At 66.8% G+C, this 56,855-nt stretch carries 58 protein-coding genes and 1 tRNA gene (1 of these 59 running past the window's edge); 41 read left to right on the plus strand and 18 right to left on the minus strand.

The window, feature by feature from the left end; all coding sequences use genetic code 11:
• Positions 1–147 precede the first annotated feature (147 nt).
• A tRNA-Ile gene (locus ABIR74_RS10275) sits at positions 148–221 on the plus strand.
• Positions 222–316: 95 nt separating this feature from the next.
• Here the strand turns inward: ABIR74_RS10275 and ABIR74_RS10280 are convergent.
• The gene (locus ABIR74_RS10280; protein ID WP_348177727.1) at positions 317–595 is read right to left on the minus strand and encodes a hypothetical protein; all 279 of its coding nucleotides are present in this window, start codon (positions 593–595) and stop codon (positions 317–319) included.
• A 245-nt stretch (positions 596–840) separates the two neighbouring features.
• Between ABIR74_RS10280 and ABIR74_RS10285 the strand changes: the two genes are divergently transcribed.
• The 8 genes from ABIR74_RS10285 to ABIR74_RS10320 all read left to right on the plus strand — a co-directional run bounded on the left by ABIR74_RS10285 (position 841) and on the right by ABIR74_RS10320 (position 6,313).
• The gene (locus ABIR74_RS10285; RefSeq protein ID WP_348177729.1) at positions 841–1,464 is read left to right on the plus strand and encodes a hypothetical protein; all 624 of its coding nucleotides are present in this window, start codon (positions 841–843) and stop codon (positions 1,462–1,464) included.
• 74 nt (positions 1,465–1,538) lie between these two features.
• A complete protein-coding gene (gene pdxS / locus ABIR74_RS10290) occupies positions 1,539–2,423 on the plus strand; it encodes a pyridoxal 5'-phosphate synthase lyase subunit PdxS (RefSeq protein WP_348177731.1) in 885 nt (294 codons plus the stop codon).
• 79 nt (positions 2,424–2,502) lie between these two features.
• On the plus strand, positions 2,503–3,057 hold the full coding sequence (pdxT, locus tag ABIR74_RS10295; protein WP_348177733.1) for a pyridoxal 5'-phosphate synthase glutaminase subunit PdxT: 555 nt from the start codon (positions 2,503–2,505) through the stop codon (positions 3,055–3,057).
• Positions 3,044–3,811 (plus strand): YebC/PmpR family DNA-binding transcriptional regulator, encoded by a 768-nt coding sequence (locus tag ABIR74_RS10300; RefSeq protein ID WP_348177735.1) that lies wholly within the window; start codon positions 3,044–3,046, stop codon positions 3,809–3,811. Before pdxT ends, ABIR74_RS10300 begins: the two co-directional genes overlap by 14 nt.
• A gap of 42 nt (positions 3,812–3,853) precedes the next feature.
• Entirely contained in the window at positions 3,854–4,342 is a 489-nt protein-coding gene (ruvC, locus tag ABIR74_RS10305) for a crossover junction endodeoxyribonuclease RuvC (RefSeq protein WP_348177737.1), read from the plus strand.
• Positions 4,339–4,911, plus strand: coding sequence for a Holliday junction branch migration protein RuvA (gene ruvA / locus ABIR74_RS10310; protein WP_348177739.1), 573 nt, complete (start codon positions 4,339–4,341; stop codon positions 4,909–4,911). Before ruvC ends, ruvA begins: the two co-directional genes overlap by 4 nt.
• A gap of 65 nt (positions 4,912–4,976) precedes the next feature.
• Entirely contained in the window at positions 4,977–5,984 is a 1,008-nt protein-coding gene (gene ruvB / locus ABIR74_RS10315) for a Holliday junction branch migration DNA helicase RuvB (protein WP_348177743.1), read from the plus strand.
• Positions 5,985–5,986: 2 nt separating this feature from the next.
• The gene (locus ABIR74_RS10320; protein WP_348177746.1) at positions 5,987–6,313 is read left to right on the plus strand and encodes a hypothetical protein; all 327 of its coding nucleotides are present in this window, start codon (positions 5,987–5,989) and stop codon (positions 6,311–6,313) included.
• Here the strand turns inward: ABIR74_RS10320 and ABIR74_RS10325 are convergent.
• Complete coding sequence (locus tag ABIR74_RS10325) at positions 6,303–6,764, minus strand: hypothetical protein (protein ID WP_348177748.1); 462 nt, start codon at positions 6,762–6,764, stop codon at positions 6,303–6,305. The genes ABIR74_RS10320 and ABIR74_RS10325 overlap by 11 nt on opposite strands.
• 23 nt (positions 6,765–6,787) lie before the next feature.
• On the opposite strand from ABIR74_RS10325, the gene ABIR74_RS10330 reads away from it, so the two are divergent.
• From ABIR74_RS10330 to ABIR74_RS10340, 3 genes are all read left to right on the plus strand, one after another.
• The gene (locus ABIR74_RS10330) at positions 6,788–7,003 is read left to right on the plus strand and encodes a hypothetical protein (protein WP_348177750.1); all 216 of its coding nucleotides are present in this window, start codon (positions 6,788–6,790) and stop codon (positions 7,001–7,003) included.
• 42 nt (positions 7,004–7,045) lie between these two features.
• A complete protein-coding gene (recJ, locus tag ABIR74_RS10335) occupies positions 7,046–8,923 on the plus strand; it encodes a single-stranded-DNA-specific exonuclease RecJ (RefSeq protein ID WP_348177752.1) in 1,878 nt (625 codons plus the stop codon).
• Between the two features lie 203 nt (positions 8,924–9,126).
• Positions 9,127–11,334, plus strand: a complete 2,208-nt coding sequence (locus ABIR74_RS10340) for a bifunctional (p)ppGpp synthetase/guanosine-3',5'-bis(diphosphate) 3'-pyrophosphohydrolase (RefSeq protein WP_348177754.1) — start codon at positions 9,127–9,129, stop codon at positions 11,332–11,334.
• Positions 11,335–11,814: 480 nt separating this feature from the next.
• Here the strand turns inward: ABIR74_RS10340 and ABIR74_RS10345 are convergent, their stop codons facing one another.
• From ABIR74_RS10345 to ABIR74_RS10360, 4 genes are all read right to left on the minus strand, one after another.
• Entirely contained in the window at positions 11,815–12,273 is a 459-nt protein-coding gene (locus tag ABIR74_RS10345) for a thioesterase family protein (protein ID WP_348177756.1), read from the minus strand.
• Positions 12,274–12,276: 3 nt separating this feature from the next.
• A complete protein-coding gene (locus ABIR74_RS10350; RefSeq protein WP_348177758.1) occupies positions 12,277–13,623 on the minus strand; it encodes a phosphomannomutase/phosphoglucomutase in 1,347 nt (448 codons plus the stop codon).
• A gap of 71 nt (positions 13,624–13,694) precedes the next feature.
• A complete protein-coding gene (gene ppk2 / locus ABIR74_RS10355) occupies positions 13,695–14,519 on the minus strand; it encodes a polyphosphate kinase 2 (protein WP_348177760.1) in 825 nt (274 codons plus the stop codon).
• A gap of 51 nt (positions 14,520–14,570) precedes the next feature.
• Positions 14,571–15,191, minus strand: a complete 621-nt coding sequence (locus ABIR74_RS10360; RefSeq protein WP_348177762.1) for a TetR/AcrR family transcriptional regulator — start codon at positions 15,189–15,191, stop codon at positions 14,571–14,573.
• A 98-nt stretch (positions 15,192–15,289) separates the two neighbouring features.
• Between ABIR74_RS10360 and ABIR74_RS10365 the strand changes: the two genes are divergently transcribed.
• Positions 15,290–17,443: an alpha/beta fold hydrolase gene (locus tag ABIR74_RS10365; RefSeq protein ID WP_348177764.1), complete on the plus strand. Its 2,154-nt coding sequence runs from the start codon at positions 15,290–15,292 to the stop codon at positions 17,441–17,443.
• Here the strand turns inward: ABIR74_RS10365 and ABIR74_RS10370 are convergent.
• Positions 17,440–18,255: a TIM barrel protein gene (locus tag ABIR74_RS10370; protein ID WP_348177766.1), complete on the minus strand. Its 816-nt coding sequence runs from the start codon at positions 18,253–18,255 to the stop codon at positions 17,440–17,442. The genes ABIR74_RS10365 and ABIR74_RS10370 overlap by 4 nt on opposite strands.
• Positions 18,256–18,300: 45 nt before the next feature.
• On the opposite strand from ABIR74_RS10370, the gene ABIR74_RS10375 reads away from it, so the two are divergent.
• From ABIR74_RS10375 to ABIR74_RS10395, 5 genes are all read left to right on the plus strand, one after another.
• On the plus strand, positions 18,301–18,537 hold the full coding sequence (locus ABIR74_RS10375) for a hypothetical protein (protein ID WP_348177768.1): 237 nt from the start codon (positions 18,301–18,303) through the stop codon (positions 18,535–18,537).
• A gap of 70 nt (positions 18,538–18,607) precedes the next feature.
• Positions 18,608–19,015, plus strand: coding sequence for a cytochrome c maturation protein CcmE (locus ABIR74_RS10380; protein ID WP_348177770.1), 408 nt, complete (start codon positions 18,608–18,610; stop codon positions 19,013–19,015).
• A 13-nt stretch (positions 19,016–19,028) separates the two neighbouring features.
• Positions 19,029–21,035, plus strand: coding sequence for a heme lyase CcmF/NrfE family subunit (locus tag ABIR74_RS10385; RefSeq protein ID WP_348177772.1), 2,007 nt, complete (start codon positions 19,029–19,031; stop codon positions 21,033–21,035).
• On the plus strand, positions 21,032–21,334 hold the full coding sequence (locus ABIR74_RS10390) for a hypothetical protein (RefSeq protein ID WP_348177774.1): 303 nt from the start codon (positions 21,032–21,034) through the stop codon (positions 21,332–21,334). Before ABIR74_RS10385 ends, ABIR74_RS10390 begins: the two co-directional genes overlap by 4 nt.
• 25 nt (positions 21,335–21,359) lie before the next feature.
• Positions 21,360–22,556, plus strand: a complete 1,197-nt coding sequence (locus tag ABIR74_RS10395; protein WP_348177776.1) for a peptidoglycan DD-metalloendopeptidase family protein — start codon at positions 21,360–21,362, stop codon at positions 22,554–22,556.
• 24 nt (positions 22,557–22,580) lie between these two features.
• Here the strand turns inward: ABIR74_RS10395 and ABIR74_RS10400 are convergent, their stop codons facing one another.
• Both ABIR74_RS10400 and ABIR74_RS10405 read right to left on the minus strand, forming a co-directional pair.
• Complete coding sequence (locus tag ABIR74_RS10400; RefSeq protein ID WP_348177778.1) at positions 22,581–23,081, minus strand: phosphoribosyltransferase family protein; 501 nt, start codon at positions 23,079–23,081, stop codon at positions 22,581–22,583.
• Positions 23,082–23,137: 56 nt separating this feature from the next.
• On the minus strand, positions 23,138–23,506 hold the full coding sequence (locus ABIR74_RS10405; protein WP_348177780.1) for a hypothetical protein: 369 nt from the start codon (positions 23,504–23,506) through the stop codon (positions 23,138–23,140).
• Between the two features lie 69 nt (positions 23,507–23,575).
• Between ABIR74_RS10405 and ABIR74_RS10410 the strand changes: the two genes are divergently transcribed.
• From ABIR74_RS10410 to ABIR74_RS10435, 6 genes are all read left to right on the plus strand, one after another.
• Positions 23,576–24,385 (plus strand): metallophosphoesterase, encoded by an 810-nt coding sequence (locus ABIR74_RS10410; RefSeq protein WP_348177782.1) that lies wholly within the window; start codon positions 23,576–23,578, stop codon positions 24,383–24,385.
• 5 nt (positions 24,386–24,390) lie between these two features.
• Positions 24,391–25,659 carry a 2,3-diphosphoglycerate synthetase gene (locus ABIR74_RS10415; protein WP_348177784.1) on the plus strand — a complete coding sequence of 423 codons (1,269 nt, stop codon included), beginning with the start codon at positions 24,391–24,393 and terminating at the stop codon, positions 25,657–25,659.
• On the plus strand, positions 25,656–26,570 hold the full coding sequence (locus ABIR74_RS10420) for a hypothetical protein (RefSeq protein WP_348177786.1): 915 nt from the start codon (positions 25,656–25,658) through the stop codon (positions 26,568–26,570). The genes ABIR74_RS10415 and ABIR74_RS10420 overlap by 4 nt, the downstream gene beginning before the upstream one ends.
• A gap of 52 nt (positions 26,571–26,622) precedes the next feature.
• Positions 26,623–26,922 (plus strand): metal-sulfur cluster assembly factor, encoded by a 300-nt coding sequence (locus tag ABIR74_RS10425; protein ID WP_348177788.1) that lies wholly within the window; start codon positions 26,623–26,625, stop codon positions 26,920–26,922.
• A gap of 182 nt (positions 26,923–27,104) precedes the next feature.
• Positions 27,105–28,112, plus strand: coding sequence for a tRNA epoxyqueuosine(34) reductase QueG (queG, locus tag ABIR74_RS10430; RefSeq protein ID WP_348177790.1), 1,008 nt, complete (start codon positions 27,105–27,107; stop codon positions 28,110–28,112).
• Positions 28,112–28,744: a HAMP domain-containing sensor histidine kinase gene (locus ABIR74_RS10435; RefSeq protein ID WP_348177876.1), complete on the plus strand. Its 633-nt coding sequence runs from the start codon at positions 28,112–28,114 to the stop codon at positions 28,742–28,744. Before queG ends, ABIR74_RS10435 begins: the two co-directional genes overlap by 1 nt.
• On the opposite strand, the gene ABIR74_RS10440 is transcribed toward ABIR74_RS10435, so the two are convergent.
• From ABIR74_RS10440 to ABIR74_RS10460, 5 genes are all read right to left on the minus strand, one after another.
• Positions 28,707–30,740: a WYL domain-containing protein gene (locus ABIR74_RS10440; protein ID WP_348177792.1), complete on the minus strand. Its 2,034-nt coding sequence runs from the start codon at positions 30,738–30,740 to the stop codon at positions 28,707–28,709. The genes ABIR74_RS10435 and ABIR74_RS10440 overlap by 38 nt on opposite strands.
• A gap of 87 nt (positions 30,741–30,827) precedes the next feature.
• Complete coding sequence (locus ABIR74_RS10445) at positions 30,828–31,280, minus strand: hypothetical protein (RefSeq protein ID WP_348177794.1); 453 nt, start codon at positions 31,278–31,280, stop codon at positions 30,828–30,830.
• Between the two features lie 127 nt (positions 31,281–31,407).
• Positions 31,408–31,962, minus strand: coding sequence for a hypothetical protein (locus tag ABIR74_RS10450; protein WP_348177796.1), 555 nt, complete (start codon positions 31,960–31,962; stop codon positions 31,408–31,410).
• The gene (locus ABIR74_RS10455) at positions 31,959–32,315 is read right to left on the minus strand and encodes a zinc ribbon domain-containing protein (protein ID WP_348177798.1); all 357 of its coding nucleotides are present in this window, start codon (positions 32,313–32,315) and stop codon (positions 31,959–31,961) included. Before ABIR74_RS10455 ends, ABIR74_RS10450 begins: the two co-directional genes overlap by 4 nt.
• A 39-nt stretch (positions 32,316–32,354) precedes the next feature.
• Entirely contained in the window at positions 32,355–33,812 is a 1,458-nt protein-coding gene (locus tag ABIR74_RS10460; RefSeq protein ID WP_348177800.1) for an NAD-dependent succinate-semialdehyde dehydrogenase, read from the minus strand.
• An 80-nt stretch (positions 33,813–33,892) separates the two neighbouring features.
• On the opposite strand from ABIR74_RS10460, the gene ABIR74_RS10465 reads away from it, so the two are divergent.
• A complete protein-coding gene (locus ABIR74_RS10465) occupies positions 33,893–35,050 on the plus strand; it encodes a thiolase family protein (RefSeq protein WP_348177802.1) in 1,158 nt (385 codons plus the stop codon).
• A 121-nt stretch (positions 35,051–35,171) separates the two neighbouring features.
• Here ABIR74_RS10465 and ABIR74_RS10470 read toward each other — a convergent pair whose 3' ends face one another.
• Positions 35,172–36,068 (minus strand): LysR family transcriptional regulator, encoded by an 897-nt coding sequence (locus ABIR74_RS10470; RefSeq protein ID WP_348177804.1) that lies wholly within the window; start codon positions 36,066–36,068, stop codon positions 35,172–35,174.
• Between the two features lie 221 nt (positions 36,069–36,289).
• Between ABIR74_RS10470 and ABIR74_RS10475 the strand changes: the two genes are divergently transcribed.
• On the plus strand, positions 36,290–36,577 hold the full coding sequence (locus tag ABIR74_RS10475; protein WP_348177806.1) for a hypothetical protein: 288 nt from the start codon (positions 36,290–36,292) through the stop codon (positions 36,575–36,577).
• A gap of 25 nt (positions 36,578–36,602) precedes the next feature.
• On the plus strand, positions 36,603–37,457 hold the full coding sequence (locus ABIR74_RS10480; RefSeq protein ID WP_348177808.1) for a 3-hydroxyacyl-CoA dehydrogenase family protein: 855 nt from the start codon (positions 36,603–36,605) through the stop codon (positions 37,455–37,457).
• Here the strand turns inward: ABIR74_RS10480 and ABIR74_RS10485 are convergent.
• A complete protein-coding gene (locus tag ABIR74_RS10485; protein ID WP_348177810.1) occupies positions 37,448–38,674 on the minus strand; it encodes a cation:proton antiporter in 1,227 nt (408 codons plus the stop codon). The two genes, ABIR74_RS10480 and ABIR74_RS10485, sit on opposite strands and share 10 nt — an antisense overlap.
• Positions 38,675–38,792: 118 nt before the next feature.
• On the opposite strand from ABIR74_RS10485, the gene ABIR74_RS10490 reads away from it, so the two are divergent.
• The 4 genes from ABIR74_RS10490 (at position 38,793) to ABIR74_RS10505 (ending at position 42,380) form a co-directional block, all read left to right on the plus strand.
• A complete protein-coding gene (locus ABIR74_RS10490; RefSeq protein WP_348177812.1) occupies positions 38,793–39,287 on the plus strand; it encodes a hypothetical protein in 495 nt (164 codons plus the stop codon).
• Positions 39,287–39,991: a response regulator transcription factor gene (locus tag ABIR74_RS10495; RefSeq protein WP_348177814.1), complete on the plus strand. Its 705-nt coding sequence runs from the start codon at positions 39,287–39,289 to the stop codon at positions 39,989–39,991. Before ABIR74_RS10490 ends, ABIR74_RS10495 begins: the two co-directional genes overlap by 1 nt.
• A 62-nt stretch (positions 39,992–40,053) precedes the next feature.
• Positions 40,054–41,448 (plus strand): HAMP domain-containing sensor histidine kinase, encoded by a 1,395-nt coding sequence (locus tag ABIR74_RS10500; protein ID WP_348177879.1) that lies wholly within the window; start codon positions 40,054–40,056, stop codon positions 41,446–41,448.
• Positions 41,445–42,380: a decaprenyl-phosphate phosphoribosyltransferase gene (locus tag ABIR74_RS10505; protein WP_348177816.1), complete on the plus strand. Its 936-nt coding sequence runs from the start codon at positions 41,445–41,447 to the stop codon at positions 42,378–42,380. The genes ABIR74_RS10500 and ABIR74_RS10505 overlap by 4 nt, the downstream gene beginning before the upstream one ends.
• Positions 42,381–42,430: 50 nt before the next feature.
• Here ABIR74_RS10505 and ABIR74_RS10510 read toward each other — a convergent pair whose 3' ends face one another.
• Positions 42,431–42,871 (minus strand): hypothetical protein, encoded by a 441-nt coding sequence (locus ABIR74_RS10510; RefSeq protein WP_348177818.1) that lies wholly within the window; start codon positions 42,869–42,871, stop codon positions 42,431–42,433.
• Between the two features lie 26 nt (positions 42,872–42,897).
• Between ABIR74_RS10510 and queA the strand changes: the two genes are divergently transcribed.
• From queA to ABIR74_RS10540, 6 genes are read left to right on the plus strand one after another with little or no spacing between them, the layout of a single operon-like run.
• Entirely contained in the window at positions 42,898–43,836 is a 939-nt protein-coding gene (queA, locus tag ABIR74_RS10515; RefSeq protein ID WP_348177820.1) for a tRNA preQ1(34) S-adenosylmethionine ribosyltransferase-isomerase QueA, read from the plus strand.
• Complete coding sequence (tgt, locus tag ABIR74_RS10520) at positions 43,833–44,990, plus strand: tRNA guanosine(34) transglycosylase Tgt (RefSeq protein ID WP_348177822.1); 1,158 nt, start codon at positions 43,833–43,835, stop codon at positions 44,988–44,990. The genes queA and tgt overlap by 4 nt, the downstream gene beginning before the upstream one ends.
• A complete protein-coding gene (gene yajC, locus ABIR74_RS10525; RefSeq protein ID WP_348177824.1) occupies positions 44,969–45,448 on the plus strand; it encodes a preprotein translocase subunit YajC in 480 nt (159 codons plus the stop codon). The genes tgt and yajC overlap by 22 nt, the downstream gene beginning before the upstream one ends.
• A 16-nt stretch (positions 45,449–45,464) precedes the next feature.
• Positions 45,465–48,170 (plus strand): protein translocase subunit SecD, encoded by a 2,706-nt coding sequence (gene secD / locus ABIR74_RS10530; RefSeq protein ID WP_348177826.1) that lies wholly within the window; start codon positions 45,465–45,467, stop codon positions 48,168–48,170.
• A gap of 27 nt (positions 48,171–48,197) precedes the next feature.
• Positions 48,198–48,533, plus strand: coding sequence for a hypothetical protein (locus ABIR74_RS10535; protein ID WP_348177828.1), 336 nt, complete (start codon positions 48,198–48,200; stop codon positions 48,531–48,533).
• 32 nt (positions 48,534–48,565) lie between these two features.
• Complete coding sequence (locus ABIR74_RS10540) at positions 48,566–50,200, plus strand: AarF/ABC1/UbiB kinase family protein (protein ID WP_348177831.1); 1,635 nt, start codon at positions 48,566–48,568, stop codon at positions 50,198–50,200.
• Positions 50,201–50,210: 10 nt separating this feature from the next.
• On the opposite strand, the gene ABIR74_RS10545 is transcribed toward ABIR74_RS10540, so the two are convergent.
• Positions 50,211–51,314, minus strand: a complete 1,104-nt coding sequence (locus ABIR74_RS10545; RefSeq protein WP_348177833.1) for a P1 family peptidase — start codon at positions 51,312–51,314, stop codon at positions 50,211–50,213.
• A 26-nt stretch (positions 51,315–51,340) separates the two neighbouring features.
• On the opposite strand from ABIR74_RS10545, the gene ABIR74_RS10550 reads away from it, so the two are divergent.
• The 4 genes from ABIR74_RS10550 to ABIR74_RS10565 form a co-directional block, all read left to right on the plus strand.
• Positions 51,341–52,405, plus strand: a complete 1,065-nt coding sequence (locus ABIR74_RS10550; protein WP_348177836.1) for a histone deacetylase family protein — start codon at positions 51,341–51,343, stop codon at positions 52,403–52,405.
• Positions 52,398–54,251: a S9 family peptidase gene (locus ABIR74_RS10555; protein ID WP_348177838.1), complete on the plus strand. Its 1,854-nt coding sequence runs from the start codon at positions 52,398–52,400 to the stop codon at positions 54,249–54,251. The genes ABIR74_RS10550 and ABIR74_RS10555 overlap by 8 nt, the downstream gene beginning before the upstream one ends.
• Before the next feature lie 127 nt (positions 54,252–54,378).
• On the plus strand, positions 54,379–56,079 hold the full coding sequence (locus ABIR74_RS10560) for an ABC transporter substrate-binding protein (protein ID WP_348177840.1): 1,701 nt from the start codon (positions 54,379–54,381) through the stop codon (positions 56,077–56,079).
• A gap of 56 nt (positions 56,080–56,135) precedes the next feature.
• On the plus strand, positions 56,136–56,855 hold the 5' portion of the coding sequence (locus tag ABIR74_RS10565) for an ABC transporter permease (RefSeq protein ID WP_348177843.1). Its footprint extends 234 nt past the window's final position; 720 of the gene's 954 nt are visible here — the first part of the coding sequence; it begins with the start codon at positions 56,136–56,138; its stop codon lies beyond the right edge, outside the window.

Raw genomic sequence — 56,855 nt, forward strand, 5'->3', positions numbered from 1 at the left:
GCTGTGCGCAGCTGCACTTCACGCTGGAACGTCTTCAACAGCCCCGCCCCTTCCCGTCATGTCCGCGACCGGGGTCGCGCTTGTGACGGCATTGTGACATTCCCGTGAGGAGCCGGGAGGGTTGAACCCGTTAGGCTCGGTGACGGCGGGCCCGTAGCTCAGCTGGTTAGAGCAGCCGACTCATAATCGGTAGGTCCCTGGTTCGAGTCCAGGCGGGCCCATTTTGCCGCTTCGCCCGCTTCGCGGCTGCGCCGCTGTGCTTTCCGCTCGCTCTGACGGAAGGGGGCCGTGCGTGGCTCGAGTCCGATCGGCTTCATCAGGAACTAGGGGTCGATCCGGATGGCACTCCGGGCTTAGAAACGGGCAGACACGTCGGACGCGGCCCCGGACGTGCGATCGGCGGCTTGCGACGAGCAGCGCGTTCGCGCAACGTCTGCTCGAGATCGGCGATCGTGCCGACGATCTCGTCGAGGGCACGGCGCTCGCCGCGCGGGTCGGAGAGTCGCTGCTTGGCGAGGAACCGGCGCGCCTCATCCTGATGGCGGCGGCTCGTCTGCCAGCGCTCGAGCAGACGGTCGTCGATCTGAGCGGTCATCTGATCTCTATCGGCAGATTCGCAGCAACCGCTGAGCCCGTCGACACCGAAGCCTGCCGCCGAGTGGAAAAGAGAGGGCCGGAAGCCCGCAAGCGAGCTCCCGGCCCCCGACGGCGCAACCCCGGGGGGCAGGCGGTTTCCACCTGTGGGGAGAGGAGTCGCGCCGAGCCAGTCGTATCTGTCTCACATCGCAACAGAAATTGCGAGTGGTTCCCCGCACGTTCTCGAAAGGAAAAGTTCGCAAAATGGACATCTCGAAGGTTTCACACGGCATCAAGATCGTGCTCGGCGGGTCGATTGCGTTTCTGATCGTCTCGATCTTCAACTGGCAGCAGATCGACTTCGAGGGCATCTCGGTCTCGGCCGGCGTCAGCATGTGGCACGGCTGGGGCGTACTCGCCGGCCTCCTCGCGATCGTGATCGTCGTGTGGGAAGGACTGCGCCTCGCGAACGTCAAGCTCGAGATCGGGTTGACCCCCGCCATGGTGACGGCCGCGCTCGCCATCCTGATGCTGTTCTTCACGGTGCTCAAGTTCCTCGTCAGCAACGAGTTCCGCACCATTTGGGCGTGGATCGGACTTCTGCTTGCGATCGCCGTAGCGGTCGGCGCCTTCATGAACATGAAGGCACTCGGGCATTCGCTCGAGGACATGGGGAACGAGATGAAGGCCGCTGCCGGCAGTGCAGCTGCCGCGGCGAAATCGGCAACCGACAAGGGTGACGACGCTCCGGACGCGCCCAGGGCGCCTGAAGCACCAGCAGCCCCCGCTGCCCCGGCAGCTCCCGAGGCTCCGGCACCTCCCGCTGCCCCGGCAGCTCCTGAGGCTCCTGCCGCAGACGACGAGCAGCGCTCCTCGCCTCCCGTCTGATCACTCCTCCCGTCTGATCGCGCGCGCGTCCGCCCCTGCAGCCGCAGGGGCGGACGCCCCGCTACACTCCGCGTATGGCTGAAACCGGCACCATGCGCGTCAAGAGCGGCCTCGCCGAGATGCTCAAGGGCGGCGTGATCATGGACGTCGTCAACGCCGAGCAGGCGGTGATCGCGGAGAACGCGGGTGCATGCGCGGTCATGGCACTCGAGCGCGTTCCGGCCGACATCCGGCGGGACGGCGGGGTCGCACGCATGTCCGATCCGGGGATGATCCGCGAGATCCAGGAGGCCGTCTCGGTCCCGGTTATGGCCAAATGCCGGATCGGCCACTTCGCGGAGGCCCAGATCCTGGAGGCGCTCGAGGTCGACTACATCGACGAGTCGGAAGTTCTGACGCCTGCCGACATCGAGCATCACGTCGACAAGTGGGGCTTCACCGTCCCGTTTGTCTGCGGCGCGACGAACCTTGGCGAGGCACTCCGGCGGATCAGCGAGGGGGCGGCGATGATCCGCACCAAGGGCGAGGCCGGAACCGGCGACGTCGTCAACGCGGTTACGCACATGCGGGCCGTCTTCGGCGGGATCCGGCGGCTCCAGTCTCTGCGGAGCGACGAGCTCTTTGCCGAAGCCAAGAACTTGCAGGCGCCGTACGACCTCGTGCGCTGGGTTGCCGAGAACGGCCGGCTTCCCGTCGTCACCTTCACCGCCGGTGGGATTGCAACGCCCGCCGATGCCTCGCTCTGCATGCAGCTCGGCGCCGACGGCGTCTTCGTCGGGTCGGGCATCTTCAAGTCGGGCGATCCCGACCTGCGGGCCAAGGCGATCGTCGAGGCGACGACGCACTTCCAGGACGCGAAGATCCTCGCCGCGGTCTCGACCGGACTCGGAGAGCCGATGGTCGGCATCTCGTCCGCGTCGCTCGCAGACAGCGAGCGCCTCGAAGTTCGCGGCTGGTAGCAGCAGAAAGCCGCAGATCGCTTGGCGGCGGGCGGCCCTCAGCCCGTCTCCCGGGCCAGACCGTGCCTACACTAGCCCCGTGAAGATCGGTGTTCTTGCGCTCCAGGGCGCGTTTCGTGAGCACGTCGACGTACTGCGCCGACTGGGCGTCGACGCCGAGGAGATCCGCCTGCCCGAGCAGCTCGAAGGCCTGGACGGGCTCGTGATTCCCGGTGGGGAGTCGACGACGATGATGCGCCTCATGGGCCTCTACGGGCTCGACGACGCGATCAGGGCGTTCGACGAACCGATCTTCGGTACGTGTGCCGGAATGATCGTGCTCGACCGCGAACGACTCGGCCTGATCGATCTCCGGGTCGAGCGCAACGCGTTCGGCCGTCAGGTGGCGAGCTTCGAGGCGCCGGTCGAGATCGAAGGCGAGGCAGAGCCCTTCACCGGCGTCTTCATCCGCGCTCCCTGGGTTGCCGCTGCGGGGCCAGGCGTCGCTATCCTCGCCGAGGTCGACGGCCACCCGGTACTCGCACGGGAGGGGCGCATCCTCGTCGCTTCGTTTCACCCGGAGCTGACCGACGACACGCGGGTGCACGAACGGTTTCTGGAGATCGTCCGGGAGGAGCAGGGTGTCAGGGCATAGCAAGTGGTCGACGATCAAACACAAGAAGGGCGCGGCCGACGCCAAGCGCGGTCAGCTCTTCACGAAGCTGTCGCGCGCGATCATGGTCGCGGCAAAGGACGGCGGCACCGATCCGGCAACGAACATGTCGCTCGCCAACGCGATCGACAAGGCGCGCTCGTACTCCATGCCGAAGGACAACATCGACCGGGCGATCGCGAAGGGAGCGGGCGAGGGGTCCGACGGAACCACGTTCGAGACGGTCGTCTACGAGGGGTACGGACCTGAGGGTGTCGCCGTCATCGTCGAAGCGCTGACCGACAACCGCAACCGCACCGCCGCCGACGTACGTCACCTGTTCTCGAAGCACGGTGGAAACCTCGGTGCGACGGGCGCCGTTGCGTGGCAGTTCGAGCGCCGCGGCGTGGTGCTCGTCTCCGCCGAGGGCGTCGACGAAGACGAGCTGTTCCTCGCCGTCGCGGACGCCGGTGCCGACAACGTCGAGCGCGACGGCTCGGTATTCCAGGTCTCGAGCGCACCGGAGCAGCTCTTGACCGTGCGGGAAGCCGTCGACACAGCCGGGTTCGCGATCGAGTCGGCCGAGCTCTCGATGGTGCCCAAGGTGACGGTCGCGATCGGCGATGAGTCGACCGCGAAGAAGGTCGTGCGCCTCGTGGAGGGACTCGAGGAGAACGACGACGTTCAGGACGTCTACGCAAACTTCGACATCCACGAGAGCTTGCTGGAGGTCGTTACCGCGTACCCGGGAGGCTGACCAGGCCCTGTCACCGTCCGTCCGGGTCCCTACCCTTCGACCGTGAAGGTTCTAGGCATCGACCCAGGGACGGCTGCATGCGGCTACGGGATCGTCCACGAAAACGGCGGGCGGGTCACGTCACTCGCGTCCGGCTGCTGGACGACAAGCGCTCGGGAGCGTCCCGAGCTTCGGCTGCGGGTGATCTTCGAGGGAGTGCGGGCGGTCATCGCGGAGCACGCGCCGGACGCCGTCGCGCTCGAGGAGTCGTATGTGGGAGCCGACGCCCGCATCGCGCTCTTCGTCGGGCAGGCGCGCGGCGCCGCCATGGTCGCCGCCGCCACGGCGGGCGTCGAGTGCACTGAATATGCACCCTCGCGTGTGAAGCAGTCGATCTGCGGGCATGGGCGCGCCGACAAGGGGCAGATGCAACGGATGGTCAAGAGGCTCCTCGCACTCGACGAGATCCCGGCGACCTCGCACGAGGCCGACGCCCTCGCCGTCGCGATCTGCCATGCGCTGATGCCGCCGCTCGCCCGGATGGCATCGTGATCGGCCGACTTCGAGGCACACCTGCGGGGCGCAGCTCGGACGGACTGCTCCTCGACGTCAGCGGCGTCGGGTACCTCGTCGCAGCGACACCCGGCGTCATGCGCCGTGCAGAAGGTGGGGGCGAGATCACGGTCGACACGTTCCTCCACGTCCGCGAGGACACGTTGCAGCTCTACGGATTCGCCGACGGGTCAGAGCGTGAGCTCTTCACGCAGCTGCTCACGGTGAGCGGGATCGGACCTAAGGTTGCGCTTGCCGTCGTCTCCGGCTCGCCGGCCGCCGAGCTCCGTCGGGCGATACTCCTCGAGGATCATGCGCGCTTCCAGGTAATCCCTGGGATCGGGAAGAAGACGGCCGAGCGAATCGTGCTCGAGCTCAAGGACAAGGTCGCGTTCGCAGGCGATGACCAGATGGCTCCGGTCGGTGAGGAGGCGCCCGCGCATCTCGACGCGCGTGACGCGCTCGTCGAGCTCGGGTACTCGGTACTCGAGGCCGAGCAGCGACTCGCCGACGTCGATCCCGACCTGCCGCCGGCAGAACGGGTTCGGCTTGCGCTCCGTGCCGCGTAGCGCGGGAGCTCGGCTCAGATCTGACCAGCGTAGACCTCATCCGGGGTCTGGCCTAGTCTGTCCCTGTGAGCGATCGCATCACAACCGCCGTGCTGGACCCCGAGGACGACGAGGTCGAACGCTCTCTGCGGCCCCGGAGGCTCGACGATTTCGTCGGCCAGGAGCGGATCAAGGAACAGCTCGGCATCGCGCTCGACGCCGCCAAGGGCCGCGACGAGGCCCTCGACCACGTCTTGCTCGCCGGCCCTCCCGGACTCGGCAAGACGACGCTCGCGCAGATCATCCGAGAGGAGCTCGGCGTCGGCTTGCGCACGGTCGCAGGTCCGGCGCTCGAGAAGAAGGACATCGCAGCGATCCTCACGGCGATCGAGCCGCGCGATGTGCTCTTCATCGACGAGATCCACCGGCTCAACCGTGCGGCCGAGGAGATCCTGTATCCGGCGCTCGAGGACTTTCGTCTCGACATCATCTTCGGACAGGGGGCGGCGGCCCGAACGCTCACGATCGATCTGCCGCCGTTCACGCTCGTCGGTGCTACAACCCGGTCCGGCCTGCTGACGACGCCGTTGCGCGACCGCTTTGGGATGACGTTCCGGCTCGGCTACTACGAGTCGGGCCAACTGGGGACGATAGTCCGTCGCTCGGCATCGATTCTCGCCGTCGAGATCGAGGACGACGCCGCCGACGAGATCGCGGGGCGTTCACGCGGAACGCCGCGGATCGCGAACCGCATCCTGCGGCGTGTCCGCGACGTCGCCGAGGTGCGCCACGCGGGGAAGATTACGAACGAGATCGCGCGTGAGGCGCTCGATCTCCTCGAAGTCGACGGGCTCGGCCTGGAGCGTATCGACCGCGAGTTGCTCCGCTCGATCGCCGAGAAGTTCGACGGTGGCCCCGTCGGTCTCTCGACCCTCGCGGTCTCGCTCGGCGAGGAGCCAGACACGATCGAGGAGGTCTACGAGCCGTTTCTCCTGCAGCTCGGCTTCATCCAGCGCACGCCACGCGGGCGGACGATCACGGCGCTCGGTAGGGCGCACGTCGGGGCCGTGCGCGTGGACGGGAGCCTCTTCTAGCCGTGCCGGAGCTGTGGACACCCGGCATGACGGCTCCGCTCGAGGAGTTCGTCTCGCGCATCGTGCGACGGATCGAGGCGTTCCGCGTCGACCACGGTCTCGACCGCGCCGACGTCAGCGTCGAGCTCGTGGACGGATCCCTCCACCGCCTCGCCTCGATCTCGTCCGATCCCGGCTTCGGCTTCGTCACGCTGTGCCCGCACTGCGAGGCAGGCGAGCCCGAGGAGCTGATCGTGCCGCTCGGGTCGATCCGAGAGATCAGAATCGCAGCGGTCGAGGACGAGCAACGGCTCGGCTTCGCTCCGCCGGCGGAAACGCCTAGCGCTTGAACTGCAGCGCGCGCCAGCTCGGCGTCGGCGCAAGCTCGAGCAAAGCGCGACCGCCTTCGGGGTCGGCGTAGCCGAAGTCACCGGTCGTCTCGTCGAACGTCACCTCGAGCAGGTTTTCCTTGACACGATGGTCGAGGTACGCGCCGCGGAACACGAGCTTACGGAGCCAGTAGACGAGCGACTCTCCGTCGTTCAGCGACAGACGCTCCCAGTGGCGCATCAGGTACTTGCCGAGGGCGCTACGCGGCTCCTCGATGCGGCTCTCGGCTGCGAGTTCCACGAGATCGAAAGCCTCGTCCTCGTCGAGGTCACTGTCCCGAACGAGATCGAGCTTCACGGCAGCGGCCGTCACGCGCTCCCGGAAGTCATCAGCTCCGAACGCGAAGCGGTAGCCGAGGAACTCGAGCACGTAGTCGTCGCCGGATGTGTAGTTCAGCTCGCCCTGAGGCATGCCAACAAAGCTACCCTCAGCACGTGAACTGGCGGCTGACGATCCCGATGACCGCCATCGTTCTCGTGATCTGGCTCGTCGGCGCTGCCGTGACGAAGTACACGCTCGAGCAGATGGCGTTCCTTGCTCCCGTTGCCGTTGTCGTCGTCGGAGCAACGATCGGGATCGTGATGCTCTGGGTCAAGATCGTTAGGCAGTCGCGCGAGGACAGCCGCGCGAGGCGTGACGCCGCGTCCTGAGTGGTTCCTCCTGCCGTCCGGGCCGGGACCTATCGTGGTTCCATGATGGCGAGTTGGAAGCTCGAGTCGGTTTCGTACCCTGATGTCAGGGCGTTGACCGACGCACTAGGGGTCTCCGAGACGGTCGCGAGCGTGCTCGTGCGGCGCGGACTCGCAGATCCTGTGGCCGCCAAGGCGTTTCTCGATCCCGAGGGGATCTCGCACGATCCACTCCTCCTCGGAGACATGACCGCTGGTGTTGCGCGGCTTCGGCTGGCGGTCGAACGGGGTGAGCGGATCTGCGTTCACGGCGACTACGACGTCGACGGGATCTGTGCCACTGCCCTCGCGATGCTGATCCTACGGGAGCTCGGCGCCGACGTCTCGTGGCACCTCCCGAGCCGGTTCGAGGAAGGCTACGGCGTCTCCGTGGCGACCGTCGCACGCCTTGCCGAGGAGGGCGTGAAGCTCATCCTCACCGTCGACTGCGGGATCACTGCAGTCGCCGAAGTCGCGGAGGCACGGCGCCTCGGCGTCGACGTGATCATCACCGATCATCACCGTCCCGGCGAGACGCTCCCGGACTGCCCCATCGTGGCCACGCGCCCGTCCGCGTACCCGTTTCCCGAGCTCTGCGGCACCGGGGTCGTCGCCAAACTGGGCCAGGCCCTCCTTGGCCCGGAGCACCCGGTACTCGCCCGCCACGCCGACCTGATCGCGCTCGCGACGATCGCCGATGTGGTTCCCCTCGTCGACGAGAACCGAGCGCTCACATCGGCAGGCCTGCGAGGCCTGTCTCGCACGCAGAAGCCGGGGCTCGCGGCGTTGATGCGCGTCGCGGGCGTCGACCCGGCGACGATCGACGCTACTGCGGTTGCCTTCCGACTCGCGCCGCGCATCAACGCTGCGGGGCGCCTCGGGCGGCCCGACGTGGCACTGCACCTCGTTCTCACCGGTGATGCTCGCGAGGCCGACCTCCTGGCCAACGAGCTCGAAAGCCTCAACCGCGACCGCCAGGCGGTCGAGGACAGAATTCTTCGTGAAGCGGTCGCGACCGTCGAAGCCTGGTCGCCCGATCGACGCAGCCGTCGTGCATACGTCGTCTGGGGGGAGGGATGGCACGAGGGAGTGATCGGGATCGTTGCCTCACGGCTCGTGGAGCGCTTCGGCCGTCCGGTCGTGCTCATCGCGGGCGAGGGCGACCGCTGGAAAGGCTCCGGCCGCTCCGTGCCGACGTTCGACCTTCACGCCGGGCTCGCCGCCTGCGCTGCCCACCTCGAACGGTTCGGTGGCCATCGCGCGGCAGCAGGGCTATCGATAGCACCGGATCAGCTCGAGCCGTTCGCCCGAGCATTCTCCGCGTATGCCGACGGAGTACTTGGTGACGAGGATCTCGTGTCGGAGACGCGCATCGACGCGATCGTGCCGGCGCTCGCACTCACACTCGACCTCGCGCGGGAGATCGAACAGCTCGCGCCGTTCGGGCTCGGGAATCCCGACGTGACATTGCTCGTGGCCGACTGCGAGGCGGTCGGCGCGTCAACCGTCGGCGACGGGAAGCACCTACGCTTCAGGGTGCGCCAGCAGGGGCGGGACGCGGGAAGCGCCATCGCCTTCGGACTCGGCGGCCAGCTCGACCGGATGCGGGTCGGCTCGCACTTCGACGTCGCATTCCGGCTGAAGCAGAACCGCTGGAACGGAACGGTCGCGCCGCAGCTCGTCGTGCGGCGGATCTTCGACACAGACGAAGCGTACGGCGAGCTCCGCAACTGGCTCGCCGGGCTCTGGCGTGCCGGCGACACGGCCTGGACGCCCGAGGCCCGGCGGATCTTCTCGGAGCTGTCGATCGAGGGCGGCGGCAAGCGGCAGCTGCTCGAATCTCCCACCTTCAGGGAGCTCCTCGCCCATGGTGCGCCGCTCAGTCTTCCTCAGGCCGCCTGAGCGCCTCAGCGCCCCGCATGGAGGCCGCGGCGCGGCGAGCGCGCTATCGACCGCTCGATCTCCGCGAGGAGCCGAAGCACGCGGCGGCGTTCGACGTATCTTCGGAGGAAGCCCATGGCTTCAGTTCTTTCGGCAGATCTACCCTGGCTCCTGTCACCCGAATGGGGCCGGGACGGTCCCGATCCCCTCAGTAGACTGAGACCATGGCTGTCGTCGATGCAGAACGCCACCAGGATGACCTCGTCAGCGAGTTGATCGCAAGCGTCGAGGCCTACAACCCTGGCGTGGACAAGGAACTGATCCACCGCGCCTTCAGCGAGGCGGAGCAGGCGCACAGAGGTCAGGTGCGACGATCTGGCGAGCCGTTCGTCAACCATCCCCTCGGCGTAGCGATGATCTGCTCGCAGTTGCATCTCGATGCCCAGACGATCGCGGCTGCGCTCCTCCACGATGTGATCGAGGACACCGAGACCGACGTCGACGAGGTCCGTGCGTCATTCGGGCCCGAGATCTCCCAGCTCGTCGAGGGGGTCACGAAGCTGACGCGGATCAGCTTCCAGAGCCGCGAGCAGGCAGACGCCGAGAACTACCGCAAGATGATCGTCGCTATGGCCGAGGACGTCCGGGTGATCCTGATCAAGCTGGCCGACCGGCTGCACAACATGCGGACGATCGAGTACCTCGGGAAGCAGAAGCAGGTGCAGAAAGCCAAGGAGACACTCGAGGTGTACGCGCCGCTCGCACACCGCCTCGGCATTCACGCGGTCAAGTGGGAGCTCGAAGATCTCTCATTCGAGATCCTCCATCCGCGCAAGTATGCCGAGATCAAGGCGATGGTCGCAGACCGTCGCGCCGACCGGGAGGCGCAGGTCGAGACGGCAGCGGGCAAGCTGAAGGACGATCTCGAGAAGGCCGACATTTCCGCCGATATCTCCGGGCGCGCGAAGCACTTCTACTCGATCTACGACAAGATGGCCAAGAAAGGCCGCGAGTTCAACGAGATCTACGACCTCACGGCGATGCGGGTCCTGATCGAGCGGGGTGGTGACGAGGGAACGCGCGATTGCTACGCGGCGCTCGGCATCATCCACGCGCTCTGGAAGCCGATGCCGGGGCGGTTCAAGGACTTCATCGCGATGCCCAAGCTCAACCGCTATCGGTCGCTGCACACGACGGTGATCGGTCCGAACGGGAGCCCGCTCGAGATTCAGGTGCGTACCCGCGAGATGCACGAGGAGGCGGAGTTCGGCGTTGCCGCACACTGGCTGTACAAGCGCGGTCGGCCCTCGTCGAAGGGGGACGACGAGTGGGTCGCATGGGTGAAGACGCTGATGGACTGGCAGGGAGACGACCAGGACGCGGCCGAGTACATGCGGACGCTGCGCACCGACCTGTTCGACGACGAGGTGTACGTCTTCACGCCGAAGGGCGAGGTGAAGACGCTTCCGGCCGGCGGAACGCCGATCGACTTCGCCTACGCCGTCCACACGGACGTTGGGCACAACACGGTGGGCGCCAAGGTGAACGGCCGCATCGTCCCGCTCCACTACAAGCTCAAGAACGGCGACTTCGTCGAGATCCTGACGACGAAGTCCGGACGTGGGCCGTCACGCGACTGGATGTCGGTCGCCGCCTCGTCACGTGCGCGCAGCCGGATCCGCCAGTGGTTCCAGCGCGAGACGAAGGGCGAGACGGAAGCGAAGGGGCGCGAGGCGCTCGATCACGCCCTGAAGGCGCAGAACCTGCCGTACCGCAAGCTGCAAGGGTCGGCCGTTCTCGCCCAGGTGATCCGCGACCTCGGATTCAAGAAGGCCGAGGACTTCTACCTCGCGGTCGGCTCCGGGAAGCTCGGTACGGGCCAGGTGGTCAACAAGGTTCTGCAGCGTCTCAAGACCGACCAGGTCGCCGAGGAGCCGGCGATCACGCTGAAGGCGCCGAAGGCGCGCTCGACGGTTGCGGGGGAGAGCCTCGGCATCGTCGTCCAGGGCGTCGACGACGTCCTGCTGCGCCTCGCAAAATGCTGCACACCGGTGCCGGGTGACGAGATCCGCGGCTACATCTCGCTCGGACGCGGAATCACGATTCACCGGTCTGACTGCCCGAACGTGAAGGCACTGATGCGCAATCCCGAACGGTTCACGCCGGTCGAATGGGAAGGGAACGCAAAGACGAGCTTCCGCGTGCAGATCGCCGTCGAGGCCTGGGACAGGGCTCGATTGCTCGAGGACGTCGCACGGACATTCTCCGAGCACGGAGCGAACATTGTCGCCTACGGAGGAACGGTGGAGGACGGCATGGCGAAGAACTGGTATACCGCGGAACTCGGCGACGTCAACGACCTCCGCTCGCTGCTGTCCGCGTTACGGCAGCTCAACGCCGTGTTCGACGCGTATCGCGTGACGCCGGGATAGGGCGAGGTGTATCCGCGGTGGAAGAGCGTACCGCGGATTCACCTCCCCCTATCCCGGCCGATGCTTTCTGCCACGCTTCGCGTGGATCCTGAAGGGGGCCGCCCGCGACCCACTTTGAGAGAGTTGCTTGGCGACTGCTTTGGGCGCTCGAAGGGGGAGGTATATCCGCTGTGGAAGAGCGTACCGCGGATTCACCTCCCCCTATCCCGGCCGATGCTTTCTGCCACGCTTCGCGTGGATCCTGAAGGGGGCCGCCCCGCCTGGACGCTTCAGCCTGGCGGCGACGCCGGGCCGCGGCGAGTTTGGATCGGCGATACACCCGCTGTGTCGCAGTGGAGCCTGCGCAGCGCCCCTCGAACGAGGGATTGCGTCACCCTTCCGGGTGCCTACAACTGTGACAAGGGGAGAGGGGTCATGTTGCTGCGGCCGTCCGGTTCGCCGGACGGCCGCGCAACGGACATCGGAACGGAGCCCGGTCGCTCACTCTGCGACGTCGCCGAGCTCGAAGCTCCGCACCGTCTCGCGAACCGTTTCCGGGATCGGAAGTGGGGCACGGGCGACGGGATCGATCAGCACGAGCGTCTGGCTTCCCGTCACCATCAACTCGTCGTCGGTCAAGCTGACGGCCGCCACCTCATACGTGACGCTGGTTCGGCCAAGCCTGCTGACACGGACGAAGCACTCGAGAAGATCGTCGAACCGTGCCGGCGCGTGATACTCGACGTTCGACGCGCGCATGACGTACTCCGCGCCGTCGACGCCGAGCGAGCCGAGATGCCGGTGGTATTCCGTGCGCGCGTGGTCGAAGTAGGGGAGGTAGCGGCCGTAGTAGACAACTCCTTGCGCATCCGTGTCCGAGAACCAGACCCTCGTCAGCGCCGAGTACTTGAACGGTGGCCGCCGGTCGGTGATGCGGCCGAGCTCGAGGGGGTCGCTCACGCGTCAGCCCTGGATCAGGGCGACGAGCTCGTCTCGACGCGCAGCCATCTCACTCTCGGTGAGCGCTTCGAGGTTGAGGCGGAGTAGTGGCTCGGTGTTCGAGGGGCGCACGTTGAAGTGCCACGTGTCGAAGTCGACCGAGACTCCATCGAGATGCGAGACGCGCCCGCCTTCAGCCGAATAGCGCTCCTCGATCTCCTGGAGCTTCAGTTGCACATCCGACACCGGCGTGTTGATCTCACCCGTAATGAAGTATCGCTCGCGGAACGGGCGCAGGATCTCGGAGAGCTTCGCGCCCCGTGCCGAGATGAGCTCGAGCATGAGGAGAAACGGGACGACCCCTGTGTCGGCCTGGGTGAAGTCGCGGAAGTAGTAGTGCGCCGAGACCTCGCCGGCGAAGATCGCATGCTCCTCGCGCATCCGGTGCTTGATGTACGCGTGCCCGACGCGGTTCACGAGCGCATTCCCGCCCGCCGCCTCGATTGTTCGCGGAACGGCCCAGCTCGCCCGCACGTCGTAGAGAACCGTTCCACCGGGGCTCTTCCCGAGCATTACCTCGGCTAGAAGCGCAGTGACGAAGTCACCGGGGACGAACTCACCGGAGTCGTCGACGAAGAAGCACCGATCTGCGTCACCGTCGTACGCGACACCGAGATCGGCACCCTCCTCGCGTGTCTTCGCAACGATGAACTCCCGATTCGCCTCGAGCAGCGGGTTCGGCTCGTGATTCGGGAACGTCCCGTCCGGGTCGAAGTAGCACCGGACGACCTCGACCTGGGGGAGGCGCTCGAGAACGGGCGGCAGCATCGTGCCGGCCATTCCGTTCGCGGCGTCGACGACGATGCGCAGGGGGCTAATCGCCTCGAGGTCGACGAACGACAGCACCTTCTCCACGAAGCCCGGCCACACGTCGAGTGGCGTGATCTCGCCGCGCCGCGCTACTGGCCCAAAGCCCGCCTGAGCGGCCGCAAGGATGTCCATCAGGCCGGAGTCGCCCCCGACCGGAAGGGCTCCACCTCGCACGATCTTCATCCCCGTGTACTGCTTGGGGTTGTGAGACGCCGTGACGCAGATCCCTCCGTCGAGGCCCAGCTCGCCGACGGCGTAATAGACCATCTCCGTTCCGACCATCCCGAGGTCGCGGACGTCTGCGCCGCCGTCTGCCGCGCCCTCCATCACCGCGGCGGTCATGGTCGGGGCCGACACCCTCATGTCGCGGCCGACGGCGATCGCCGCGGGCTGAAAGTGCTCGACGTAGGCTCGCCCGATCGCGTATGCGCCTTTCTCGTCGAGCTCGGAGCCGTACAGACCACGCACGTCGTATGCCTTGAAGGCGCTCGGGTTCAACACGTAGCCCATCGTATTGAAGGTTCGCCGGTCCGGGAGCGGGGGCTGGCGAGATCGAGCGGAACGCCGCGAAATCAGCGAGCGACGAGTCCCGCGGCGTGGTCTGGAACGTACGTCATCGTCGATCGATCAGGGCGGACATAGCCCGTGTCGACCTGTCGCACCGGCAACTCACGCATCGGCGCGTCAATCGGTTCATACGGAACCTTCGAGAGCAGGTGTGCGATGCAGTTGAGCCGCGCGTTCCTCTTCACATCCGCCTCGACGACCCACCACGGCGAGATGTCCGTGTCGGTGTGGACGAACATCTCGTCCTTCGCGCGTGAGAAGTCGACGAAGCGCTTCCGTGACTCGATATCGACGTCGCTCAGCTTCCAGCGGCGGGTCGGATCTGTCATGCGGGCCTGGAAGCGCCGCTCCTGTTCCTCGTCGCTGACCGAGAACCAATACTTGACCAAGGTGATCCCGTCCTCGATCAGCATGTTCTCGAACGGGGGGCACTGGCGCAGGAACCGGTGATGCTCCTCGGGCGAACAGAAGCCCATGACCTTCTCGACGCCCGCGCGGTTGTACCAGCTTCGGTCGAAGAGGACGATCTCGCCGGCCGCAGGTAGGTGCGCGATGTACCGCTGGAAGTACCACTGCGCTCGCTCGCGCTCGGATGGCGCCTGCAGCGCGGCGATCCGGCAGAAGCGGGGATTGAGGCGCTCCTGGATCCGCTTGATGGCGCCGCCCTTCCCGGCCGCGTCGCGGCCCTCGAAGATCACAGCGACCCTCGTACCCGAGGCACGGATCCAGTCGAGCATGAGAGCGAGCTCGATCTGGAGCCGTTGCAGCTCCTGCTCGTACTGCGCCCTCGTGATCCTGGGTGCTGCTTTCTCGCGATTGGGACGCGCCATCGCCTGCGAGGCTACAGCAGTTGTTCCCCTTGAAGGTCGATCCGTGGCTCTCTACGCTTTCTCGAACCGCTCGATGCAATCGCCGATCGCCGCCAGGAGCTCGCGATGCCCACGAAGATCCTGGCCTTGGTCGGCGAGGATGTGCGTCTCCAGCCCGTGGTAGACGATCGCGACCATGTTGGCGAGCGAATGTGCCGGAAGCGGGAGGGGGCGACCGTGCTCGCGCGCCCAGGTGTCGATCGTCTCCTCGATCAATGCGACCCAGCCGTCGACCGATACGCGCCAGCGCTCGGCGAGCTCCGGGTCGCAGAGGCCGGCCGCCCAGAGCTCCCACAACATCCGCACGTAGCCCGATGCGAGATCCTCCTCGAAGTACGCTGCTGCGGCTCGCCAACGGTCAGCGAGAGTGCCGTCGCCGGAGAAGAGCTCACGCTGCCGCTCGAGGAGACGGTCGTTCTCCCGCTCGAGCACGGCAGTGAGGAGTCCGGCGCGCGACCCGAAGTGATAGTGGACGAGCGACAGGGGAACGTCGGCGGCTCCTGCGACAGCCCTCGTCGAGGCGGCCGCGTACCCGACGCGCCCTATCAGGTTGGCTGCGGCATCGAGAATCGACTCACGCTTGTCGACTCCCCGGGCGCGGCGCCCGTCGGTTCGCCCCTCCGTATTTGACACGGCCCGACTGTATCAGTTATAAAGTCGGTCGACCGACCAATTGACTCGGGAAGCGATGAACGTGCGACAATCGACGATGCTGGTGGAGGAGGGACGGGATGAGCGTGCTGGGTGCCGGAGCGACAGGAATGAACGTGCCTGATCTCTCGCGCGCCGTCCAGCCGCTCACGTCAGGCGTCGTCGACGTGGACGGCGTCGAGATCGCCTGGGAGGTCTTCGGTGAGGGAGAGCACACGCTGCTCTTCATGCCGCCGTGGGCGATCGTTCACTCACGCTTCTGGAAGGCGCAGATCGCGACGATGGCGCGCTCCTACCGGGTCGTCAGCCACGACGGGCGCGGAAACGGGCGATCCGGCCGTCCAGCGACGAGCGCGGAGTACGTCGATCGCGTCAAGGTCGGCGACTCCGTCGCAGTCCTCGATGCGACCGAAACCGAAGAGTGCCTCGCAGTCGTCCACTGCGGCTCGGCAGGGACGGGACTCCGGCTTGCTGCCGAGTATCCCCACCGTGTCCGTGCCATGGTCTCGATCGCGCCGTCGTTGCCGCTGTCCCCGCCGCTTCCCGAGCGCGTCGGATTCCCGTTGCGCGCACGGGCCGAGCGATACGAGGACTGGGGCAAGGCGAACGTTCACTACTGGGCGAGCGAGGGAGGCTACGACGACTATCTCCAGTTCTTCTTCGGTCACTGCTTCCCGGAGCCCCACTCCACAAAGCAGATCGACGACTGCGTCGCGTGGGGGCATGAGATCGGGCCCGAGACGCTTGCGACGCTGATGGATGCGGCGGGGACGACGCGAGACGAGGCACTCGAACTGCTCGGCCGTATCACATGCCCTGTCCTGTTCGTCCAGGGCACCGAGGACGAGATCACCCCACCCGATCGCGGTGCCGCGATGCACGCCGCGCTCCCCGGCTCGGAGCTCGCCGTCTTCGACGGTTGTGGGCACGGCCTCAATGCACGCGACCCGATCCGCTTCAACCTGTTGCTTCGCGACTACGCCGACCGGGTCTTCGGCGCACGAACGAGCTTCTCGTTCCGTCGGGCACTGACCCGTTCACCGCGCGCGCTCCTCGTCAGTTCCCCCATCGGCCTCGGCCATGCGTGGCGCGACGTCGCGATAGCCGAAGAACTTCGAAGGCTTCGCCCCGGGCTCGAGATCGAGTGGCTTGCGCAGGACCCCGTGACGCAGGTGCTCGAAGCGTGTGGCGAGACGATCCATCCCGCCTCGTCGATGCTTGCCGGCGAATCCGCGCACATCACGGCGACATCGTCGGGGCATGAGCTTCCGGTCTTTCAGGCCTGGCGCGAGATGGACGAGATCCTCGTCGCGAACTTCATGCTCTTCCATGACGTGGCGCGCGACGGCCGCTACGACCTCTGGATCGGAGACGAGGCGTGGGAGGTCGACTACTTCCTCCACGAGAACCCCGAGCTCAAGTCGGCGACGTATTGCTTCCTCACCGACTTCGTGGGGTGGTTGCCGATGCCGGAGGGCGGCGCGCGGGAGGTCGAGCTGACGGCGGACTACAACGCCGAGATGATCCGCCAGATCGAGCGCTTTCCGGGAGTTCGCGATCTGGCGCTCTTCGTCGGCGACCCCGACGACATCGTGCCGGAGCGGTTCGGCGCCGGGCTGCCGGAGATCCGGTCATGGACGGAGGAGCATTTCGACTTCACCGGGTACGTGCTCCCGGCGCACCAGGCGACCCTCCCGCCGAGGGACGTTCTGCGAGCCGAGTTCGAGTGGACGCCCGAGGAGACCGTCCTCGTCGTCGCGGTCGGCGGCTCGGGCGTCGGCTCGGATCTGCTCGCGAGAGCGATCGAGGCACACGTTCTGCTCACATCGCGGGTCGACCGACTCCGCACGATCCTCATCGCGGGCCCACGCATCGACGGGTCGGCGTTCGAAGTCCCGAGCGGTGTCGAGCTGCTTCCCTACGTCCATGCGGCGGGGCGCATGCTCGCTGCGTCGGACGTGGCCCTCGTTCAGGGAGGTCTCACGACGACGATGGAGCTCGTTGCTGCCGGTCGGCCGTTCGTCAGCGTCCCTCTGCGCCGTCACTTCGAGCAGAACGGCCACGTCGCCTATCGGCTCCGGCGCTACGGCCACGCGAGCCAGGTCGAAGCCGACGCGTCTCCGGCGCACCTCGCCGATGCGCTTGCCTCGGCCCTCCGAACCCCGACGTCCTACCTGCCGGTTCGCACCGACGGCGCGCGGCGCGCGGCGGAGGCGATAGCCGCCCTCCTCTAGGACGTCAGGACAGCGCGAATCGCCTGGCTCGACGCCTCGTCGGGTGATTCCGAGATCACTGTCGCCGGACGATCGAAGCGCGCGAGTGCCTCCCGTAGCGGGTCGGCGCGGAGCGTGCCCTCTCCGTAGGGCAGATGGTGCTTCTCGTTGCGGTTTGCGTACGCGATGTCGGAGAAGTGGATGTGGAATGGTGTCCCCGGCGCGAGGACGTCGTCCACAGCCGCGAGTGCCTCGACGAAGAGGCTCGGCTCGAGGTAGGCGCCGTCGCTCGTCGCGTGCAGGTGCGCGAAGTCGAGCACCGGCCGCACCCAGCCCGTGTGGCGCGAGATCTCCACGACATCGTCGAGCGAGCCAAGATCCCGAACGCGGCCCATCACCTCGATGCCGAATGGGACGGCCCGGTTCTTCCCTTCCAGGCGGGCGCGCAGCGTACCGAGCTGTTCGACGACCGAAGCGATCGCGTCCTCGCGCGTCCGACCAAGGAGGAACCCCGGGTGGAAGACAACGACCTCGGCACCGCATGCTGCCGCGATCCCGGCGCTGCGGTCGAGCGCACCGACCGCGGAGGAGAACTTGCGGCCCGACGCCTCGAGATGGCCCATGAAGCCAAAGAGCGGTGCATGGACGGAAAGCGCGATATCGGCGTCCCGCGCCGCCTCGCCCAGCTGCGCGGCCCACGGATAGTCCATCCAGAACCCGCCCTCGAAGTCGATCTCGCAGGCGTCGTAGCCCAGCGCGAGCAGCGTCTCGACGGCCCGGTGGGGGTCGTCGCGGACGGGGATACCAGGCAGACCTACGCGAATTCGTGCCATTTGCGGGAACTCTATGTCGTCCGACGTGCTTCGTACTCTTGAGCCATGGATCAGCCCACGCGGATCGACCTTCTCGAGCTCGACATCGACCTTCGCCTCGCCGACCTCTGGCGCGAGGCCGCCGACGTGACTGAGTGGAATCTCGAGGTCGTTTCGGCGTTCATGCGCGCCTCCTACGGGAAGGGCTACTGCGACGCCTTCACGGAGGACTCGCCCGGTGCGCTGTGCCACGACCACGGGTACGAGATCCCGGGTCGACGGCAGTCCGTCCGCGCCGCCTAGTTTCATTAACCCTAGTTTCATTAAGAGGTTGGTCAGGTCGCGTGGCCGCCGCCGCGGGTATCCTCAGGGGGTGGCCAGGAAGCGCTCTCCGGCGCGGCTCGTTATCGCCCTCTCGATAGCGGCGGTGCTCGCCGTGTTCCTTCTCTACACCTCGATCGCTGGTGGTGGTACGCCGTCGTTCACGCCGAGCGAGTTGGCCGCCCAGACCGGCCCCGTCTCCCTGGTGGGCCAGGTCGTCGGCAAGCCGACGGGCGATGCGAACGAGGAGGGCCTGCGGTTTCGGCTCCGTGATGTGAAGGATCCGTCGAGTCCAACCGTGCTTGTCATCTACAAGGGAAGCGTGCCCGATCTCTTCGCACCGGGCCGGGATCTCGTCGTCGAAGGCGAGCTGCAAAACGGCAGGTTCGTTGCGACGCCGGGGACGATGGTGACCAAGTGCCCGTCGAAGTACACGGCGATCAAACCGTCTGATCAGTAGGGGGGACCTCTAGATGGCTGATCTCGGTCGGGCAGCGCTCCTCATCACGCTCGGCCTCTGCCTGTACGCGTGCGTCGTCGGGACCGTGGCCGCGATCACGCGTCGGCGCAGGCTTGCGATGTCGGCCCGCAACGCCCTCATCGCCTCCTTCGGCTCGACGCTGATTGCTGCCGGCATCCTCGTGGCCGGATTCGTTCGCAACGACTATTCGCTCGTGTACGTCGCCGAGCACTCGAGCCGCTCGCTGGGTGGGATCTACAAGGTCTCCGCGCTCTGGGGCGGCCAGGAGGGCTCGCTCCTGCTCTGGCTCCTCATTCTTACGGGCTACGCCGCGCTCGCCGTCTGGGTCAACCGCAACCGCACGCGTGATCTCGTCGTCTGGGTGACGCCGGTACTCGGAGGCATCTCCGTCGGGTTCGCGTTTCTTCTCGTCCTCGTAGCGACGCCGTTCGCGACGCAGGTCGCGCCGGTCGACGGCGCCGGACTGAACCCGAGTCTCCAGAATCCGTACATGATGTCCCACCCGCCGTTCCTCTACCTCGGGTACGTCGGCCTTGCTGTGCCGTTCGCCTTCGCGATGGGAGCGCTGCTCTCCGGGCGCACCGACGAGCGCTGGATCGTCGCGACGCGACGCTGGACGCTGATCGCTTGGACCGCGCTCGGGATTGGCCAGCTTCTCGGCTCGCACTGGGCCTATCTCGAGGTCGGCTGGGGTGGCTTCTACGCCTGGGATCCGGTCGAGAACGCCGCCCTGATGCCGTTTCTCGCAGCCACCGCGTTCCTCCACTCCGTGATGATCCAGGAGAAGCGCGGAATGCTGAAAGTCTGGAACATGATTCTCGTCTCGCTTGCCTTCTGCCTCTCGATCTTCGGCACGTTCCTGACGCGGTCGGGGGTCGTGAACTCGATCCACTCGTTCTCGCAGAGCTCGATCGGCGCCTGGTTTCTCGCGTTCATCGTGATCGCCGTCGTCTTCTCGACGGTGATGATCATCTGGCGGCTGCCGCTCCTGCGGTCGACGACGAGGCTCGAGTCGCTCATCTCTCGCGAGGCGGTCTTTCTCTACAACAACCTGCTCCTCGTCGCGCTCTGCCTGACCATTCTCTGGGGCGTTGCCTGGCCGATCCTTTCCGAAGCGGTGCGGGGGGACTCCGTCGTTGTCGGCCCACCGTACTTCAACTTCTTCCTTCGTATCTTCGGGCTCCCGCTGCTCCTGCTGATGGGCGTCGGCCCGTTGATCGCATGGCGGCGAGCTTCGCTGCGTGGCCTCGGCCGGACGTTCCTCTGGCCCGCCTCGGTCGCTGTCGCGACCGGCCTCGTGCTGCTGCTCCTCGGGGCCGGGTCGTCGACTCCAGGGCTGATCGCCTACACGTTCTCGGCCTTTGTTCTTGCAGCGATAGGGCTCGAGTTCGTGCGGGGAACCAAGGCGCGTCGAGCGCTCGCGAGCGAGTCTTGGCCCGTGGCATTCGGCTCCCTGGTCGGTCGCAACCGTCGCCGCTACGGGGGATACATCGTCCACGTCGCAATCGTCCTCTTCGCGATCGGTGTCGCCGGAGCGAGCGCGTACGACTCGGTCGTCGAAGGCCGCCTGGCAAAGGGGGAGGCGCTCACGGTGTCCGGATACACGGTGCGGTATGTCGGGCTCAGCGAGCGACAGACCGATCATGCGACCGAGGTGCGGGCGAAGCTGGCGGTCAGCAAGGGCGGCGAGAGCCTCGGTTCCCTCGAAGCCGGTAAGAACTCGTACAAGATCGCCGGTCCCGATCCACAGGTGTCGTCGGAGGTCGGTGTCCGCACCGACTATCTCACAGGCGAGGATCTCTTCGTCATCCCCGGGACGATCTACAGCGACGGCAGCGTCTACTTCAGAATCTTCGTCAAGCCGCTCGTCAACCTCCTCTGGCTCTCAGGGCTCATCTTCTTCCTCGGGACGATCATCGCGCTCTGGCCCGATGCGCGCGAGCAGCGGCGACTTGCCGTTCGCTACGAGGAGGCCGGCAGCCCCGTCCGTGGCCGGTGAGTATCGCTATCGCCCTCAGCGCGATCCTCGGCGTCGTATGTGTCGTTCTCGTGGCCTTGCCGTACCTCCGCGAGCCCGAGCCCGTTTCCGACGAGCTCGAGGAGATGACACCGGAACGTCAGCGACGGCTTGCACTCGCAGAGGAGCGCGATCGCGCCCTTTCGGCATTGAAGGAGATCGAGGCCGACCATCGCGCCGGGCGGGTCAGCGACGAGGACTACCGCGCGTCGATCGGTGAGCTACGGCGAGAGGCGGCGAGTGCCCTCCGAGCGCTCGATGGGGAGAATGGGAAGGTCTAGTACCCGACGGCGCGAATGCGTCCGTATGGTCCGCCTGTCGGTTGTCCTTGGTGTGCTCGCGGCCGTGATGCTGCTCGCGGGAACCGCAACGGGTGATCCAGGTGCCGAGAAGTCGGGAGTTGACGCCCGTCTCGGAGAGGCTCGCGAGAAGGCAGAGCAGGCGGCCAGGTCGGCGAAGCTTCTCACGACCGAGGTGAGTAGGCTCAGTCAGGCTGCACGCTCGGCGGAGGCGGCCCTCGCGGGTGAGCAGGCTCGGGTTACGGCGCTCGAGGCGTCTCTCGCAGCCGAGCAGGCTCGCCTCACGCAACTGGGACGCGAAGTAGATGCACAGAACGCGCGACTCGCAGTCCTCGGCCAGCAATACCGGGCGGCACTTCGTGTTCTCGAGAAGCATGTCCGCGCGATCTATCTGTCGGACTCCCCCGATCTCATCTCGTTCGCCGTCGGAGCCACGTCGTTCGGCGAGCTCATCAACAACCTTGATCTTCTCGATCGAATCGGGAAGCAGGACCAGCGGATCGCCGGAGCGTTCGACGCGGCCCGCATCGAGCTCGCACGGGCACGGGCATCGACGCTTCGCATGGAGCGCGAGGTCGCACGATCCGTATCGGTCATAGCAGCGCGAACCGCGGCTCAGCGCGAAGCACGCGATCTCGTTGCCTCGAGGCGGAGCGCGCTCGTGGCCGCCGAGAGCGACAAGGCGCAGGCGCTCGAGGGCGCACGTGAGGATCGCGCCACGTTCATCGCAGAGGCGGAGGCGCTCGCGGCCCAGAGTGCTGCGCTCGCGGCGAAGATCCAGGCCTTGCAGGCCGCCATTCCAGCGGCGACGTCACCCTCGCCCACGGCTCCTTCGTCAGGGGCAACGCTTGCCTGGCCCGTGTCGGGGCCTGTGACGAGCGGCTTCGGCCCTCGGTGGGGCAGGATGCACGAGGGCATCGACATCGCCGTCGGCACCGGGACACCGGTTGGCGCGGCCGCGGCAGGCACGGTGATCCACGCGGGGTGGCTCGGCGGCTACGGGAATCTCGTGGTGATCGATCACGGAGGCGGACTTTCGACCGCGTACGCGCACAACTCGAGCCTCGTCGTCGGTGAGGGAACCGCCGTGAGCGCCGGGACCGTGGTCGCCCTCTCGGGGAACACCGGCAACTCGTCCGGGCCCCACGTGCACTTCGAGGTCCGGATGAATGGCGCGGCGGTGGATCCGCTTCGGTATCTGTAGGCCGGACGCGCCTTGGTGTAGTTCCTAGGCGGCGTCGGTGGCCGCTGCCGGGAGCGCCTCTGTCGGGATGATGCGGAGATCGGGCAGCGCGCGCCACTGCTCCTCGAGACCGAGGCCGTACCCCGCGAACAGCTCATCAGGGACTGTGAACCCGACGTACCGGAGGCCGATGTTCTCCACGAGCCTTCGGTACGGGCGATCGAGCAAGGTGACGGACGTGATGCTCGCCGGATCGCGCTCGGCGAGCGTCCGCGTGAGGAACGCGAGCGTGAGCCCCGTGTCGACGACATCCTCGACGAGCAGGACATGCCTGCCGCCGATCGGAACGTCGAGATCCTTGAGCAGCCGGACGCCGCCGCGGCGGCCGTCAGAGTAGGCAGCCATCTCGATGACGTCGATCGTGTGCAGGATCGGCAGAGCCCGGGAGAGATCGGCGAGGAAGATCGTGCTCGACTTCAGGGGAGCCACGAGGAGTGGCTCCCGGCCCTCGAAGTCGGCAGCGATCTCCGCGCCGAGCTCTGCCACACGGGCAGCGATCTCGGCAGCCGAGAGGTAGACCTCGCCGATGAGGCGGTCGTGTCCTATGAGGCGAGCTTCAGCCGGTAGCGCTGGGCCAGGCGCTCGAGGTCGCGCCGGTAGAAGAGCTTGACGTTGACGTGCGGGTACTGCTCGCGCAGCTCCCGGAGCTTGCGATTCTTGCGCGTCACGAGGGACTGCTTCATCACGGTCACCTCGATGTACAGGTTCTCTTCCGGGAGGAAGAAGTCGGGCGTGAATGCGCGAGTAGTCCGCCCCTGGTCGTCTCGTTCGAGAACGAACGAGGTGGGCTCGTAGTCCCAGGGGATGCCATACCAGTCCAGGATCCTGGCGCACTCGAGCTCGATCCGGTTGGCAAACCGCGGGGGCTCTGTTCCACGGTACGCCTGGAACCGGTGGGATTCCGACCGCACGAGTAGACGGTACTCGCGCTCTCGGACGGCCCCCTCGACCCGGACGCCTCGAGGTCATAGACTTCGGCGATGTCGAACAGCGCTGCACCGGGCCTCCGGATCGCTCACCTCTCTGACCTCCACTGTGGCGAGCAGTACTTCGAGCCGACCCTGCTCGAGCGCGCGATCAGCGAGATCAACGACCTGAATCCCGACATCGTCATCTGCTCGGGTGACCTCACGACCCTCGGTTTCAAGCACGAGTACCAGCTCGCGAGGCAGTACGTCGACAAGATCGAGTGTGAATCCCTCGTCGTGATACCCGGAAACCATGACTCCCGGAACGTCGGGTACGTGCACTTCGAGGAGATGTTCGGCGAGCGGAATTCGGTGCTCCGCAAGGGCGGAGTCACCGTTGTCGCGGTCGATTCGACCGAGCCCGACCTCGACCACGGCCAGATCGGGCGCGGCCGCTACTCGTGGATCGAGAGGGAGTTCGGTGCCGAGCCGGCCGACCTGAGGATCTTCGTGCTCCACCATCACCTGCTTCCCGTCCCGGGAACCGGTCGGGAGCGGAACGTCGTGTATGACGCAGGAGACGTGATCGAGTGCCTCCTGCGATCCGGAGTGCAGCTCGTCCTCTCGGGGCACAAGCACGTTCCATACGCGTGGCGCCTCGAGAATCTCTTCGTCGTCAACACCGGCACCGTTTCGTCTCTACGCTTGCGGGGTAATACACGACCCTGTTACAACGTGATCGAGGTCAACGGCAGCCACGTCGATATCTGGCGCCGACATCCGTTCCACGGCCAGGAGCGCATCATTCAATTCTCGACCGACACGTTCGAGTACGAGAAGTACACCGGCCGGATCGAGTCCGAGGTGAAGTCCCGCGTATGAGGGCAGTGGCGATGATCGACGGGGAGCACTATGCCCCTGTGGTCAGGGACGCGCTCGTCGAGTTGCCCTACGACATCGTCGGCTGTGTGCTCGTCGGGGGGACGGAGAAGCTTCGGGGTGGGGAGGACTACGGTGTGCCGCTCCTGGCGTCGCTCGAAGAGGCGGTCGCCGAGCTCTCACCGGACGTCGTGCTCGATCTCTCGGACGAGCCCGTTCTCGGCCCTCCCGCGCGATTCCGCCTCGCCGCCCGGGCGCTCGCCCTCGGGATTCCCTACGAGGGAGCGGACTTCCGCTTCGACCCGCCGCGCTTCGAGGCCATTGCGCGACCCTCGATCGCGATCATCGGAACCGGAAAGCGCGTCGGCAAGACGGCCGTGACCGGTCACGTGGCAGGCGAGCTGGCGCGGGAACGGAATGTCGTCGTCGTCGCAATGGGCCGTGGAGGACCTCCCGAACCCGAGCTCGTCGAGGTCCGGCCGACCGTCGCGGATCTGCTTCGCATCTCTCGCTCCGGGATGCACGCCGCTTCGGACCACCTCGAGACCGCCGCACTGACCGGCGTGCTGACAATCGGCTGCCGTCGCTGCGGCGGCGGTCTCGCCGGCGCCGTCGGCACGTCCAATGTCCTCGCGGGTGTCCGCCTCGCCGAGGAGCTCGATCCCGACCTCATCGTGCTCGACGGGAGCGGAGCAGCTCTGCCTCCGATCGCGGCTGATCGCCGCATCCTGGTTGTCGGGGCGCACCAGGATCTCGCCGTTACGACCGGCTACCTGAACCCGTATCGCGCCCTGCTCGCAGATCTCATCATCGTGACGATGGCGGAGAGTGGCGTCGCGCATCGCGAGCTTGCGACCGCTATGACGGCCCTGGCGCGCCCGGGCGTGCCGGTCGTTCGTGTCGTCCTGCGGCCCCGCCCGCTCGAGGACGTCCGTGGACGGCGGGTCGCGTACTTCGGGACAGCGCCGGGAACGCAACACGCCCGGATCGCCGAACACCTCGAACGAACGTACGGGGGAGAGGTCGTTCACGTCTCCGGGAGCCTCTCGGACCGGGCGGCGCTCCGGTCGGAGCTCGTCGGCCTCGACTGCGACGTCATCGTTGTCGAGATCAAGGCAGCCGCGATCGATGTCGTTGCCGAGGAGGCCGCGCGGATGGATGTCCCCGTCGTGCTCGCGGCGAACGACGTCCTGCCCCTTGCGGGCGAGCCTGAACTCGACGCCGAGCTCGGTCGGCTCGCGAACGAGGCGACCGCGTCTGCGACGGTGGGCGTGTGAGCGAACGCCGCTATCTCGCTCCGCTACCGCTCGGAGGTGACGAGGGGCCGCCGTGGTCAAAGGGACTGATGGCGCGCGCGCTGGCCGCCACGGGCCTGACGCCCACCCGTGCGTACGAGCTCGCCCGTCGCGCCGATGCGGACATGATCGACCGTGGCTCGCTCGAGCTCGACCTCGACCGGCTGGCGGAGGTCGCTGCCGAGACGCTCGGCGAGCAGGAGGCGGTGCGCACGATGCGCCGACTGCGGCGTCTCCAGGCACTCCAGCACCTCGAGCTCCCCGTCGTGCTGCTCGTCGGCGGCGCGACCGGCACGGGCAAGTCGACGCTTGCCACCGAGGTGGCGCACCGGCTCGGCATTACCCGGGTGACGTCGACGGACTTCATCCGCCAGACAATGCGTGCGTTCTTCTCTCGCGAGTTCATGCCGTCGGTGCACTACTCGAGCTTCGAGGCGGAGCTCGCGCTGAGCCGGGCCGACGAGGATCTTGCCGGTGATGCAACGCTGCGTGGCTTCCTCGACCAGACGCGGAATGTGCTCGTTGGCGTGGAGGCGGCGATCGACCGCTCGCTCACGGAAGGATGGTCGATGGTGCTCGAGGGCGTCCATCTCGTGCCCGGGATGATCGCCGTCGATCGAACCGACGCGATCGTCGTTCAGTGCGTGATCTCGATCAGCGACGAGCAGGCGCACCGGAGTCACTTCTGGGTCCGGGACGCAGCCACGGATGGCCTGCGCCCACTGGAGAAGTACCTAGACGGGATGACCGAGATCCGGATGATCCAGGACATTCTCGTCGAGCGTGCACGGCGCTGTGATGTCCCGGTGATCGAGAACGTGAACCTCGACCACGCGATCGGCCAGGTACTCGACCTCGTCCTCACGGGGGCCGAGCGCCTCGCCCGGGTGTGAGCGATCACCGGCGGTCATCTGAAACCCGTCGCCTCGTAGCTAGACTCCAGCCATGGTCACCGAAGCAGACGTCATCGAAGCGCTCCACGGCGTCGAGGATCCGGAGCTCGGAATGGACATCGTCGAGATCGGCCTTTTCTACGAGGCAGAGATCGAGGGGCCGAACATCAAGGTCATCCACTCTCTCACCTCGATGGGTTGTCCTGCAGGCCAGATGATCCAGGAGGGCATCCACGACGCGGTCGCGGCGCTTCCCGGCGTCGAGAAGGTCGAAGTGGAGCTGACGTTCGATCCGCCGTGGACTCCCGACCGCATGTCGGAAGACGCGAAGTTCATCCTAGGCTTCGGCTAGCGCCGAGCTCGTTCCGCGCTCAGGGCTTCGGCGGTATCGGCGTCGAGGCCTTCTGACCCGGCGCCGCCCACGCGTCGCTCACCGGTACGTCGCTACACGCCGAGACCCTCCCTGCGAACCAGGATCCGTAGGGTCGACACGGAACCTAGGGCCATGTGCGCCTGTTGCCTGAGACGGTTGCCGTGACGGCGGCGGAGCTCGCCCAGCTTGCGATCGAGGTTGGCCTCGATGCAGTCGGCGCGTCCCCTGCAGCGGCGTACACGGGGACGGAGGAGCACATCCGCGAGCGCCGTGCGACGGGCCTCTTCGCCGACATGAAGTTCACCATGGCCCACCCCGAGATCTCCTGCCACCCGGAGCTCCATCTCGACGGGGAGGCGAAAACCGTGATCTCGGCAGCGCTCTGCTACTGGGTCGATGGCCCCGACGCGGGCGCCGGTGAAGGGCGCCTCCCGCGGTATGCGTGGCGTGACCACTACGCGCTCCTACGCGAACGCCTCGATGCTCTCGGTCGAAGCCTCGGTGGCAGGTACCGCGTCTTCGTCGACGCCAATCAACACGTCGATCGCGAGGGGGCGCGACGAGCGGGGCTCGGCTTCTACGGCAAGAACACGATGTTGATCACGCGTGAGCACGGATCGTGGGTTGTCCTCGGCACGCTGATCACCGACGTCGAGGTGGAGGCGACGCCACCCCTCGACCTCGATTGCGGGCGCTGCACTCTCTGTATCGATGCGTGCCCGACGGGAGCGCTCGACGATCCCGGGGTGCTCGATGCGAATCGCTGCCTCTCGTACTGGACGCAGGCACCGGCGCCGGTTCCCGAGGACTACCGCGCCGAGCTCGGTGCCTCGGTGTACGGCTGTGACATCTGTCAGGACGTATGCCCCTGGAATCGGGGGGTCGAGAAGCGGCGCGCAGGTGTCGAGCTTGCCGACGATGCAATGTCGAACGTCTCGCTCATCGACTGGCTCACGCGCTCAGGGAGCGATCTCGTCGGCGAGCTCGACCGCCTCTACGTGCCTCGAAATGACGCGCGCTGGCTGAAGCGCAACGCGCTCCACGCCCTCGGCAACACGGGAGGTCGCGGCGCTCTCCAGCACCTGGAGCCGTTCCGATCGAGCGACGACTCGATCCTTGCCGACGCGGCGAGTTGGGCCGAACAGCAGATCGTCGAGCGCTCATCGTGATGCGAACCCGGCTCGATGTCCTCGTTCACGAGCTGCGGAGCCCGGTGGCCGCGCTCCTTGCGATCTCGGAGGTCTATGCCGACGCGGACTACTCGACGAGGCTCCGTCTCGTGGAGCTGGCCTGCACGGCGGGTGCGAGCCTCGAGCGCCTGCTCACCGACGTCACCGAAGCGACGCTCAGGCTGACGCGGCTCGATCTCGGTCGAATCGCTTTGGATGCGTGTGAAACTGCGACTCTCGGAGGTTCGTCGATCGTCGTGGCACCGGAGACCGACACCGCGCTCGCGGTTATCGGTGACGCGACCCGCCTGCGTCAGGCCCTCGACAACCTGATCGGGAACGCGATCGGGCACTCACCGGCAGGGGCGACAGTCACCGTGGCGGCGACGCGTAGGGGAGGCTCATGTCTGGTCTCGGTCATCGACGAGGGCGAGGGAGTCTTGCCCGAAGACCTCGAGCGGATCTTCGAGCCGGGAGTGCGCGCCACGAGCGCCCGATCGGGGTCAGGTCTCGGCCTCGCTGTGGTACGAGAGATCGCCCGAGAGCACGGGGGAGAGGTCGAGGTGGAGTCGCGTCCCGACTGGGGCGCGACATTCAGGCTCGTGCTGCCGGCCGCTTCCGACGCGTCGTGACGCCCAGCTCCGATTGCAGTTCCTTGGCGCGCGCAGCGACGCTCGCCCGCATGTCGCTCGGCTCGAGCACGATGGTTTCTCCTGCGTCCGCGAGTACCTCGGACAGCAGCCATTCGTCCGTCTTGAACTGGATCTCCGAGAGGGCCGCCTTGTCGGTCAGAGCTCGAGCGCCGCGCTCGAGCTTCCAGCGCGCTACGACGGGTGAGTGCCAGAGTCGTGCGATCCGCTGCTCGTGGAGGTAGCGGGGGTCGAAGCCGTCGCGCGGTTCGAACGACTCGGTCGTCATCGTCGCCGACCGCATCCTGTCGAGTCGATAGGTGCGCGGTCCGTCGGCCGTGCGATCCCACGTGTGAACGCGCCAGACGGGTAGCTCGCGCTCGAACGAGTACGGCTCCACCGAACGTGTTGTCGGATTCTCGTCTCCCTCCTTGAGGTACTCGATCTCGACGACGAGACGCTTCTCCACCGCGTCCGAGAGGGTACGGACGAGCTTCTCTTCGACGTCCTCGGCATCTCCGGACGGGGCTCGAGGGAGGTCGAACTGCCCGAACGTCTCCTCAAGCTTCTTCCGCACGCGATCGAGCGGCGTGTGGGCCTCCGCAGCGATTGTCGGCCCGACGTAGTCAATGGCGAGACGGATAGCGCGGGCCTCGAGAGGCGTCAGCTTCGGGGGACGCCGAAAGACGTCGCCGTAGAGCTCCTTGTCGACCCGGACGATCCCTTCGTCTTCGTCGACCTCGGCGTAGACCGTATAGCAGCCGCCGCCGAAGTTGACGAGGTTGAGGAGCGACAGCGTCTCCTGGAGCTCCTCGCGGGGAATCGAGAAGCGTGAAGCAAGATCGTTGGCATCGAGTCGTGCGTCGCGTCCCTCACCGCACGCGGAGAGGACGTGAGCGAGCAGCGCCTGAAGGACTCCGAACCGCTCGGGCGCGATCGGGCCAACGGGCCGGTCGCCCCGGTCCGAGTGAGCCTCGATGCGACGCTCCCTGGCAAGGACAGGGACATCGCCGTCGTGGCCGTCTCGGAGACGGGCGAGTCCGTCGGAGACCGCATCGCGCAACGCCTTGGGAGCGAGAGGGATGGCCCGGCCGTTCTGCCGGAGCACCCAGCCGGCGAGCGGCTCGACGTTCGCAAAGTCGGTTTCGAACACCCCGTCCACGAGGGACCCGGCGTCCGACAGGGTCCGATGCACCCACCAGGCCGTGTCGCCCTGGACAGCGATCCGGGCCTTGCCGGCGGTCTCGCCGATCTGCCACGGTCGCGGCACGCGGTGCGCCTCGACATCGAACTCGGGCGGCAACCGGAAGTCGCGCTCGCGGCGCGTGGCGAAACGAATGTCGCTGCGGATTCGTGAGACGCGGAACGTCCGCACAGCAGCGCGGTCGAGGTCCTGGCCAACGACGTACCAGATGCCCTCGTCGAGGCGCAGCGCATAGGGATTGAGGGCCCGCTCACCGACCTTGTCCCGCTGCGGCGACCAGTACGAGAACTTGATCGTGCGTTGCTTCGAGATTGCCGACTCGAGCTTGGAGAGGCGACCGGCCAACTCGGGAGAGTAGTCAGGAGCGCTCACGCGCACGCGCTCGGCGGTGTCTGTTCGTGCCTCGTGGAAGCCGGGACGGCCGAGAGCGAGGTTCTGCAGCGCGAGCCGCAGCGGCTCTGCGTAGGCGAACTTCCCGTCGAGGTAGAACAGCGCTGTCTGGAGCGCCGCGAGCTCGTCGTCCTTCAGGTCGAGGCGATCGAGGAAGTAGTTCTCCGACCGCAGAGTGTAGAGCTCCTCACCCGTGAACTCGTCACGGTGCGAGTGAAGGGGGACGCCGAGCGCGGTGAGTTCCGCGCGGTCCGAGTAGAACCGACGCGCGAAGGCCTCGTCGGACATCTCCGAGTAGCCCTCGACGTTGCCCTTGACATCGCGCGCGGTCAGCGGACGGCGCTCGGCCATCAGAAAGGCGACGAGCGAGAGTTGACGGATGAGCTTGTCGGTGTCGTGCGACATCGTGTGTTCGAGCTTACAGCCCGTGCCGCCCGGGTGATTGACCGATCCCGGAGGATCGATCGGGTTGACGTCGGCGCTGCGAGGTGGCTAGGCGGCGAGCGACGTGCGCGCTTCGAGATGTTGATGCGACGGGCAGTAGTCCCGACTCGGCAGCGGTGTGCGCTGACATGCCTTGCCCTTGCGGGTCGTGGCCTTACACCGAGCGATGCCGCCGTCGAACGCTCCTGCCTCGATCTGCTGCTCGACGAACGCGATCGCTGCCCCGACGCCCTCACGGACGGCCCAGGCGACCTGTGCCTGCGCGGTGATGGGGAAGTAGCGGCGAATGTCCTGGAACAGGGCACGATCGGGGCGCGCGAAGTACTGCGGGTCGGCTGCTAGGCGCGACATCGTGAGCTCGCACTCTTCGAGAACTGCCCGCCGTGACTCGAGGCGCGTGTGCCGATCGGTGTACGGATCGATCAGATCCTTGATCGAGCGATAGACGGCCCGCGAGTACTGATACATGCAGGACTGCAAGTAGACGACATGATCTTCCATCGTTTGGGTCTCGCTTCTGTGAAAATGGGGAATATAGGCGGAAAATCCGCTCCCGCCACGTGGAGTCTACCCGGTTTCGGTCCGTGTTACAAACTCCGTTTCGATCTCGTCAGAAGAGACAACACGTTCAGCGGCTGATCCGGGCGGTTCGTGCGCCGCGCTGAACCGATTTTGCATCGCGCAGATGGCTTGCAGCCTCTGGTTCGCTCGGATAGAAGCCGCTGAAGACCATCCAGTAGCCGGGGTGGAGGCTCGCGAACTTGGAGGAATCGAGCACTCCAACTCCCTTCAGGCCCTTCTGGCGCGCGTCGGCGGCGCGTGCGACGGCGGCGTCCCGGCCTTCGACCTTCGGCACGGAGACAAGCACGATCGTCCAGCCGCTCCTCTCCAAGGGCCATTCTTCGAGCCTCGAGGCGTTCGTCACCGTCGGCGCCTTGACGGTCTCGCTGCCGCCCGTCGCCGTGAGGATCGTGGTGGCTGTCGCAGTCTCGCGCGTCAGTCCGATGGCGAGAGCTCCTCCGGCGACAGCGACGATGCCGGCGAGCAAGATGGCGAGTGATGCCTTGCGACGATCCAGAGGCACCGATCCGACACGTCCGGCGACCGGGAGCTTCAGGCCGCACTCCAGGCAGAACTCCTGCCCCACGGAGATACCCCCGCCGCAGCGTGGGCACTGTGTCACCCGCTCGCCTCCGCCTGGGCGCTTTCCTCGATCAGAGATCGGCCGCAGCTCGGACAGAAGCGCGCCCCCATGAGCAACGGGGCGCCACAGGCGCAGATCGCGCTGCCCTGGCGGCGGAGACCACGCGCGCCCTGGAGCAGCGCCTCGATCTCACTCGCCCGGGCCTCGATTGCCACGAGCTCGGCGCACCGCTCGACGATCAGCGTCTCGTTGAAGTGGTCGCGGCGGTACATCTCGAGCGTCAGGCCGCCGAGCTCCCGGAACCTCTCGTCGCGGAGGATGAGCAGCGCCCGCCGCTCACGACGAAGATCGCTTGCAGTTGGAGCGGAGGGCTTGCTGGAGAAGAGCGCCACGGCGAGAGAATAGCCGGGTGACAGGTCGCCGCCGGTCTGCTAGAGCCCCACACCTCCGACCTGGACGTACTTGACATCCAGGTACTCGTCGATCCCCACGGAACCGCCCTCGCGGCCGTAGCCCGACTCCTTGACGCCGCCGAATGGTGCGTTCGCCGCGCTGATGACCCCGGTATTCGCTCCGATAATCCCGTACTCGAGCTTCTCGGCAACCCGGAGGAGCCGCGCGTAGTCCCGGGTGTGGAAGTACGCGGCGAGGCCGTAGATCGACGCGTTGGCGACACGAATCGCTTCCTCCTCGGTCTCGAATCGCGTGACGCCCGCGACGGGTCCAAATGTCTCCTCGGTCGAGATCAGCATTTCCGGGGTCACGCCCTCGAGCACCGTGGGTGCGTAGAACGACCCGTTTCCTTCGATTCGCTCGCCACCGACGACGAGCCGCGCGCCGTGCGCGATCGCGTCCTGGACGTGCTCGTCGGCCTTGTCCACGGCGCCGTCGTCGATCAGCGGGCCGATCGTGACGCCTTCCTCGGTCCCGTGGCCGACGACCATCTTCGCCACCTTCTCGGCGAGCTTTACGACGAACGCGTCATAGATGCCTGCCTGGACGTAGGTGCGGTTGGCGCATACGCAGGTCTGGCCGGCGTTGCGGAACTTCGAGGCAATCAGCCCGTCGACGGCCTCGTCGAGATCAGCGTCGTCGAAGATGACGTAGGGGGCATGGCCGCCGAGCTCGAGGGAGAGCCGCTTCACCTGGTCGGCAGATGCGCGAATCAGCTCCTTGCCGACCTCGGTCGAACCCGTGAACGAGATCTTCCGCACGCGCGCGTCGGAGAAGAGCTGCTTTGCCACCATGCCTGAAGAGCGGGAGGTGATCAGGTTGACAACGCCGGGTGGCGTGCCCGCGTCCTCGATCGCGCGCAGGATCAGCGCCGCAGTAAGGGGCGTTGCGCTTGCAGGCTTGACGACGCTCGTGCACCCGGCTGCCATCGCAGGGCCGAGCTTGCGCGTCATCATCGCGGCCGGGAAGTTCCACGGCGTGATCGCGGCCGTCACCCCGACCGGCTGACGCAGCACGAGCACGCGGCTCGCAGGATTCATCGGGGGCACGATCTGTCCGTAAACGCGCTCCGCCTCGCCGCCGAACCACTCCAGGAAGCTGGCGGCGTAGTCGACCTCGCCCGCTGCCTCGGCGAGCGGCTTGCCCTGCTCCGAGGTCATCACGAGCGCGATCGTGTCCTTGCGCTCGCGGATCAGGTCGGCGGCGGCGCGGAGGATGCGCCCGCGCTGAAGCGCAGGCAGCGACTTCCACTCGTCCAGCGCGACCGCCGCGGCGTCGATCGCGGCGCGGACATCCGGCTCGCCTGCGTCGGGCACCGAGCCGACGAGCTCGCCGGTCGCTGGATCCGTCACGTCGAAGCGGGAACCGTTCGCCGCCTCCCGCCATTCCCCACCGATGAGGAGCTGTTCGTCGACTCCGGTTGCCGCGACTGCCATGTCAATTCTCCTTGTCGAATGCCGTCACGGACAGGCTAGATGATGGAGGGCCGCGGGCCGATCGCCGCTACGCTCCTCGTATGACGGACGCGCTCATCATCGACGCCGTGCGAACGCCGATCGGTCGCCGCAATGGAGCCCTTGCAGTCGTCCGTGGCGACGACCTCGCCGCTCGGGTCTTGACGAGCCTCGCAGACCGGGTCGGATTCGACCCGGCCGAGGTCGAGGACGTGCAGATGGGCTGCGTCACCCAGGTCGGCGAGCAGGCGTTCAACGTCGGCCGGATCGCGACCCTCGTCGCCGGCTGGCCGGAGTCGGTCGCCGCGACGACGGTCGACCGCCAGTGCGGCTCGTCGTTGCAGGCCGCCTTCAACGCTGCGTCGGCGATCCGGGCCGGGCACCTCGATGTCGTCGTTGCGGCCGGTGTGGAGTCGATGTCACGTGTCCCCATGGGATCGAACCTCGGGCCGGAGGGATGGAGTCTCCTCAACCCACGGCTCGGCGATCGTTGGCCGATCGTGCCGCAGGGCATCTCGGCCGAGGAGATCGCGAAGGAGTGGGGTCTCGCGCGCGAGCAACTCGACGACTACGCGCTCGAGTCGCATCGGCGCGCCGTGGCCGCGATCGACGGTGGTCTGTTCGAGGGAGAGATCGTGCCCGTCGCACTCCCGGACGGCAGCTCGTTCACGGAGGACGAGGCGCCGCGCCGCGATACTTCCGCCGAGAAGCTCGCATCGCTCAAACCCGTCTTCCTCGACGACGGCGTCGTCACCGCCGGCAACTCGAGCCAGATCGTCGACGGCGCGGCGGCAATGCTGATTGCGAGCGAGGCTGCTTCAACACGCCTCGGCGTCACGCCACGCGCCCGCTTCGTCTCGTTCGGGATCGCGGGCGTCGACCCGTACCGGATGCTGCACGGCAACCCGATCGCGTGTGCCGAGGCGCTTCGCCGGGCGGGTCTCGGCTGGGACGACATGGCCGTGATCGAGATCAACGAGGCGTTCGCGTCGGTCGTGTTGCAGACGCTCGCCGACACGGGCTTGCACGAGCGCTGGGTCGCAGGAGACGTCAATCCGAACGGCGGCGGCATCTCTCTCGGCCACCCCCTCGGTGCCACGGGCGCCAGGATCACCGCCACGCTGCTCGCCGAGCTCGACCGCCGGGAAGCGCGCTACGGCCTCGCCTGCATGTGCATCGGTCAGGGTCAGGCCATCGCAGCGATCGTCGAACGCCTCTGAGGCGCTAGCGCCCCGAGCTCGTAGCGTTGTTCTGCAAGGGGGTGGCCGTCCTGGATGAGTCCGAGACCACCGCTCCAGCGGCGGCGACGGCTGCGGCGACGCGCGCCGCGTGACCTCGCTCTCACGACGCGGCCAGCTCCGTCTCCACGCCAGCACTGACCGCCAGGGCGATCTCCACGAACGCGCGGGCGGCCGGCGACCGAACGCGATCGCGATGCCAGACGACCGAGATGACTCGATCGGGAACGGGTGGCTCGATTGCCACGACCCGCACGCGATCGTCACCGGGAATGACCGCCAGAAGGGGGACGAGGGCCGCCCCGAACTCCGCCGCCACGAGCCCCTGGAGGGTACCGTTGTCGTCCGAGCGAAACGCGTACTCGACAACGTGGCCGGCGTCGCGCAGGATCTTCTCCGCCTCGAGCCCGCTCGCACACGTTCCTGATCCGATCAGCGTCAGCCCGTCGAGCTCGGACAGCGAGCAGGTCGCGCGCTCCGCCATCAGGTGCCCTGCCGGGAGAAGAAGAACATACGGATCCCGCATCAGCTCGAGAGCGTCGAACGGTCCGTCGGGCAGCGGTGCCGAACAGAACGCCAGGTCGAGGCGGCCGCTCTCGATCTCGGCATAGAGCTCGGAATCTGTGGTCGGCTCGGAAAGGCCGATCTCGATCTTCGGCCACCCCGTACGAAACCGCCGCATCACTTCGGGAAGCACGCGCGAGCCGATGCTCTGATACGTCCCGACGCGGAGCGATCCGGTCTCGCCGGCGCGCAACGCGAGCATGTCGGCGCGGGCGGCTGCGAGGCGATGGACGACGGCCTCCGCGTGGCGAAGGAGCAGTGTCCCGGCCTCGGTCATCGAGATCGCACGCGGCCCGCCAGGACGCTCAACGAGCCTCTCTCCCACGATTCGCTCGAGGGCCGCGATCTGCTGGCTGATGGCCGACTGCGTGTAGCCGAGTTCCGAGGCAGCGCGACCGAAGGAGCCAGTGCGTGCAACGGCTTCGAGCGCCGCCAAATGGCGCACCTCGACACCGAGCCAGGTGTCCTGAAGAGGAGTATCAGCTTGGGTAATAGATGTCATCAATACCTCGACTTGTGCTGATAGTACCTGCTCAGCGAAGATGCAGCCATGGAAATCGCACTGATCGTCTTCATCGTTCTCGTCGCTCTCGGTTCTGTCTTTGCAGGCAAGGACTCCCGGATCGACGAGTCGGCTCGCCGGCGCAGGTACCTCGGGTGACCGAGCACCTTCCGGCAGCCCTCGCACGCCAGGTCGCGGGTCGGAGCGAGATCGCCATTCGCTCCGCCCGGCCCGGCGATGCGGCCGCAATCCGGCGGCTCGCGCATCTCGTCGACCGCACCGTCCCGGCCGATCCCGTTCTCGTGGCGGAAACCGACGGGGCAATCGTCGCTGCGCTTTCGACTTCGAGCGCCGACGTCGTCACCGATCCCTTTCGCGCTACGGGTGATCTCGTCGCGCTGCTGCGGCTGCGCTCGGCGCAACTGCATGCTCTAGCGGCCTGATCGATCCCTCGTCTACGATCGTCCGGTGACGGAGATCCGGACGATCGGTGTGATCGGCCTCGGCGCAATGGGCGCAGGCATTGCGCAGCTCGCCGTGGAAGCGGGCTACCGGACAGTCGGGCGAGAGGTGACATCCGTGCTCGGCGCCGCTGCTGCTGCCAGGATCGGCCACTTCCTCGATCGCAAAGTCGACAAGGGCCAGCTCTCCGCGGATGAGAGGGATGCTGCAATCGCAAGGCTCGAGACCACTGCGGATCTCGAGCCGTTCGCGGAGTGTGACCTCGTGATCGAGGCGATCGTCGAGGAGCTCGAGCCCAAGCGCGCCCTCTTTGCAGACCTCGACCGGATCTGCCGCCCTGACGCGATTCTCGCTACCAACACCTCGGCGCTCTCCGTGACCGCGATCGCCGCCGCGACGACGCGGCCCGAGCGGGTCGTCGGGATGCACTTCTTCAACCCGGCTCCTCTCATGCCCCTCGTCGAGATCGTCCAGGCGGAGCTCACGTCGGACGTCGCAGTGGCGGTGGTCATCGAGGTGGGAGAGCGATTCGGCAAGGAAGTCGTAACGTGCCACGACACTCCCGGGTTCATCGTCAATCGCGTGCTGATCCCCCTCCTGAACGACTGCGTCCGCGTCCTCGACGAGGCGCGCATCACGCCCGAGGCGCTCGACACCGCGATGAAGAACGGGGCGGGCTGGCCGATGGGCCCGTGCGCGCTCGTCGATCTCGTCGGCATCGACGTCCACGTTCACGCCGCCGAGGCGCTCTACGCGCTCTCGCGCGATCCGCGTATGGCCCCGCCGGCGCGCATCGTGACGATGAAGAATGCCGGCCTGCTCGGTCGCAAGAGCGGCCGCGGCTTCTACACCTACGACTGACGGTCTTCGGGCCCGTGGTCGGCGTCGATCATCGGCACGCCGAGCCGGTTCGCAACGGTGGGTACCAGTGTCCCTTGCACCGCGACCGAGAACAGGACGATGACGAAGACAATCCCGTAGATTTCCTCCGACTGTTCTGTCCCGCCGACGACGGCAAGCGACGCGAGCAGGATCGGCACCGCCCCCTTGAGCCCGGAGAACGTGACGAAGAGGCGCTCACCCCGTGAGAGCCTGGCGGGGAGCAGGAGCGGGAGAACGACCAGCGGTCTGACAACGAAGCCCAGTACGACCGCGAGCACGAGGCCCTGCCACCAGAGTGAGTCGGCGAAGATGAACCCGAGCTCGATCGTCAAGCCCAGAGCGACGAACACCGCGAGCTCCCCGAGGTCCGCGAGGGCTGTGTGGAACTCTCGCACCTCGGCGCGACGCGGGAACGCCGCGTCACCGATAACGATGCCGGCAACGAAGACCGCGAGGAAACCGGAGCCGTGGGTGATCGCCGCGAGCCCGTAGGTGAGGAAGGCGCCGAGGAGAACCGTGATCGGGTAGAGGGATCGGTCGGGCAGCGGAACACGGCGCAGGAGGTAGAGGAGCACGACTCCGGCCCCGACTCCGACGGCAAGACCGATACCCATCTCGCGGAGGAACTCCACGGCGACCTCGGCGACCGACGCGTCGGGATGGATCGCGAGCTCGATCATGCCGATCATCAATGCGATACCGACCGGGTCGTTGAACCCCGACTCGCCCTCGAGGATCGTTCCGGCGCGTCCTTCCACCTCCTTGCCCGCGAGGACAGAGAACGTGACTGCGGGATCGGTTGGCGCCACCGCAGCCCCGATCAGCAGTGCGACCGTCCAGTCGAATCCGAGCAGATAGTGCGCTGCGATGGCGACGAGAGGTGCCGTCGCGAATGTCCCGACCACGCCGACGACGGTGATCGGCACGGCAGCAGAGCGGAACCGGCGCAGGCCGATTCCCATGCCGCCGTCGAAGAGGATCACGATCAGAGCGAGCGTCGCGACCCGCTGAACGTCCTGGAACGTGAGCAGACCGGCCAGCCGTTCGGAGAAATCGGAGGCGAGAGCCGTCACTGTCAGGAGCAGTGCCGCGGTCGGCAATCCGATCCGGGCGGCGACCACGCGGACGACGATCGCGAGCGTCAGCGCGACGGCGACGAACTCGATCGCGCGCCCGAAGGTCGTGATGTCGTCCATCCGGCGATTCTTGCTGTTTTGCAGGACGGCTGCTCCCGCGCTCGGAGGCCAAGCGCTAACAGATTCCTTACCGGCGTCTCATCGCGGGATCACCCGGGGTGCCGATACTCTCGAAGACATGCGCCTCCTGGCCCTGATACTGCTCGCCCTCGCCGTCTCGGTCGGCATAGCGACCGCTGCCACACGGTCACCGGGCGGCTCGCTCGAGATCAAGGAAGGCCGTGGCTCGTTCCAGATCACCGGGAAGGGCGTGATCGTCGGTCGCGTCGACCGGGGGTCATTGAAGATCATCGACCTGACGCCGGCCGACCAGTGGAGCCCATGGGTGAACGGCGTCCCGCGCGGTAAGAACCTGTGGATCAAGGGCCGAAATATCACGTTCCGGATCTCGGCCGGGCGGTACCGGATCGTCGCGGGCGGCGATGGTGTATCGGTGTCGGCGCGAGGAACCGGAACCGCCGTGATGGACGGCGATCCCGACGCCGTCGGCGACACCGGCCGCTACCGGGTGGGCGACTCTCAGCTCGATTCGGTTCCTGATGAGACAACGAAAACGTCGTTCGGGATCAGTGACCTGACCGCGTCGTCGTGTCGATCAGTCAAGATCCAGTAATGACCACCCCGAAGACGATCCTCGTCGTTGAGGACGAGGCCGCGATCGCGTCCTTCGTCACGCTCTACCTCAAGAACGCGGGATACGTCGTCAAGGCCGTCGGGACCGGCGGCGCGGCCCTGAATGCCATCGCGGCCGAGATTCCGGCTCTGATCATCCTCGACCTGAATCTGCCGGATATGGACGGGATCGAGATCTGCCGCCGCGTCCGCAAGGGATCCGATGTGCCGATCCTGATGCTGACCGCGAGGGATGAGGACGTGGACAAGATCATCGGACTCGAGGTCGGGGCCGACGACTATCTCACGAAACCGTTCAATCCACGCGAGCTGGTTGCTCGGGTCAAGAGCGTGCTGCGACGGTCGTCGTCGGACAGACGCCGCGACGAGGGCGACGAGATCACGCACGGCGACCTGACGATCAATGCCGGCCGGCGTGAGGTGATGGTCGGCGATCGCGAGATCCAGCTCGCACCGAAGGAGTTCGAGCTTCTCTGGGAGCTTCTCGATCATCGTGGGCTCGTCCTGACGCGCGACCAGCTCCTCGAGCGCGTCTGGGGATACACGTTCGCCGGCGACACGAGGACAGTCGATGTCCACGTGCGTCAGATCCGTCGCAAGCTCGAGGATGCGTCGCCGATCGTCACCGTGTGGGGCGTGGGGTACAAGGTCGCTCAGGATCGCACCTCTGCGCCCGCGGCCTGAGGCTCTGAAGTGAACCCCGGGATCGGACGCCGAGCCGGCCGCGGTTTTACACTCCCATCGTGATGCGGTCGCTGCGGTTCCGCCTGCCGGCCCTGTTCCTGCTCGGGATCGTGCTCGCAGGGATCTTTGCCGCACTGATCTCGCTACGCCTCTTTCAGACCTACACCCGCGACCAGTCGATCCAGGAGCTCAAACGCGAGGCCGCCGGCCTCTCACGGCTCTACGCCGACGCAGCGCTCCGTGCAGTCGACGAGGGATCCGGCTCGATCGACTTCGCCGCGCCCAAGCTGGAGCTCGCGACCGGCGACCGGATCTTCTACCTCGGCTCGTCGCTCTTTCCCGGGCAGGACACCGGGCTGACGCGCCTTGCCGAAGCGTCAGTGCCGGCCGCGGTGCGTGACCTGTCGGGGCCGGTCACGTTCGAGTTCACGCCGCCCGGGAGCAATCGCGCGTTTCTCGCCGCGTCCGCACCCGTTCGCCTCGAGCCGGAGAGCGAGGCGCTCGGTGCAATCGTCGTCGCGAAGCCGAGGACGGAGCTGCGCGATCAATGGCTACCGCTTGTGGCGCGTCTCGCGCTTGCCGTGGCGGTCGGAGCGCTCGTTGCAGGGCTGCTGGCCTGGTGGCTCTCCCGGAAGATCACAGGCCCCGTGCTCGCCCTGTCGAGCGCGGCGGACGAAATCGCGGCCGGCAACTACGCGGTACGGGTGCCGGCGGGGGAGGGCGGCGACGAGATCAGCCAGCTCTCGAGGCGTTTCAACGAGATGGCCGGCCGCCTCGGCGCGACGGAGGAGCGCGAGCGACAATTTCTGATGTCGGTCTCGCACGAGCTCCGTACGCCGTTGACGGCGATCAAGGGTCACGTCGACGCGATCCGGGATGGTTTGTTCGACGATCGCGAGGCGGAGCGTGCCTCCCTCGATGTCGTCGCCAGCGAGACGATCCGTCTGGAGCGCCTCGTCGGAGACGTTCTCGATCTGGCCAAGCTGAACGCGCATCGGTTCACCGTGCACGCCGAGGAGGTCGATATCGGAGCGCTCGTCGCCCAGGCGCATGCGAGCTTCGGCGAGGAGGCGCGGCGCCGCAGCCTGACGTTCAGGCTCGATGAGGACATGAACGCTCCGGTCATCGTCACCGACGGCGATCGGGTTCTCCAGGTCCTCACAAACCTGCTCGCCAATGCGTTCCGGTGGACGCCTGACGGCGGCACGATCTCGATTGGATCGTCGAGCCTCGGCGGCACGGTTCGCATTGACGTCTGCGACACCGGTCCGGGAATCCAACCCGACGAGCAGGAGCGCATCTTCGTGCCGTTCATTTCGCGGGACAACCACGGCACCGGCCTCGGCCTGCCGATCGGCCGGGAGCTTGCGGTAGCCCTCGGAGGCCGACTCGAGCTCGAATCGACCGTGGGACAGGGAAGCCGCTTCACGCTCGTGGTGCCCGAGCGTCGTACGTGATCCCGCGTGGAGAGACGACGCGCGGGCAGACCACCTCACGCCGGCAGAAGGCGCCGCACGGACCCGAGCGCTCGCCGATCCGGGCGGCGTTCGTCGCCCTGAGGCCGCGGCAGTGGGTGAAGAACCTGCTCCTGTTCGGGGGCATCATCTTCGCGGCCGAGGTCGACGATCCGTTGAAGTGGCTGCAGGCATTTGCCGCTTTCGCCTTGTATTGCGCCGCCTCGAGCGCCGCCTACCTCGTCAACGACCTGCGCGATGTCGAGGCCGACCGAACCCACCCGGTCAAGCACGGGCGGCCGATTGCACGAGGCGAGCTCCGCCCGCGGATCGCCGGTGCGCTCGTCGGCGCGCTGCTCGCCGTGGCATTCGCGTTGGCTGCGTGGCTCGGCAGTCCGTCCGTGCTCTGCCTGTTCGCCTTCGTGGTGCTCCAGACGGCGTACTCGATCGGCCTCAAGAACGTCGTCCTCATCGACGTTCTCGCGATCGCGGCGCTCTTCGTGATCCGAGCCGTCGCCGGGGCGATCGCCGTTGACGTGAGGATCTCGCCCTGGCTTCTCGTCTGCACCGGCCTCCTCGCGCTCTTCCTCGCGCTCGGGAAGCGGCGCGCCGAGCTGCTGCTGGTCGAGGCCGAGCGCACCCCCGGGCGGCGAGTCCTTGCCGGGTACTCACCAGCGGTGCTCGATCGCCTACTCGTCGCCGTGGCCTTCGCGACCGCTGTCGTCTACGTCCTGTACACCCTCACGGCACGCGACTCCTACGCGCTCGTCCTCACCGTGCCATTCGTCATCTTCGGCCTCGGCCGTTACCTCCACCTCGTGCGGGAGAGCGATCGAGGAGAGGAACCCGAGAATGTCCTGCTCGGCGACACTCCGATCCTGATCACCGTCGCCGCCTGGGCTGCGCTCTGCGCGGCGATCCTGATCCAGACCTGACCGAGGCGGCCCGGGATCGAGCCGGCCGTTCCGGGCGACATCCTGGCGCCCTAGGACGCAGCTGCGCGGTGACCGTGGATCGAGACGATCTCGGCCGAGTCGCCCCGCTCGAGACGCTCGAGGCGCCGATCGACACCCTGCCAGCCCGACGAGACGAGGTCGACAAGGAGGGTGAGATCGTCGAGCCGTGCGTTGCGCTCGGCGATCAGCTCCTGCTCCAGCCGCTCGAGGCGACCGATTGCGTTGTTGAGCAGGCCCTTGATCTCGGCCAGGTTGCGCCCCACGGAGAGCACCTCGCGGCGGAGCCCCTCCTGGACGGCCTCACCGACACGATCGGGAAGCGCAGCCTCAAGCGTCAGCGCCGCGGCACCGAGCGCCTCGACCTCCTCCCGTGAGCGGCGAAGTGCCGCTTCGAACCGACCTTCCTCGTTTCGGCCCTCGCGGGCCGCTGCGATCCGTTGCTTCGCTCGCTCCAGTGCCTGTTCATCCATGAGCACAAGGCTACTCTGGCCATCGGATGAGATCCTCTGAGCTCGATTACGATCTGCCGCCCGAGCTGATCGCGCAACGGCCCGCCGACCGCCGCGACGGGTCGCGACTGCTCGTCTTCGACCGTGCAACCGGAGCCGTTCGTCACCGCCTCTTCGCCGATCTTCCGGCTGAGCTGGGAGACAGCCTGGTCGTCATCAACGACACGAAGGTCGTGCCTGCGCGCCTCCATCTCGTGCGCGATACCGGTGGTCAGGCGGAGGTGCTACTCCTCGAACCACTCGGCGCGGGAGTCTGGGAAGCTCTCGCTCGTCCGTCACGACGCCTACGAGCAGGGGAGAGGCTCGGCCCGGTCGAGCTGCTCGAGTCGCTCGGCGAGGGGCGCTGGCGCATCCGTCTCGACGGGGAGCCGGAGGGGGAGCCGCCGTTGCCGCCGTACATCCACGAGCCGCTCGCCGACGCCGCCCGATATCAGACGGTCTATGCGTCCGATCCTGGCTCGGCCGCGGCGCCGACGGCCGGTCTTCACTTCACACCCGAGCTTCTTGCGTCGCTGGACGTCGAGCGCGTCACACTCCACGTCGGGCTCGACACGTTCAGGCCTCTGGCGGTCGACGAGCTCAACGATCACGAGCTCCACGGCGAGCGGTATCGCGTGGCGCCGGACGCGTGGGCACGAATCGAGGCGGCCAAAAGCGTTCTCGCCGTTGGCACCACCACGGTTCGTGTGCTCGAGACGATCGCTTCGGCCGGTGATCTCGCGGGGCGAACGTCCCTCTTCATCCTGCCCGGCTTCGAGTTTCGCCGAGTCGACACGCTGCTCACCAACTTCCACCTGCCTCGCTCGACGCTCCTCGCTCTCGTGATGGCGTTTGCGGGCGTGGATGCCGTTCGAGATCTCTACGAGCTCGCGATCGAAGAGGAGTACCGGTTCTACTCCTTCGGTGACGCGATGCTGATTCTGTGACTAGCCTCGCCGACGTGACCTGTTTCACCCTCGAAGCAACCGACGGTGCGGCCCGTGCGGGGACCGTCCACACCGTCCACGGAGACATCCCGACGCCGGCCTTCATGCCCGTCGGGACGAAGGCGACCGTGAAGACGCTCCATCCACAGGAGGTCCGCGAGACCGGGGCCGCGGTGATCCTGGCCAACAGCTATCACCTCCACTTCCGGCCCGGTGAGGAGCTGATCGAGGAACTCGGCGGTCTGCACGCGTTCTCCGGATGGAGTGGCCCGATCCTGACGGACTCGGGTGGGTTCCAGGTCTTCTCGCTCCGCGACACGCTGCTCCACGTCGACGACGGCGGCGTGACGTTCCGCTCCGTCTACGACGGCGTCGCCGACCGCTTCACACCCGCCGGGGTCGCCGAGATCCAGCGGCGGCTCGGGAGCGACATCGCGATGTGCCTCGACATCTGTCCACCCGCCCATGCGACGCTCGACGAGCACGAGGACGCCGTCAGGCGCACGACGCTCTGGGCGGGACAGCAGATCGATGCTCCCCGCGCCCCAGGCCAACTGCGATTCGGGATCGCCCAGGGCGGCACAGATCCGGAGCTCCGACGTCGCTCGATCGAGGAGATCGTGGCGCTCGGATTCGACGGCAACGCACTCGGTGGGCTCGCCGTCGGCGAGAGCCGTGCCGAGATGCTCGAGACCGTTGAGTGGGCGGCGCCCCTCCTGCCGACCGATCGACCCCGCTACTTCATGGGCCTCGGAGACGTCGAGGGGATCATCGGAGTGATCGCCGCTGGAATCGACATGTTCGACTGCGTTCTGCCGACGCGAAACGCACGGACGGGAACAGCGATGACCATGACCGGTCGGATGAACCTGCGGAATGCCCGCTATGCCCGTGATCCCCGCCCGCTCGAGGAGGGGTGCGGCTGTCCGGCGTGCACCGGATTCTCGCGCGCCTTCCTCCGTCATCTCGTGAACCAGAACGAGATACTCGGGCTCCGACTGCTTTCTCTGCATAATCTATGGCTCGTTCATCGACTCACCGCGGGTGCGCGGGATGCGATTCGCTGCGGAGTCTTTGACGACTTCAGGGCGGCTACGCTCTCGGGGCTCACCCGTGACCCCCAGGAGGATTCGTGGATGCACTTCCGATCATAATTCTGCTCTTTGGCCTCATGTACTTCCTCATGATCCGCCCTCAGCGCGCCAAGGCGCAGGCGCAGCAGCGCCTCCTCAACATGGTTGCCGTCGGGGATGAAGTGCTCACGGTCGGCGGCGTCTACGGCATCGTCCAGGAGATCGAGCCCGACGAGGACGGCGGAGACCTCGTCGTCGAGATCGCGGAGGGCATCCACGTTCGCATCGCGCGGAAGGCGGTCGCCACCGTCGTGAAGCCCGAGGACGACGAGGACGACGAAGATGCAGAGTCCGACGAGTCCGACCAGGACGACGAGAACGACGGTGAGCCGGACGACGACGACGTTGTCGACAGCGAGGCCGAAATCGTCGAGAATGCGGCCGAACCGCCCCCGGGAGGGGTAGCGGAGGTTAACGGCGAACAAGATTCTGTAAATCCGGGTGCTGCAGAGGGAACGGCACCACCCGAGCGCAGCTAGCCTTCCCGCCGCACACATGAGCCACCGCAGAGCCATCGTCGTCGTTGCCATGGTCGTCGCCTCACTTGTCGGCGTCGGCCTCATGGTCGTTCCCTCGTCTCCGTTCCACCAGACGCCGACACTCGGTCTCGACCTTCAGGGCGGTCTCGAGATCACGAAGCAGGCGGTACCGCCGAAGGGTCGCAAGCTGACGAAGGAGGATCTCGACCGGTCGGTGACGATCATGCGCGACCGGGTCGATCGCCTCGGCGTCTCGGAGCCCGAGATCAGAACGCAGGGCGACGACCAGATCACGATCCAGCTACCGGGCGTCAAGAACCCGGAGGCGGCTGCGAAGATCATCGGCAAGACTGCGCAGCTCGAGCTCTTCGACCTCGAGACGAGCCTCGTCTCGCCGTCGGTGGACATCAACGGCAACCCACAACCCCGCGACTCGGTGTACGGGTTGCTGGCCGGGCAGCAGTCGCTCGTCGACGGCGAATCCGATCAGTGGTGGCTGTTCGACAAGAAGAAGAAGCTCGTCGCCGGCCCTGTCTCGACGAAGGTGAAGGCGCTCAACAAGTTCGATGGTACGTTGCCCGACGGCTACAAGCTCCTCGGGACACCGAAGGACACCGTCGTCATCTCGTGTGGCGTCCAGGCTGCGGTCTGCCCGGGTGTGCCCGGCGCTCCCACCACGACGGCGTACTACCTCTTCAAGTACACGCCGCCCACCGTGCCTCAGATGACGGGTGCCGATCTCAAGCTCTCCGGCACGCGGCAGGACTTCGACACGCAGACGAACCAGCCGATCGTCTCGCTCGAGTTCACGAACAAGGGCAGCGACCGCTTCCAGGAGATCACCCGCAACGAGTACCTGCGCGGGAAGCTCCGGAACGCACCGCAGCATTTCGCGATCGTGCTAGACCGCGAGATCAGGTCGTGGCCGCAGATCGACTACACCGACAGCTCGCTCTCCGGCGGCATCTCCGGGAATGCCCAGATCTCCGGGATCGGTGACATCCAGGAGGCGAAGGATCTCGCCCTCGTGCTCCAGACCGGTGCGCTCCCCGTCAACTTCGTCACTCTGGATCAGACCGCGATCTCGGCGACGCTCGGGAAGGACTCGCTCGACGAGGCCAAGACCGCCGCGCTCGTGGGCCTGCTTCTCGTAGCGCTCTTCCTACTCGTCTTCTACCGCTTCCTCGGCCTTGTGGCCGTGCTCGGTCTCGGCGTCTATGCCGCGTTCCTCTACGCCGCGATCCTGGTCTTCAACGTGACGTTGACGCTACCGGGCTTCGCCGGCCTCGTGCTGACTCTCGGTGTTGCCGCCGACGCGAACGTCGTCATCTTCGAACGCATCAAGGAAGAGGCGCGAGGTGGCCGCAGCGTCAAGGCGGCGATCCAGACCGGCTACACGAAGGGCTTCGCGACGATCGTCGACGCGAACGTCGTCACTGCGATCACTGCGCTCGTGCTCTTCGCCGTCGCGACATCGTCCGTGCGTGGGTTCGCTCTGATGCTTCTGATCGGTACCGCGATCTCGATGCTCACTGCGGTGCTCGCCACGCGCGCGTTCCTCTCGCTGCTCGCCGACTCGAAGCTCCTCAACAACCCGAGGGTGATCGGCACCTCGGGCGGCGGCATTCCGGCCTGGTTGAAGATCGACTTCATCGGCAAGCGGCGACTCTGGTTCGGCCTCTCGGCCGCCATCGTCACCGTCTCGGTGCTCTCGATCGCCATCCTCCACCTCAATCTCGGTATCGACTTCAAGGGCGGCACGCAGATCGGCTTCACGACGCCGGCGCCGACGTCGCTCACGCAGGTGCGGCTTCAGGCTGCGAAGGTCGGTCAGGGGAATGCTGTCATCCAGGGTCGCGGCCCGTCGACGAACGACACGTACAAGAGCTTCCAGATCCGCACCGAGACCCTGACGACCGACGAGTCGGCCGAGCTCACGGGGAACCTGACGAAAACCGTGGATGCCGACTCATTCGGGATCAAGAACGTCTCGGCGAGCTTCGGCCGTCAGATCGCGAAGAGCGCCATCCTCGCCATCATCGTCTCGCTCTTCCTGATCGTCGGCTACATCTCGCTGCGTTTCCAGTGGCAGTTCGCCGTCCCGGCGATCGTGGCGCTCATGCACGACGTCCTGATCACGATCGGGATCTATGCGCTCCTCGGTAGAGAGGTGTCGACCGCCACGGTTGCGGCGGTGCTCACCGTGCTCGGATACTCGATCTACGACACGATCATCATCTTCGACCGGATCAGGGAGAACATCCCGTTGATGAAGCGCGGGTCGTTCCGGCAGATCACGAACGTCTCGCTCTGGGAGACGATCCCGCGATCACTCGCAACGACGTTCATCACCTTGTTGCCGATCGTTGCGCTCCTGATCTTCGGCGGCGCGACTCTCAACGACTTCGCGTTCGCCCTGCTGATCGGAATCGGGTCCGGTGCCTACTCGTCGATCTTCGTCGCGGCCCCGCTGCTCGACTGGATCAAGGAGCGCGAGCCCGAGTACGCTCGTCGCAGGCACGAGGATGCCGGGGAGATCCAGTCGGTCGGCGGCACCGTGCTGCTCGACGCCTCGTCAGCGACGCTCGTCACCGAGGCCGAAGAGCTGCTCGCTCCGGAGCCTCTCCCCGAGGCAGAGGCTCCAGCGAAGCCGGTCGACTCATCGGCCCGTGATCGTCGACGTGCCCGCCGCTCGAACCGCCCGCACGGCCGCGCCCGCTAACCAGCGTCCGCCAGTACAATCGAGGGCATGGACGAGAACGGCACGGCAGCGCCGCACTCCCTCGAGCAGCTGGCTCTCGCGGCGCTCGGCTGGGCGTCCCTGACCGTCGAGGCGTCGGATGCGCTCGCCGACGATCTCGCGCGCCGCGTCGGAATCGAGCGGGATGAAATGCGTGGCGCCGTTCGTGACACCGTCGCGAGCTGGCGCGCGGAGGCCGAGAAGATCGGGTCGCTTCCGTCGGGCGCGGCCGACAGGGCATTCGACCGGCTCGGTGTCGTTCGTCGCGACGAGGCGGACGATCTTGCGCTGCGCGTCGCCCAGCTCGAACATCGTGTCCGATTGCTCGAGAAGCCCGCAACCTAGCCAAGCCCGATCATTCCCGCGACACTGTGACGATGGAGACCGCGCGCCCACAGCGGAGGATCGGCCGACTGTCGGAGATCGGGCGGGTCGCAACCCGACACGGCTTCGGCTACCTCATCGACCGGCGCCGGAGCAACGACACCGCGCAGCCGGCAGACCGAGGCCGGCGGCTGCGGGAGATGCTCGACGAGCTCGGTCCGACGTTCGTCAAGTTCGGGCAGCTGCTCTCGACGCGCCCGGACGTGATGCCGCCGGACGTCGTTGTCGAGCTGCGACGGCTCCAGGACGACGTCACGCCGATCCCGTTCGCCGAGGTTCGCCGGGTCGTCGAGGAGGAGATCGGGCTGACGATCGAGCAGGCCTTCCTGAGCTTTGACGAGACGCCGCTCGCCGCAGCATCGATCGGGCAGGTCCACAGGGCCACGTTGCCGACGGGTGACGAGGTCGCGGTCAAGGTGCAGCGCCCCGAGGCTCCGCGTCAGGTGGAGTCCGATCTCCAGCTCATGCGATCCGCGGCGAAGGTCGTCCGCGAGCGCGTCCACGCTCTCGACTTCGTCGACGCGGAAGCTCTCGTCGACGAGTTCGCGCGCGCGATTCGCCAGGAGCTGGACTACAACCACGAGGCCCGCAACGCCGAGACCTTCCGACGCAACTTCGGTGACTCGCCCGACGTTGCGGTGCCAAAGGTGATCTGGCGCTACTCGTCCGCGCGTGTCCTGACGCTCGAGTACCTCGCAGGAGAGCAGTTCGCCGACCTGGATCTCGAGGCACGGTCGATCGACGAGCGTCGTGAGCTCGCGTATCGGATGACCGAAGCGTGGATGACGATGATCTTCCGCCACGGCTTCTTCCACGGCGATCCGCACCCGGCCAACATCCTTCTCCTCGATGACGGCCGGATCGGCCTCGTCGACTTCGGGCTCGCCGGGAGGCTGACCGACGAGGACATGACGAACCTGACGCGTCTCTTCATCGATGCGGCGACCGAGAACGTCGACGCCTTGCCACGGCGGCTCGCCGAGCTCGGCCTGCGGTACCCGAAGGAGCGCGAACCCGAGCTCAAGGATGCGATCGAGGACCTGTTCTACCGCTACTACGGATCGAGCGTCTCCGACATAGACCCACTCGAGGTGATCCGGGAAGGCCTCGATCTCATCTACGCGCTCAACCTGCGCCTTCCGAGCCGGTTCGTGACGCTGGACAAGGCGATCGCAACGCTCGGGGCGGTGGGCGTCGAGCTGTACCCGGACTTCAACGTCTTCGAGGTGGCGAAGCCCTACGCGCGCCAGCTGATCGCCGAGCGGTTCTCACCGCGCCGGGTGTCGTTGCGCGCGCAGACCGAGATCCGCGAGCTCGCGGGTGTCGCCCGGGAGCTTCCCTACCAAGTGCGCGACGTGATGGAGAAGACGCGCCAGGGGAACCTCGAGATCCAGATCCGAAACCCCGGCTTCGACGATCTCAGCTATCGCATCGACCACGCCGTCAACCGCATCGCCGTTGCGCTGATCGTCCTCGGTGGGCTCGTCGGATCGTCGATCGTCGGCGTGCTCGCGAAGGACGGCCCTCACGTTGTCGGGCTCCACCTGTTCTCGTTCGTGGGATTCATGCTTTCGGCCGGGTTCGCGGTCTGGCTCGTCTGGGGCATCGCGCGGTCCGGACGGTTGTAACGTCGCCCGGTCAGGGGGCCCGACCGGACGCCTGAAGCCTGTCGTGCCGGCGCAGCAGCTCGAGCACGGGCTCGTGGGGGAGAGCGCGCACGACGCGCCCCTCGCGGCCGGTCGTGTCCGTTGCGGCCCAGAGTGCGTTCAGGACGGACTCCTCCGTTGTCTCGACAACGGCCGAGAAGAGGGCATCAAGGTGGCCGTCGGGCACCGCTGAGCGCGTCGCACGGGTCGGAGGGGAGTCGTCGCGAGCGCTCACAGCTGTGGAGAATGCGACGAAGATCTCGCCGCTTGCGTGATGTGCAACCGAGCCGGTTCGCGCGAGCCCGAGACCTGCTCGCCGGGCGAGGCGCTCGAGCTGCGCGGCCCCGAGCGGTGCGTCGGTCGCGACGACCGCGATGCAGCTCCCGGCGGGTGGGCGGAGTTCGAGACCGTCGCCGACGGCGGGATACATCGGCACGCCGTCGATCCGCAGATCCCGAGCCGAACCGAAGTTGGCAAGCACGAGCACGCCGACGGTCGCGTCGACCTCCGGCACGACGCGGCTCGATGAGCCGATGCCTCCCTTCCAGCTGAAGGCGGTCATTCCCGTACCCGCACCGACACAGCCCTCGGCGATCGTTCCCCCGAGGGCGCCGGCAACAGCTCGCCCGGCATCGGCTGCCTCCACCTGCACGGTGCGCGCGTCGTTCAGCCAACTATCGTCGCATTCGCCGACAACGGGAATGACGACGTCGTCGACGCCGACGCCCGCGTCTGCCGCGCAGGCGGCCGCCACCGCGCCGTCGAAGACGCGACCCACCGCCATCGTCGAGGTGAGGTAGATCGGCGTTTCGATCAGGCCCCATTCCGAGATCTGGAGGAAGCCGGTCAGCTCGCCGGCGCCATTGAGGGCCGTTGCGCCGGCCGGAACGCGGTTGCGAAACGTCGATCCGATGCCTGGGACGATCGCGGTTACCCCGGTACGGGCGATGCCGCGACCCTCGGGGATCGGCGGCTCGTCGCGCACGACCGTGACATGGCCAACGAGGACACCCGCGACATCCGTAATCGCATTCGCGGCGCCAGGCTCGAGATGGCCGATTCGCAAGCCGTGCTGTCGCAGCGTCTTCGCTTCCATGGCAGCGAGACTATAGGGTCGCCGCCATGGCCCTCTCGATCCCCGTGGTCTGGTCGGACGACCACCGCTTGCACGACCCGGACGCCGAGATCTGGGTCGGCATCAGGACACCTGCGGCGGAGACCGCTCCGCGGGTGGAGGCGATTCGTGACGCTCTCGTCGCGGCAGGGGCCGACGTTGTACCGGCCATTCGCCACGACGACGCGGCGATCGAGGCAGTCCATGACTCTGCGCTGCTCTCCTTCCTCGCCTCGGCGTGGCAGGAGTGGGAGCGAGCTGGGCTGCCGGAGGATCCAGGCCAGGATCGCGTCGTCCCCTACATCTTCCCTCACCCGGGCCTGCTAGGCCCGCTCGCCCCACTCGTGCCAGCGGCGACCTGGGCGCGACCGGGCGCCTTCTGCTTCGACACGATGACGCTGATCGGGCCGGGCACCTGGGAGGCGGCGCGAGGAGCTGCGGATGCCGCGCTCACGGCCGCCGACCTCGTCTCCGGCGGACGGAGCACCGTCTATGCCTGCTGCCGTCCGCCCGGTCATCACGTGACGCGCACCGCCTACGGTGGCTCCTGCTATCTGAACAACGCGGCGATCGCAGCCGAGCGGCTCCGGGAACTCGGGGCCGCGCGGGTGGGGATCGTCGACATCGACGCGCACCACGGGAACGGGACCCAGTCGATCTTCTGGGAGCGGGCTGACGTCTTCACCGGGTCGGTTCACGTCGATCCCGAGACGGGTTGGTTTCCCCACTACCTCGGCACGGCGAGCGAGACCGGAGCCGATGCGGTGGCGGGTGCCAACCGTAACGTGCCGCTGCCACCAGGCGCCGGCGATGCCGACTGGGTGCGTGGTGTCGAAGAGATCGTGCAGGCGGCGCGGAGCAACGGCGCAGAGGCGCTCGTTCTGGCGCTCGGAGTCGATGCTGCGGGCGGCGATCCCGAAAGCCCGTTGCAGGTGACGATGGACGGATACCGGGAGGCGGGGCGTGTCGTCGTCAACTCCGGGCTGCCGTGCGTCGTCGTTCAGGAGGGCGGCTACGATCTCGCCTCGATCGGAGAGCTCGTTCTCGCAACTCTGGAGGGAATGGATGCCTGAGCCGTTGCCGGTGTGGATCGGGAAGGACGAGCACGGCGGGATTCCCCGTCCAGCCCGCGTCGATCTGAGGCCTACGCCGAGCTGGCGCCTCGAGGCGGTCGTTGCGACCGAGCGGCCGCGATCACCCGCGGTCTCGGCTGACGGCAGCTCCGTCGTCTTCATCCAGGATCGCGACACCTCGGACCTGTGGTTGCTGGACATCGACGGGGGCCCGCCACTCAGGCTCACGACCGGCCGCGATCCCCAGCCGTACTGGGAGGACACACAGCCCGTTTTCTCGCGCGACGGGACGCAGGTCGCCTACGCCGACGACGGCTGGGTCTACGTCGTACCCACGTCCGGAGGGCCGCCCCGTAAGGTCGTCGAGGCCGGGAGCCCGGCCTGGATCGGGAGCGACCGGCTCGTCGTCTCGATCGAGCGCGACCGCTGCGATCGCCTCGCCGTCGTCACCGTCGCCGAGGCGTGGCCACAGCGGCTCGCCCGCAAGCACGTCGACCTCGAAACGCACGGGGACGAGCAGGGGGCCATCGTCTCACCCGACGGCTCGACCGTCGCCTACTCCTTCGTTCCGCACAGCGACTACAGCCGCTCTGAGGTGCGCGTCGCCGATGTCGTCGACGGCAAGGTGCGTGCGCTGACCGGGGCGCCGGGAATCCGCGACTACGTTCTCGACTGGTCGCCGAACGGGACGACGTTGGCGGTGGCCTCGGAGTCGAGCGGCTGGTTCGAGCTGCACCTCTTCGCCGTCGACGGCAGCGAGGCGCGTCAGCTGACCACCGCCGAAGCCGACTTCGTCGAAGCACGCTGGCATCCTGACGGTACCCGGCTCGTGGCCACCCGCGGACGGGCGGGCCGCTTCGACCTCGTCACCGTGGCCGTCGCAGACGGCATCGTCACGGACATCGCGGCGGGCGGCGTCTTTGGCGCGCCCGCCTGGACGGCGGATGGGCGCATCATCGCGAGCTATGAGAGCCCCACCGAGCCTCCCGAGCTCCGGATCATCTCCGAAGGAGGCGAGCCGGTCGCGATCCATTCCCCGGCGCCGCTCTCGATCAGCCGCGCGCCGCACGTCGTCGCACACGAGTTGACGTACACGACCTTCGACGGTCGCGAGATCCAGGCCTTCCTCTACCGGCCTGCGACGGCCTCCACGGAGCATCCGGCTCCCGCGGTCGTGTACCCGCACGGAGGTCCGGCCGATTGCTACGGCGGCGAGTGGGACGGTCACGCGCAGTACTTCGTCGACAAGGGGTACGCGTGGTTCGCAATCAACTACCGTGGCTCGACCGGGCACGGCAGCGATTTCGAGCGGGCCAATCATGGCGTCTGGGGGGTCGACGACACGAAAGATTGCCTCGCCGCGGCCGACTACCTCCGCACCGTCGACTGGGTCGACGGCGACCGGCTCGGCATCTTCGGCTCGAGCTACGGCTCGTACCTGGCGCTCCTCGCGGTCACCGACGACCCCGACCACCGGTTTCGCTGCGCGATCTGCAAGTACGGCGACTGTGACGCCCTCACGACCTGGGCCCAGGCAGACCGTGCGGGAGGTCAGATGCAGATGCGGATCATGGGGCATCCGAGCGCGAATCGCGAGGACTACATCGCAGCGTCGCCGGTTCACAGGCTCGACGCTGTCACCGCACCGATCCTCGTCGCGCACGGCCACACCGACCGGCGCGTGCCGTTCGAGCAGTCGACTGAGCTCGTCGCCGAGCTTTCCCGGCTCGGCAAGACGTACGAGTACGTCACCTACCCGACCGAGGGCCACGGCTTCCTCCGTGTTGGACCGCAGCTCGACTTCTATCGCCGCCTCGAGGGGTTCCTCGACTGGTACCTGCTGTGATCGCGCGATCTTGCGGGCGACGTGCATCCCCTCGCGCGGGATGCGATAGTACTGACTCACGAGACAGTCCGATCGACTCCGGCGCTCACTGCGCCTTCCCGTTTCCGCGACACGAGGAGAGCATGAGATGAGACTACGAAGGGTGATGGGGGTAGCTCTCGTCGCAACCGCACTGGCAGTTGCCGCCGGGTGCGGTGGTGGCGACGACTCGGGTGACGGGTCGTCGAGCGAGGGTGCCTCGTCGAGTGACGTACTCCGGATCGGCACCACCAACTACATCGATTCGCTCAATCCGTTCAACTACATCGAGTCGCAGGCGTACACGGCGATGATGATGATCTACCCGCAGCTCATCCAGTACAACGCCGCGTTCGAGTTCGAGGGCGACTGGGCGGAGTCGTGGACGACCTCGGACGACGGCAAGGACTGGACGTTCAAGCTCCGGCCGGATACGAAGTGGTCGGACGGCGAGCCCATGACCGCTGCTGACGCTGCCTGGACGATCAACACGACCGTGAAGTACAAGGATGACGCGACCGCCGTCGCCGCGTCGGCACTCGCCAACATCAAGGACGCCGAGGCGACCGACGACACGACCCTCGTGATCCACTACTCGTCGCCGGTCGGGAATGTCCTCCCGCAGCTCGAGCAGTTCTTCGTCCTCCCCGAGCACGTCTGGGCACCGAAGGCTGGGGCGAAGGGGAAGGGCCTGAAGACGTACAAGCCCGAGCTCAATCTGCCCATCATCGGCGGAGGTGCCTACACGATCACGCAGTACGAGAAGAAGGGGACGACGGCCTTCAAGCCCTACCCCGACTTCTACGGACCGCCCTCGCACGCGTCGGGTGTCGCGCTCACGTACTACACGAACGCCGACTCGATCATCGCCGATCTCAAGGCAGACAAGATCGACTGGGCCGATCAGGTGCCCTTCCAGGCCGTCGACGTTTTGAAGAAGGCCGAGAGCATCTCCGTCAACGAGTGGCCCGGAGCCGAGACGACGAACATCACGTGGAACTCGAACCCGGACAAGAAGAAGAACCGGGAACTGCTCTCTCCCGCGGTGAAGAAGGCGCTCTCGATGTGCGTGGATCGTGACCAGATCATCGACGTCGTCTTCGCGGGCTACGCAAGCAAGGTCGAGAGCATCGTCGGCCACATCTCGCCGCTCGAGAACCCGGACCTGGGACCGCTCGAGTACGACTGCTCGGCTGCGAATGCGGCACTGGACAAGCTCGGCTTCAAGCGGGGCTCGGATGGCCTCCGGGTCGTCCCGGCCGCGACCGGCGCCAACGCGCAGGCAGAGCACAAGATGTCGTACGAGATCGTGACGCCGACCTCGGCCGACTTCAACATCGACCGTTCCTTCGACATCGTGAAGGACGGCTTTGCAAAGCTCGGCGTCAAGGTGACGCAGAAGGTCGGTGGAGACGCAACCGCGACCTACGCCATCGAGACCGGCGACTGCTCTGGTCCGGAGAGCAACCAGTACCAGGGCTGGGACATCGCGATGTGGGACTGGGTCGGCTACCTCGACCCCGACTTCATGCTCTCGGTCACGACGAAGGGGCAATGGTGCTCGTGGAGCGACACCGGGGTAAACAATCCGGCCTACGACAAGCTCTACGTGAAGCAGGGCGTGACGGTCGACCCGGAGGCACGCAAGGCCGTCGTGTGGGCCGCGCAGAAGGTCATCTACGACAACTTCTACTACACGCAGCTCACGAACCACGTGGCCATCGATGCGACCTCCAAGAAGTGGACAGGCTTCCAGTCGAAGCTTGGTGGCTACTCCAAGGTCTACTACACATCACCGCGCCAATCCTGAGATGAACACGCCGAGAGGAGCGGGAGAGAACTGAGGTGAGAGGGGCCGATTACGTGGTGAAGCGCGTTGCGTTCGCGCTTCTGACCGTGTTCATCGCGATCACTCTCAACTTCGTCCTCTTCCGCGCCCTCTCGGGCGACGCCGTCTCCGCGCTGCGCTGTCGGCAGTGCAGCGCAGCGTTCAAGGAGGCACAGCGTCGCGAGCTCGGCCTCGACAAGTCGAAGTGGGAGCAGTACAAGCTCTATGTCGCGGATCTCGCTCGATTCGATCTCGGCAACTCCGTTCCGTCGGAGAAGCCCGTCAGGGGAGAGCTCGTCGAGCCGATCAAGAACTCGCTGCCGATGATCGCGCTCGGCACCTTGTTCGCGATCGTCTTCGGCACGCTCGTGGGGGTGATCTCCGCGTGGCGACGGGGGACGGCTGTCGACAAGGGGGGGCTGTATACCGCGCTCAGCTTCTATTCGATGCCGACGCAATGGCTTGGTCTGATGCTGATCTTCTTCGTCGCGAGCGCCGTCGGGTTACCGTCGTCCGGGATCAAGACGCCCACGCTCGGGCTCTTCACCGACGCCTCGATGTGGGAGCTCTTCGTCGACCGGATGAAGCACATGATCCTGCCCGCACTGACGCTCGGGCTCGTCCTCTACGGTGATTACGCGCTGATTGTGCGCTCGGCGATGCTCGAGACGCTGGGAGAGGACTACGTTCTGACGGCGCGCGCGAAGGGGCTGAAGAACTGGGCGATCGTGAGAAGCCATGGGCTGCGCAACGCGATG

The sequence above is a fragment of the Gaiella sp. genome, from assembly GCF_039915195.1.
Taxonomy (GTDB): domain Bacteria; phylum Actinomycetota; class Thermoleophilia; order Gaiellales; family Gaiellaceae; genus Gaiella.

Bases quoted from the DNA above. Each gene is read 5' to 3' on its own strand.
- ABIR74_RS10280 (WP_348177727.1), bottom strand. From the start codon at position 595: ATGACCGCTCAGATCGACGACCGTCTGCTCGAGCGCTGGCAGACGAGC.
- ABIR74_RS10285 (WP_348177729.1), top strand. From the start codon at position 841: ATGGACATCTCGAAGGTTTCACACGGCATCAAGATCGTGCTCGGCGGG.
- pdxS (WP_348177731.1), top strand. From the start codon at position 1,539: ATGGCTGAAACCGGCACCATGCGCGTCAAGAGCGGCCTCGCCGAGATG.
- ABIR74_RS10325 (WP_348177748.1), bottom strand. From the start codon at position 6,764: ATGCCTCAGGGCGAGCTGAACTACACATCCGGCGACGACTACGTGCTC.
- recJ (WP_348177752.1), top strand. From the start codon at position 7,046: ATGATGGCGAGTTGGAAGCTCGAGTCGGTTTCGTACCCTGATGTCAGG.
- ABIR74_RS10340 (WP_348177754.1), top strand. From the start codon at position 9,127: ATGGCTGTCGTCGATGCAGAACGCCACCAGGATGACCTCGTCAGCGAG.
- ppk2 (WP_348177760.1), bottom strand. From the start codon at position 14,519: ATGGCGCGTCCCAATCGCGAGAAAGCAGCACCCAGGATCACGAGGGCG.
- ABIR74_RS10365 (WP_348177764.1), top strand. From the start codon at position 15,290: ATGAGCGTGCTGGGTGCCGGAGCGACAGGAATGAACGTGCCTGATCTC.
- ABIR74_RS10370 (WP_348177766.1), bottom strand. From the start codon at position 18,255: ATGGCACGAATTCGCGTAGGTCTGCCTGGTATCCCCGTCCGCGACGAC.
- ABIR74_RS10375 (WP_348177768.1), top strand. From the start codon at position 18,301: ATGGATCAGCCCACGCGGATCGACCTTCTCGAGCTCGACATCGACCTT.
- ABIR74_RS10385 (WP_348177772.1), top strand. From the start codon at position 19,029: ATGGCTGATCTCGGTCGGGCAGCGCTCCTCATCACGCTCGGCCTCTGC.
- ABIR74_RS10395 (WP_348177776.1), top strand. From the start codon at position 21,360: ATGGTCCGCCTGTCGGTTGTCCTTGGTGTGCTCGCGGCCGTGATGCTG.
- ABIR74_RS10410 (WP_348177782.1), top strand. From the start codon at position 23,576: ATGTCGAACAGCGCTGCACCGGGCCTCCGGATCGCTCACCTCTCTGAC.
- ABIR74_RS10425 (WP_348177788.1), top strand. From the start codon at position 26,623: ATGGTCACCGAAGCAGACGTCATCGAAGCGCTCCACGGCGTCGAGGAT.
- ABIR74_RS10435 (WP_348177876.1), top strand. From the start codon at position 28,112: ATGCGAACCCGGCTCGATGTCCTCGTTCACGAGCTGCGGAGCCCGGTG.
- ABIR74_RS10440 (WP_348177792.1), bottom strand. From the start codon at position 30,740: ATGTCGCACGACACCGACAAGCTCATCCGTCAACTCTCGCTCGTCGCC.
- ABIR74_RS10445 (WP_348177794.1), bottom strand. From the start codon at position 31,280: ATGGAAGATCATGTCGTCTACTTGCAGTCCTGCATGTATCAGTACTCG.
- ABIR74_RS10460 (WP_348177800.1), bottom strand. From the start codon at position 33,812: ATGGCAGTCGCGGCAACCGGAGTCGACGAACAGCTCCTCATCGGTGGG.
- ABIR74_RS10465 (WP_348177802.1), top strand. From the start codon at position 33,893: ATGACGGACGCGCTCATCATCGACGCCGTGCGAACGCCGATCGGTCGC.
- ABIR74_RS10485 (WP_348177810.1), bottom strand. From the start codon at position 38,674: ATGGACGACATCACGACCTTCGGGCGCGCGATCGAGTTCGTCGCCGTC.
- ABIR74_RS10490 (WP_348177812.1), top strand. From the start codon at position 38,793: ATGCGCCTCCTGGCCCTGATACTGCTCGCCCTCGCCGTCTCGGTCGGC.
- ABIR74_RS10495 (WP_348177814.1), top strand. From the start codon at position 39,287: ATGACCACCCCGAAGACGATCCTCGTCGTTGAGGACGAGGCCGCGATC.
- ABIR74_RS10500 (WP_348177879.1), top strand. From the start codon at position 40,054: ATGCGGTCGCTGCGGTTCCGCCTGCCGGCCCTGTTCCTGCTCGGGATC.
- ABIR74_RS10510 (WP_348177818.1), bottom strand. From the start codon at position 42,871: ATGGATGAACAGGCACTGGAGCGAGCGAAGCAACGGATCGCAGCGGCC.
- queA (WP_348177820.1), top strand. From the start codon at position 42,898: ATGAGATCCTCTGAGCTCGATTACGATCTGCCGCCCGAGCTGATCGCG.
- secD (WP_348177826.1), top strand. From the start codon at position 45,465: ATGAGCCACCGCAGAGCCATCGTCGTCGTTGCCATGGTCGTCGCCTCA.
- ABIR74_RS10535 (WP_348177828.1), top strand. From the start codon at position 48,198: ATGGACGAGAACGGCACGGCAGCGCCGCACTCCCTCGAGCAGCTGGCT.
- ABIR74_RS10540 (WP_348177831.1), top strand. From the start codon at position 48,566: ATGGAGACCGCGCGCCCACAGCGGAGGATCGGCCGACTGTCGGAGATC.
- ABIR74_RS10545 (WP_348177833.1), bottom strand. From the start codon at position 51,314: ATGGAAGCGAAGACGCTGCGACAGCACGGCTTGCGAATCGGCCATCTC.
- ABIR74_RS10550 (WP_348177836.1), top strand. From the start codon at position 51,341: ATGGCCCTCTCGATCCCCGTGGTCTGGTCGGACGACCACCGCTTGCAC.
- ABIR74_RS10555 (WP_348177838.1), top strand. From the start codon at position 52,398: ATGCCTGAGCCGTTGCCGGTGTGGATCGGGAAGGACGAGCACGGCGGG.
- ABIR74_RS10560 (WP_348177840.1), top strand. From the start codon at position 54,379: ATGAGACTACGAAGGGTGATGGGGGTAGCTCTCGTCGCAACCGCACTG.